General features: G+C 61.2%; 55 protein-coding genes and 1 pseudogene (2 of these 56 running past the window's edge). 29 read left to right on the top strand and 27 right to left on the bottom strand.

Translation table 11 applies throughout. From position 1 onward, the window contains the following. The 6 genes from JOE32_RS11645 to JOE32_RS11620 form a co-directional block, all read right to left on the bottom strand. Positions 1–916 carry the 5' portion of an imelysin family protein gene (locus JOE32_RS11645; protein WP_209984158.1) on the bottom strand. It extends 428 nt beyond the left edge of the window, so 916 of the gene's 1,344 nt are visible here — the first part of the coding sequence; the start codon lies at positions 914–916; the stop codon falls past the left edge of the window. Positions 917–1,043: 127 nt separating this feature from the next. Next, positions 1,044–3,095 carry a GGDEF domain-containing phosphodiesterase gene (locus JOE32_RS11640; RefSeq protein ID WP_209984156.1) on the bottom strand — a complete coding sequence of 684 codons (2,052 nt, stop codon included), beginning with the start codon at positions 3,093–3,095 and terminating at the stop codon, positions 1,044–1,046. A gap of 198 nt (positions 3,096–3,293) precedes the next feature. Beyond that, entirely contained in the window at positions 3,294–3,473 is a 180-nt protein-coding gene (locus JOE32_RS11635) for a hypothetical protein (protein ID WP_209984153.1), read from the bottom strand. A 155-nt stretch (positions 3,474–3,628) separates the two neighbouring features. Next, positions 3,629–4,225, bottom strand: a complete 597-nt coding sequence (locus JOE32_RS11630; RefSeq protein WP_209984150.1) for a Fe-Mn family superoxide dismutase — start codon at positions 4,223–4,225, stop codon at positions 3,629–3,631. A gap of 177 nt (positions 4,226–4,402) precedes the next feature. Further along, the gene (locus tag JOE32_RS11625) at positions 4,403–5,005 is read right to left on the bottom strand and encodes a LysE/ArgO family amino acid transporter (protein WP_209984147.1); all 603 of its coding nucleotides are present in this window, start codon (positions 5,003–5,005) and stop codon (positions 4,403–4,405) included. 5 nt (positions 5,006–5,010) lie between these two features. Continuing rightward, complete coding sequence (locus JOE32_RS11620; protein WP_209984144.1) at positions 5,011–5,412, bottom strand: ACT domain-containing protein; 402 nt, start codon at positions 5,410–5,412, stop codon at positions 5,011–5,013. Between the two features lie 97 nt (positions 5,413–5,509). On the opposite strand from JOE32_RS11620, the gene JOE32_RS11615 reads away from it, so the two are divergent. The 10 genes from JOE32_RS11615 (at position 5,510) to JOE32_RS11570 (ending at position 17,212) form a co-directional block, all read left to right on the top strand. Then, complete coding sequence (locus JOE32_RS11615; protein WP_209984141.1) at positions 5,510–6,406, top strand: LysR family transcriptional regulator ArgP; 897 nt, start codon at positions 5,510–5,512, stop codon at positions 6,404–6,406. A 49-nt stretch (positions 6,407–6,455) separates the two neighbouring features. Continuing rightward, on the top strand, positions 6,456–7,454 hold the full coding sequence (locus JOE32_RS11610; protein WP_209984138.1) for an NAD-dependent epimerase/dehydratase family protein: 999 nt from the start codon (positions 6,456–6,458) through the stop codon (positions 7,452–7,454). Positions 7,455–7,577: 123 nt separating this feature from the next. Continuing rightward, positions 7,578–8,411: an ATPase gene (locus JOE32_RS11605; RefSeq protein ID WP_209984136.1), complete on the top strand. Its 834-nt coding sequence runs from the start codon at positions 7,578–7,580 to the stop codon at positions 8,409–8,411. A 771-nt stretch (positions 8,412–9,182) separates the two neighbouring features. After that, the gene (locus tag JOE32_RS11600; RefSeq protein ID WP_209984134.1) at positions 9,183–10,442 is read left to right on the top strand and encodes an AGE family epimerase/isomerase; all 1,260 of its coding nucleotides are present in this window, start codon (positions 9,183–9,185) and stop codon (positions 10,440–10,442) included. Between the two features lie 104 nt (positions 10,443–10,546). Beyond that, the gene (locus JOE32_RS11595; protein WP_209984132.1) at positions 10,547–11,833 is read left to right on the top strand and encodes an ABC transporter substrate-binding protein; all 1,287 of its coding nucleotides are present in this window, start codon (positions 10,547–10,549) and stop codon (positions 11,831–11,833) included. Positions 11,834–11,923: 90 nt separating this feature from the next. Further along, positions 11,924–12,832, top strand: coding sequence for a sugar ABC transporter permease (locus tag JOE32_RS11590; RefSeq protein WP_209984129.1), 909 nt, complete (start codon positions 11,924–11,926; stop codon positions 12,830–12,832). Continuing rightward, entirely contained in the window at positions 12,825–13,670 is an 846-nt protein-coding gene (locus tag JOE32_RS11585; RefSeq protein ID WP_057007126.1) for a carbohydrate ABC transporter permease, read from the top strand. Before JOE32_RS11590 ends, JOE32_RS11585 begins: the two co-directional genes overlap by 8 nt. Positions 13,671–13,672: 2 nt before the next feature. Then, positions 13,673–14,833, top strand: a complete 1,161-nt coding sequence (locus JOE32_RS11580) for an ABC transporter ATP-binding protein (protein ID WP_209984126.1) — start codon at positions 13,673–13,675, stop codon at positions 14,831–14,833. Positions 14,834–14,920: 87 nt separating this feature from the next. Beyond that, positions 14,921–16,267: a carbohydrate porin gene (locus JOE32_RS11575; RefSeq protein ID WP_003237795.1), complete on the top strand. Its 1,347-nt coding sequence runs from the start codon at positions 14,921–14,923 to the stop codon at positions 16,265–16,267. Positions 16,268–16,366: 99 nt separating this feature from the next. Then, a complete protein-coding gene (locus JOE32_RS11570; RefSeq protein ID WP_209984124.1) occupies positions 16,367–17,212 on the top strand; it encodes a D-hexose-6-phosphate mutarotase in 846 nt (281 codons plus the stop codon). A gap of 120 nt (positions 17,213–17,332) precedes the next feature. On the opposite strand, the gene JOE32_RS11565 is transcribed toward JOE32_RS11570, so the two are convergent. Further along, a complete protein-coding gene (locus JOE32_RS11565; protein ID WP_172832156.1) occupies positions 17,333–18,193 on the bottom strand; it encodes a MurR/RpiR family transcriptional regulator in 861 nt (286 codons plus the stop codon). Between the two features lie 220 nt (positions 18,194–18,413). On the opposite strand from JOE32_RS11565, the gene zwf reads away from it, so the two are divergent. Genes zwf through JOE32_RS11550 form a run of 3 tightly spaced genes read left to right on the top strand, consistent with a single transcriptional unit; the run spans position 18,414 to position 21,263 of the window. Next, positions 18,414–19,880 (top strand): glucose-6-phosphate dehydrogenase, encoded by a 1,467-nt coding sequence (gene zwf, locus JOE32_RS11560; RefSeq protein WP_209984120.1) that lies wholly within the window; start codon positions 18,414–18,416, stop codon positions 19,878–19,880. Beyond that, the gene (pgl, locus tag JOE32_RS11555; protein WP_209984118.1) at positions 19,867–20,580 is read left to right on the top strand and encodes a 6-phosphogluconolactonase; all 714 of its coding nucleotides are present in this window, start codon (positions 19,867–19,869) and stop codon (positions 20,578–20,580) included. Before zwf ends, pgl begins: the two co-directional genes overlap by 14 nt. 17 nt (positions 20,581–20,597) lie before the next feature. After that, positions 20,598–21,263: a bifunctional 4-hydroxy-2-oxoglutarate aldolase/2-dehydro-3-deoxy-phosphogluconate aldolase gene (locus tag JOE32_RS11550; protein ID WP_057007119.1), complete on the top strand. Its 666-nt coding sequence runs from the start codon at positions 20,598–20,600 to the stop codon at positions 21,261–21,263. A gap of 155 nt (positions 21,264–21,418) precedes the next feature. On the opposite strand, the gene JOE32_RS11545 is transcribed toward JOE32_RS11550, so the two are convergent. After that, on the bottom strand, positions 21,419–22,594 hold the full coding sequence (locus JOE32_RS11545) for an aminotransferase class V-fold PLP-dependent enzyme (protein WP_209984115.1): 1,176 nt from the start codon (positions 22,592–22,594) through the stop codon (positions 21,419–21,421). Positions 22,595–22,604: 10 nt separating this feature from the next. Next, a pseudogene (locus tag JOE32_RS11540) lies at positions 22,605–22,842 on the bottom strand (DUF3820 family protein). Between the two features lie 208 nt (positions 22,843–23,050). On the opposite strand from JOE32_RS11540, the gene JOE32_RS11535 reads away from it, so the two are divergent. Then, the gene (locus tag JOE32_RS11535; RefSeq protein WP_209984112.1) at positions 23,051–23,518 is read left to right on the top strand and encodes a PA2169 family four-helix-bundle protein; all 468 of its coding nucleotides are present in this window, start codon (positions 23,051–23,053) and stop codon (positions 23,516–23,518) included. A 74-nt stretch (positions 23,519–23,592) separates the two neighbouring features. Here the strand turns inward: JOE32_RS11535 and JOE32_RS11530 are convergent, their stop codons facing one another. Continuing rightward, complete coding sequence (locus JOE32_RS11530; protein ID WP_057007116.1) at positions 23,593–24,063, bottom strand: MaoC family dehydratase; 471 nt, start codon at positions 24,061–24,063, stop codon at positions 23,593–23,595. A gap of 53 nt (positions 24,064–24,116) precedes the next feature. Continuing rightward, on the bottom strand, positions 24,117–25,061 hold the full coding sequence (locus JOE32_RS11525) for an alpha/beta hydrolase (RefSeq protein WP_209984110.1): 945 nt from the start codon (positions 25,059–25,061) through the stop codon (positions 24,117–24,119). Between the two features lie 191 nt (positions 25,062–25,252). On the opposite strand from JOE32_RS11525, the gene fadD2 reads away from it, so the two are divergent. Together fadD2 and fadD1 are read left to right on the top strand one after the other, a co-directional pair. After that, positions 25,253–26,941, top strand: a complete 1,689-nt coding sequence (gene fadD2, locus JOE32_RS11520) for a long-chain-fatty-acid--CoA ligase FadD2 (RefSeq protein ID WP_209984107.1) — start codon at positions 25,253–25,255, stop codon at positions 26,939–26,941. A gap of 391 nt (positions 26,942–27,332) precedes the next feature. Then, positions 27,333–29,024, top strand: coding sequence for a long-chain-fatty-acid--CoA ligase FadD1 (gene fadD1 / locus JOE32_RS11515; protein WP_209984104.1), 1,692 nt, complete (start codon positions 27,333–27,335; stop codon positions 29,022–29,024). 50 nt (positions 29,025–29,074) lie between these two features. Here fadD1 and JOE32_RS11510 read toward each other — a convergent pair whose 3' ends face one another. Then, the gene (locus JOE32_RS11510; protein WP_057007112.1) at positions 29,075–29,452 is read right to left on the bottom strand and encodes a hypothetical protein; all 378 of its coding nucleotides are present in this window, start codon (positions 29,450–29,452) and stop codon (positions 29,075–29,077) included. 200 nt (positions 29,453–29,652) lie between these two features. Between JOE32_RS11510 and JOE32_RS11505 the strand changes: the two genes are divergently transcribed. The 3 genes from JOE32_RS11505 (at position 29,653) to def (ending at position 31,511) form a co-directional block, all read left to right on the top strand. Then, positions 29,653–29,844 carry a CsbD family protein gene (locus JOE32_RS11505; protein WP_003237824.1) on the top strand — a complete coding sequence of 64 codons (192 nt, stop codon included), beginning with the start codon at positions 29,653–29,655 and terminating at the stop codon, positions 29,842–29,844. Between the two features lie 174 nt (positions 29,845–30,018). Beyond that, positions 30,019–30,972, top strand: coding sequence for a YihY/virulence factor BrkB family protein (locus tag JOE32_RS11500; protein WP_209984102.1), 954 nt, complete (start codon positions 30,019–30,021; stop codon positions 30,970–30,972). After that, entirely contained in the window at positions 30,972–31,511 is a 540-nt protein-coding gene (def, locus tag JOE32_RS11495; RefSeq protein WP_057007110.1) for a peptide deformylase, read from the top strand. The genes JOE32_RS11500 and def overlap by 1 nt, the downstream gene beginning before the upstream one ends. Positions 31,512–31,637: 126 nt before the next feature. Here def and JOE32_RS11490 read toward each other — a convergent pair whose 3' ends face one another. After that, entirely contained in the window at positions 31,638–32,048 is a 411-nt protein-coding gene (locus JOE32_RS11490) for a GNAT family N-acetyltransferase (protein WP_209984100.1), read from the bottom strand. Positions 32,049–32,217: 169 nt separating this feature from the next. Between JOE32_RS11490 and JOE32_RS11485 the strand changes: the two genes are divergently transcribed. Together JOE32_RS11485 and JOE32_RS11480 are read left to right on the top strand one after the other, a co-directional pair. Next, the gene (locus JOE32_RS11485) at positions 32,218–33,159 is read left to right on the top strand and encodes an aliphatic sulfonate ABC transporter substrate-binding protein (protein WP_209984098.1); all 942 of its coding nucleotides are present in this window, start codon (positions 32,218–32,220) and stop codon (positions 33,157–33,159) included. 101 nt (positions 33,160–33,260) lie between these two features. After that, a complete protein-coding gene (locus tag JOE32_RS11480) occupies positions 33,261–34,580 on the top strand; it encodes a PAS domain-containing methyl-accepting chemotaxis protein (protein WP_209984097.1) in 1,320 nt (439 codons plus the stop codon). 159 nt (positions 34,581–34,739) lie between these two features. On the opposite strand, the gene JOE32_RS11475 is transcribed toward JOE32_RS11480, so the two are convergent. The 5 genes from JOE32_RS11475 to JOE32_RS11455 all read right to left on the bottom strand — a co-directional run bounded on the left by JOE32_RS11475 (position 34,740) and on the right by JOE32_RS11455 (position 39,670). Then, a complete protein-coding gene (locus JOE32_RS11475) occupies positions 34,740–35,198 on the bottom strand; it encodes a hypothetical protein (protein ID WP_209984095.1) in 459 nt (152 codons plus the stop codon). Between the two features lie 132 nt (positions 35,199–35,330). Then, the gene (locus tag JOE32_RS11470; RefSeq protein ID WP_209984093.1) at positions 35,331–36,746 is read right to left on the bottom strand and encodes an MFS transporter; all 1,416 of its coding nucleotides are present in this window, start codon (positions 36,744–36,746) and stop codon (positions 35,331–35,333) included. A 90-nt stretch (positions 36,747–36,836) separates the two neighbouring features. Beyond that, positions 36,837–37,469 (bottom strand): glutathione S-transferase, encoded by a 633-nt coding sequence (locus JOE32_RS11465; protein WP_209984091.1) that lies wholly within the window; start codon positions 37,467–37,469, stop codon positions 36,837–36,839. A gap of 623 nt (positions 37,470–38,092) precedes the next feature. Beyond that, positions 38,093–38,326 carry a DUF6124 family protein gene (locus tag JOE32_RS11460; protein WP_209984089.1) on the bottom strand — a complete coding sequence of 78 codons (234 nt, stop codon included), beginning with the start codon at positions 38,324–38,326 and terminating at the stop codon, positions 38,093–38,095. A 312-nt stretch (positions 38,327–38,638) separates the two neighbouring features. Beyond that, on the bottom strand, positions 38,639–39,670 hold the full coding sequence (locus tag JOE32_RS11455; protein ID WP_209990484.1) for a LacI family DNA-binding transcriptional regulator: 1,032 nt from the start codon (positions 39,668–39,670) through the stop codon (positions 38,639–38,641). A gap of 226 nt (positions 39,671–39,896) precedes the next feature. Between JOE32_RS11455 and JOE32_RS11450 the strand changes: the two genes are divergently transcribed. Both JOE32_RS11450 and JOE32_RS11445 read left to right on the top strand, forming a co-directional pair. Continuing rightward, on the top strand, positions 39,897–40,430 hold the full coding sequence (locus tag JOE32_RS11450; protein ID WP_209984087.1) for a gluconokinase: 534 nt from the start codon (positions 39,897–39,899) through the stop codon (positions 40,428–40,430). 84 nt (positions 40,431–40,514) lie between these two features. Beyond that, complete coding sequence (locus JOE32_RS11445; protein ID WP_186751752.1) at positions 40,515–41,867, top strand: GntP family permease; 1,353 nt, start codon at positions 40,515–40,517, stop codon at positions 41,865–41,867. A gap of 144 nt (positions 41,868–42,011) precedes the next feature. Here JOE32_RS11445 and alaC read toward each other — a convergent pair whose 3' ends face one another. Then, positions 42,012–43,223 carry an alanine transaminase gene (alaC, locus tag JOE32_RS11440; RefSeq protein WP_209984085.1) on the bottom strand — a complete coding sequence of 404 codons (1,212 nt, stop codon included), beginning with the start codon at positions 43,221–43,223 and terminating at the stop codon, positions 42,012–42,014. Between the two features lie 193 nt (positions 43,224–43,416). Here alaC and JOE32_RS11435 point away from each other — a divergent pair, with 193 nt between their 5' ends. After that, positions 43,417–43,899: a GyrI-like domain-containing protein gene (locus JOE32_RS11435; RefSeq protein WP_209984083.1), complete on the top strand. Its 483-nt coding sequence runs from the start codon at positions 43,417–43,419 to the stop codon at positions 43,897–43,899. Between the two features lie 20 nt (positions 43,900–43,919). Here the strand turns inward: JOE32_RS11435 and JOE32_RS11430 are convergent, their stop codons facing one another. The 4 genes from JOE32_RS11430 to JOE32_RS11415 form a co-directional block, all read right to left on the bottom strand. Further along, a complete protein-coding gene (locus JOE32_RS11430) occupies positions 43,920–45,128 on the bottom strand; it encodes a type II toxin-antitoxin system HipA family toxin (RefSeq protein WP_209984081.1) in 1,209 nt (402 codons plus the stop codon). After that, positions 45,121–45,375, bottom strand: coding sequence for a helix-turn-helix domain-containing protein (locus JOE32_RS11425; protein ID WP_209984080.1), 255 nt, complete (start codon positions 45,373–45,375; stop codon positions 45,121–45,123). The genes JOE32_RS11430 and JOE32_RS11425 overlap by 8 nt, the downstream gene beginning before the upstream one ends. 54 nt (positions 45,376–45,429) lie before the next feature. Beyond that, positions 45,430–45,933: a GNAT family N-acetyltransferase gene (locus JOE32_RS11420; RefSeq protein ID WP_209984078.1), complete on the bottom strand. Its 504-nt coding sequence runs from the start codon at positions 45,931–45,933 to the stop codon at positions 45,430–45,432. A 258-nt stretch (positions 45,934–46,191) separates the two neighbouring features. Next, positions 46,192–47,046: a LysR family transcriptional regulator gene (locus JOE32_RS11415; RefSeq protein ID WP_209984076.1), complete on the bottom strand. Its 855-nt coding sequence runs from the start codon at positions 47,044–47,046 to the stop codon at positions 46,192–46,194. Positions 47,047–47,135: 89 nt separating this feature from the next. Here JOE32_RS11415 and JOE32_RS11410 point away from each other — a divergent pair, with 89 nt between their 5' ends. Beyond that, entirely contained in the window at positions 47,136–47,648 is a 513-nt protein-coding gene (locus tag JOE32_RS11410) for a multidrug/biocide efflux PACE transporter (protein ID WP_209984074.1), read from the top strand. Here JOE32_RS11410 and JOE32_RS11405 read toward each other — a convergent pair. Further along, the gene (locus JOE32_RS11405) at positions 47,547–48,305 is read right to left on the bottom strand and encodes an SDR family oxidoreductase (RefSeq protein ID WP_209984072.1); all 759 of its coding nucleotides are present in this window, start codon (positions 48,303–48,305) and stop codon (positions 47,547–47,549) included. The two genes, JOE32_RS11410 and JOE32_RS11405, sit on opposite strands and share 102 nt — an antisense overlap. A gap of 104 nt (positions 48,306–48,409) precedes the next feature. Between JOE32_RS11405 and JOE32_RS11400 the strand changes: the two genes are divergently transcribed. Next, positions 48,410–49,306, top strand: coding sequence for a LysR family transcriptional regulator (locus JOE32_RS11400; RefSeq protein WP_003237862.1), 897 nt, complete (start codon positions 48,410–48,412; stop codon positions 49,304–49,306). Here JOE32_RS11400 and JOE32_RS11395 read toward each other — a convergent pair. After that, entirely contained in the window at positions 49,303–50,220 is a 918-nt protein-coding gene (locus JOE32_RS11395; RefSeq protein WP_209984070.1) for a LysR family transcriptional regulator, read from the bottom strand. The two genes, JOE32_RS11400 and JOE32_RS11395, sit on opposite strands and share 4 nt — an antisense overlap. 121 nt (positions 50,221–50,341) lie before the next feature. On the opposite strand from JOE32_RS11395, the gene JOE32_RS11390 reads away from it, so the two are divergent. The 3 genes from JOE32_RS11390 to JOE32_RS11380 are packed head-to-tail and all read left to right on the top strand — an operon-like array spanning position 50,342 to position 53,007. After that, a complete protein-coding gene (locus JOE32_RS11390) occupies positions 50,342–51,100 on the top strand; it encodes a 5-oxoprolinase subunit PxpA (RefSeq protein WP_209984068.1) in 759 nt (252 codons plus the stop codon). Positions 51,101–51,157: 57 nt separating this feature from the next. Next, positions 51,158–52,036, top strand: coding sequence for an allophanate hydrolase subunit 1 (locus JOE32_RS11385; RefSeq protein ID WP_209984066.1), 879 nt, complete (start codon positions 51,158–51,160; stop codon positions 52,034–52,036). After that, the gene (locus tag JOE32_RS11380) at positions 52,033–53,007 is read left to right on the top strand and encodes a biotin-dependent carboxyltransferase family protein (RefSeq protein WP_209984064.1); all 975 of its coding nucleotides are present in this window, start codon (positions 52,033–52,035) and stop codon (positions 53,005–53,007) included. Before JOE32_RS11385 ends, JOE32_RS11380 begins: the two co-directional genes overlap by 4 nt. Positions 53,008–53,130: 123 nt before the next feature. Here the strand turns inward: JOE32_RS11380 and JOE32_RS11375 are convergent, their stop codons facing one another. Then, on the bottom strand, positions 53,131–54,747 hold the full coding sequence (locus tag JOE32_RS11375) for an inorganic phosphate transporter (protein ID WP_209984062.1): 1,617 nt from the start codon (positions 54,745–54,747) through the stop codon (positions 53,131–53,133). 230 nt (positions 54,748–54,977) lie between these two features. Next, on the bottom strand, positions 54,978–55,722 hold the 3' portion of the coding sequence (locus JOE32_RS11370) for a transporter (protein ID WP_057007087.1). It continues 278 nt past the right edge of the window; the window shows 745 of its 1,023 coding nt (coding positions 279–1,023); its start codon lies beyond the right edge, outside the window; it ends in the stop codon at positions 54,978–54,980.

Below are 55,722 nucleotides of genomic sequence, written 5' to 3'. Positions count from 1 at the left end.
TGCGCTCACCGGCCAACTCGCCCAACGACAGACTGCCCATGCCGAACAGCATTTTGCGCAGGCCGTCGGTGGCAGGTTCGCTCTCCAGGGTGGCGCGGTAGTTGTCTTCGACGTTGGGCTTCCAGTTGCCGACCATTTCTTCGAGGTCGCTGACCAGCAGCTGGGTCACCGAACGCAGGTAGGTGCGACGGCGCTCGTTGTGGCCGCCGGTGGCACCGTCGCCGGTCAGGTAGTCCGACGCCGGGCGGTTGCCAGCGCCTGGACCGGTGCCGTTGAGGTCCTGGCCCCACAGCAGGAATTCGATGGCGTGGTAGCCGGTGGCGACGTTGGCTTCCGAACCGCCCAGCTCATTGAGGCTGGCGAGCTTTTCCGGGGTGATGTCTTTGACGTCGACCTTGTCTTCGCCGACCTGGATTTCGTTGTTGGCGATGATGTTGGCGGTGGCGCCCGGGTTGCCCAGGGCGTGCTCGTAGGATTTGTCGGTGTAGTCGATCAGGCCTTCGTCCAGGGGCCAGGCGTTCACCTGGCCTTCCCAGTCGTCGATGATGGTGTTGCCGAAGCGGAACACTTCACTCTGCAGGTACGGCACGCGGGCGGCGACCCAGGCGGTGCGCGCGGCTTTCAGGGTTTGCTCGTTCGGATTGGCAAGGAACGTGTCGACGGCGGTCTGCAGGGTTTTTGCCGTGGACTCGGCATCGCTGTATACCGCAAACACCATGTCAGCGTAATGCGCGACCACAGCCTTGGCGGCCGCTTCGTCGACGTTGCCTGCCGCTGTGGCAGCCGCTGGAGCGGTGGTGCTGGCAGCCGGGGTCGGCGCCTGGGGTGCTGCGGCCTTGTCTTTACCTTCGCCGCAACCGGCAAGAGAAATGGCAATAGCCAGCAGACTGGCGGTGGCCAGGGGCATACGAATCATGGCGAACATCCTGCTTCGAGTGTTGATAGGGCACGCGGGGGCGCGCAAAAACTGCGACATAATGCGAAAGATTTGCATTTTGTGTAAAGGGTTATACGAGGGAAACATCAAGTATCGATTTCTTAACCTAAGGAATCACCACCCGATTGCGCTCCAATTGCTTCAGGTAAGCCGCCAGTTCCCGCGCCGGCAGCGGTTTGCTGTAGTGATAACCCTGACCTTCGTGGCAACCCTCGGCGATGATGTAGGCCTCTTGCTCGGCAGTTTCCACACCCTCGGCGATCACCTGCATGCCCAGGCTTTTGCCCAGTTGGATTATGGCGCGCACGATGGTGGCGTCGTCATCGTCGTCCAGCAGGTCCTGAACGAAACTCTTGTCGATCTTGATCTTGTCCAGCGGCAGGCTCTTGAGGTAACTCAGGGATGAGTAGCCGGTGCCGAAGTCGTCGATGGCAATCAGTGCGCCGGAGCGGCGCAGGCTCAGCAGGTGCTGGGCGGCGGTGCTGATGTCTTCCATCAGGCCGGTCTCGGTGACTTCCAGTTCCAGGCTGCCGGGCGGCAAGCGATAGACCTGCATCAGGTTGTTGACCACGCGCGGCAATTCGCTGTGGTGCAGCTGCACAGTGGACAGATTGACCGCCATGCGCAGCTCGGTGAGACCTGCGTCATGCCATTCGCGCAATTGCCGACAGGCCTGGTCCAGCACCCACTCGCCGATCGGAATAATGGTGCCGTTCTGCTCCGCCAGCGGGATAAACAAATCGGGCGGTACCAGGCCGTGCTCCGGATGCTGCCAGCGGATCAACGCTTCCACACCGACCACGCGGTGGTCGCGGTAGCTGATCTGCGGCTGGTACACCAGGTAAAACTGCTCGCGGCCCAGGGCGTCGCGCAGGTCTTTCTCCAGCTCGCGGCGGCGGCGCATTTCACTGTCGACACTGGCGATATAGAACTGGTAACGGTTGCGCGAGCGGGTCTTGGCCAGCGTCATGGTCTGTTCGGCTCTTTGCAGCAGCTTCTCGGTGCTGTCGCCGTCTTCCGGGAACAGCGTGATGCCGATGGTGGCACGCAGGCGGATGTGATCGTGTTCGAGGGCGAACTCTGCTTCGAGGTCATCGAGAATGCTTTGCGCCAGTTCGGCGGCTTCATAAGGCTGCTCGATGTCAGCCTGCACCAGCGCAAACTGGTCACCGCCCAGGCGCGCGAGGGTGCCGAGCCGTCCGCTGTGGGCGCGCAGGCGGTCGGCCAGGGCCAGCAGTAATCGGTCACCGGCCTGGTAGGTGTACTGTTCGTTTACACTTTTGAAGTCGTCCAGCCCTACGCAAAGCACGGCCACGCAGCGTTGTCGGCGGCCGGCGTCAATCAGGATCCTGTCCAGTTGCTCCTGCAGCTTCTGGCGGTTGGGCAGGCCCGTTAGAAAGTCGTATTGGGCCATGCGCAGCAGGCTGCTTTCGGCTTCGTGGCGCAAATGGGTGTTGCGTTCGATGGATTCGAGCAACTGGTTGGCGGTATTGATCCACAGCCCCAGCTCGTTACGTTCATGGCCCTTGAGCTGAGGGATCTTGTGTTCGCTGGGCCGGTCGGGATTGATCGATGTCAGGTGTTCGATGATCCGCGACAGCGGGCGGGTCAGCATCCAGTGATACACCAGGTACAGCACCAGCCCCATGGCCAGCGCACGCAGCACGCCGGAAATAAAGATGATCACCGAGCTGACCAGAAAACCCTCGCCATAGGTGGCGGTGTCGAGGGTGATGCTCAGGTCTCCGTAATACTCGCTGTAAGGGCCTTTGCCGACCAGTGACGTGGTGAATGAGCGTTCCTGACCCAGAATCAGGTCGGTCAACCAGCGGCTGGCGGATTGCTCCAGTGGGCGGCTTTTTTCCGCGAGCATGGTCTCGTTGGGGTGGCCGATGGAGGCCGTGCGCACCGCTTCGTCTTGAAACAGTCCTTCGATCACCTGCATACCCATTTCGCGGTCCAGGCTGTAGACGGCCTGGGTGGACGGGTCGCGAAACATGTCGAGGATGCGCTGGGCATCGCCTGCCACGGCCTGGCGCGTCTTGTAGGCATCGAAAACGATCTGCGCCACGCTCAGCGCCACGCCCACGATCAACGCCGACAGCAGCACAACCCGTAGCAACTTCACCGACAAGCTGTTTTTGAGTTCCAGCTTCAAAGGGGCATTCCTTGTCTCATGCGGGTGGCCTTCAATATGCCATGAGTATTGGCAATCCACGCATGGCAGTCAAAGGAACATTCGGACGGGGCAACCGGAAGAGGCTGAAGGAGGGGAGGCAGGGAAGAGGGCGGATGACATCCGCCGCTCTCTGATACGGCGCTTGGGCGTGAGACCCGTGCGCGCAGGTCAGCTTTATTACGAGTTGTACGTAATCTGCATGGAGTTGGCTTTGTGTGTGTCTTCGCCGATTTTGCCCTGCTCCTGATCTTGACCTTGCTGTTGCTGATCCATCATCTTGCTCATCATGTCCATGCCTTTTTCCAGCATCGGCATGATCGCTGACATAGCCGACATACCCATCGATATAGGATCCATTACGAACTCTCCTGCATGAAATGAGAGAGTTATTTCTCTCACTGTCTGCGTGGCAAATTGTTGCCGCCGAGTTCCATGCATCCCGCATCCTGCTCAGTATTGTCGCCCACAAAAAAGCCCGGCAATTGCCGGGCTCTTTATCCTGCAAGCGTTACTCAGGCAGTGAAGGTCTTGCCTTCGAACTGCTCGGCCACGAACTTCCAGTTGACCAGGTTCCAGAACGCTTCCACGTAATTTGGACGCACGTTGCGGTAGTCGATGTAGTAGGCGTGTTCCCACACGTCGCAGGTCAGCAGCGGGGTGTCGCCGCTGGTCAGCGGGTTGCCGGCGCCAATGGTGCTGGCCAGGGCCAGGGAACCGTCAGCCTTCTTCACCAGCCAGCCCCAACCGGAACCGAAGGTGCCGACGGACGTCTTGGTGAACTCTTCCTTGAATTTGTCGAAGGAACCGAAGGCTGCGTTGATGGCTTCAGCCAGTGCGCCGGTCGGTTGGCCGCCGGCGTTTGGCGCCAGGCAGTTCCAGTAGAACGTGTGGTTCCAGACCTGAGCGGCGTTGTTGAAGATGCCGCCCGAAGAAGAGGTGACGATTTCTTCCAGGGTCTTGCCTTCGAACTCGGTGCCAGGCACCAGGTTGTTCAGGTTCACGACATAGGTGTTGTGGTGCTTGTCGTGGTGGTACTCCAGGGTTTCCTTGGAGATATGCGGCTGCAGGGCATCGTGTGCGTAGGGCAGCGGCGGCAATTCGAAAGCCATGATGATTCTCCTAATCAGGTCAGTTGCGGTGAGCGCAAGGCCGATCACGGGCGGCCAAACAAGCGCCGGGGAGTTTGTACTCTTTGCGGCGCAGGGGCAGGATCATAGCACCGGGGGTGCGGCAAAACCACGCAACAACTGTGTGGGATAGAGGTTCCAGAGCCTTTCGAAATAACTTCAGGGCGTGCTTATTAATGAGTAGGCCACGCTGAACATCATCACGGCCACCAAGAGGTCCAACAGCCGCCAGGTTGCCGGGCGCGCCAGCCACGGCGCCAGCCACGCGGCGCCGAGCGCCAGGGTGGCGAACCACAGGAATGAAGCGCTCGCGGCCCCGGCCACGAACGCCGCGGGTGCCGCCTGTTGCGCGCCCAGTGAGCCGATCAGCAGCACCGTATCGAGGTAGACGTGGGGGTTGAGCAACGTCACCGCCAACGCGCTGAGCATCACCGCGCGCAGTGAGCGCGCGTTGAAGCCTGCGTCCTGGTCCAGGCTCTGTTTCGAAAACGCGCGACGCAAGGCGAGGGCGCCGTACCACAACAGGAATGCTGCGCCGCCCCAGCGTGCAATCGCCAGCAGCAGCGGGCTCTGCGCCAGCACCGTGGCCAGGCCGAACACCCCCGCTGCGACCAGGAGCGCGTCGCACACGATGCACAGCGCCGCTACCGGCAGGTGATGTTCACGGCGCAGGCTTTGCGCCAGCACGAAAGCGTTCTGCGTGCCGATGGCCATGATCAGGCCGAGGGCGATCAACAGCCCGTTCACATAACTTTGCCACATAGGGTTTACTCCGCGTCCGCCGCCAACTGCCGCAGCACCTGCACGGCGCGTTGCGCATCGGCGCGGCCGACGAACAGGTGGTCGTGGTAATAACCGGCGATCACATTGCAACTGATCCCGGCCTGGGCCAAGGCGCCGGCGAAGGCGGCGGTCAACCCCACCGCTTCGAGTGCCGAGTGCACGTTCAGGGTGATCCACGCGGCCACATAGTCGAAGGCCAGCCCGGCCTGTTCGGCTTGCTGGCGCTCCACGATCAGGGTCAAGCCTTGCTGTTCGCGAAAGCTGCCGATTACCTCGCAACCGTCAGGAATGCGGTTATCGGGGAGGGTGCAGAACACGTAGTCGCCGTCATTCAGATGAGGGCTCATGCTGCGCAGCAGGGTCGCCAGGGTGGTTTCGCCAGCCATGTGAAGGTCCTTGTTAAAGAGAGGCAATGCTGGCTATTTTCATCGGATGGGCTGTATAAGAAAAACCAATATTGCTGATCGCTCATTAGAGAAACTGATGTTCGACTATAAATTGCTGTCCGCCCTCGCAGCGGTGGTGGAGCAGGCCGGCTTCGAGCGTGCCGCGCAGGTACTTGGGCTGTCGCAGTCGGCCATTTCCCAGCGCATCAAGCTGCTCGAAGCGCGTGTCGGCCAGCCGGTGCTGGTGCGGGCCACGCCGCCTACGCCCACCGAGATTGGTCGACGGCTGCTCAACCATGTGCAGCAGGTGCGGCTGCTGGAGCGCGACCTGCAGGGCCAGGTGCCCGCCCTGGACGAGGAGGGCATGCCCGAGCGCCTGCGTATCGCGCTGAATGCCGACAGCCTGGCCACCTGGTGGGCCGAGGCTGTCAGCGACTTTTGCGCCGAGCAGCATCTGTTGCTCGACCTGGTGGTGGAAGACCAGACCGTCGGTCTCAAACGCATGCGCGCCGGTGAAGTGGCGGCCTGCATCTGCGCGAGTGAACGCCCGGTGGCCGGTGCGCGCAGCCTGCTGCTCGGCGCCATGCGCTACCGCGCGCTGGCCAGCCCGGCCTTTATCGCGCGGCACTTTCCCGCCGGGGTAAAGGCCGAGCAACTGGTGCGCACACCGGCACTGGTGTTTGGTCCGGATGATTTCCTGCAACACCGTTACCTGGCTTCCCTCGGCGTGGATGGCGGTTTTGAGCACCATTTATGCCCAGCCTCTGAAGGGTTTATCCGTCTCACCGAAGCCGGCCTGGGCTGGGGCCTGGTGCCGGAACTGCAGGTGCGCGACTCGTTGCAGCGTGGCCTGTTGGTCGAGTTATTGCCTGATAAGCCCATTGATGTGCCGTTGTACTGGCATCATTGGCGCAGCGGCGGGCAACTGTTGGGCCTGTTGACCGAGCATCTGGCCCGGTCATGCGGGCAATGGCTGGTGCCGTTGGAGGGATGACGGGCGTCAAGGTAGCAGCGATGAAAAACGAAAGAACACGGAGTAATACATGAAGATTCTGGTCACCGGCGCAAGCGGCTTCATCGGCGGGCGCTTTGCGCGCTTCGCCCTGGAGCAGGGCCTGGACGTGCGGGTCAACGGGCGGCGCGCCGAAAGCGTGGAGCACCTCGTACGGCGCGGCGCCGAGTTTATCCAGGGTGATCTGAGTGATGCCGAACTGGTGCGCCATCTGTGCCGGGACGTCGAAGCGGTGGTGCATTGCGCCGGCGCCGTCGGGTTGTGGGGCAAGTACCAGGACTTTCATCAAGGCAATGTGCTGGTGACCGAAAATGTCGTCGAAGCCTGCCTCAAGCAGCGGGTCGGGCGCCTGGTGCACCTGTCTTCGCCATCGATCTACTTTGACGGGCGCGACCACCTGGGCCTGACCGAAGAGCAGGTGCCCAAGCGCTTCAAGCATCCGTACGCCGCCACCAAGTACCTGGCCGAGCAAAAAGTCTTCGGCGCCCAGGAATTCGGGCTCCAGGTGCTGGCCCTGCGTCCGCGATTCGTCACCGGCGCGGGCGACATGAGCATCTTCCCGCGTTTGCTGAAGATGCAGCGCAAGAACCGCCTGGCGATCGTCGGCGATGGCCTGAACAAGGTCGACTTCACCAGTATCCACAACCTCAATGAAGCCTTGCTCAGCGGTTTGCTTGCCACCGGTTCTGCGCTGGGCAAGGCCTACAACATCAGCAACGGCACGCCGGTGCCGGTATGGGATGTGGTCAACTACGTGATGCGCCAGATGGAAATGCCCCAGGTGACCCGTTATCGGTCCTACGGTTTGTCCTACAGCGTGGCGGCGCTCAACGAAGCTTTCTGCGCGATGTGGCCCGGGCGCCCGGAGCCTGCGTTGTCGCGCCTGGGCATGCAGGTAATGAACAAAGATTTCACGTTGGACATCAGTCGGGCGAGGCATTATCTCGACTATGAGCCCAAGGTCAGTCTGTGGACCGCCCTCGACGAGTTCTGCAGTTGGTGGAAGGCCCAGGATCCGGGGCTTAAATAAGCTCACAACCAGCAACACATCGGGAACCGAATTTACGGTTCCGGGTCGATCAGTGCGGCGGGCGCGCGGTTTATACTCGCGTCGCTCGGCTTGCCAGCCATCTCACCGATTCAGGGTTGATTCATGCGTAACGATGCCAACGACGATTTCGACAATGTTCCCAGCCTGCGGGCCGATACCGGGGACGATGATGATTTCGTGCCGACGCCCGCCACGTCCGTACGCTCGCGGCCCGCGCCCGTGGTCAAGGTCAGGAGCGCCAGCACCGGGCCGTTGTGGGCGCTGGTCGGCGCGCTGCTGATCGCGTTTGCCGGCCTTGCCTGGTGGAGTTTCCAGCAGATCTCCCTGATGGGCCAGCAGTTGGTTGCCACCCAGGAAAGTTTCGCGCGCATCAGCGAGGAAGCGGCGGGGCGCCTGCAGGATATTTCCGGCAAGGTGGTGGCCAGTGAAGCCAACGTCAACACCGGCAGCGAAGCGCTCAAACAGCAGATCAAGCAGTTGGAAACCCAACTGCTGGAGCAGGGCAAGCAACAGGTCGGCGTGGCCGGCCAGGCTACCGAGCTGGACAAGCGCCTGGCGCAGATGACTGCCAGCACCACTGAGCTGGCCAGCGCCAATGCCGCATTGCAGGGCCAGGTGCAGGCGCTGACGGATGCCGTGGCGACGCTCAAGGCGGCGCAGGGTGATGCCGGCAAGCGCGATGCCGAGCTCCGGGAGCTGGCGGCTGATGTAGCGGCGTTGAAAAAGCAGGGCAACCCGACGGCCGCCATTGCCCGCCTTGAGCAGGACATGGTTGTGCTCAAAAGCGCGCAGGAAAACCAGCCCGCCAACGTCGATGCGCCGACCAACAAAGAGTTCGACGTATTCCGTATCCAGACCACGCGCAATATCACCACCCTGCAGAGCCAGGTGCAGACCCTGAGTCAGCAGCTCAACGCGCCGCGAGGCGGTCAGTGACCTGATGCGGGTCAGCGGTGAGAGGCTCCGCCAGACGCTATCGCCCAGCGAGCTGGAGCCTCTGTGGTGAGCGGGCCTGTTGTGGCAAGCGGGCTTGCCCTAATGCCGTTCAGTTAAGCGCAGATTCCCTGTGGCGAGCAGGCTTGTCCTGCGTTGGGCTGCGCAGCAGCCCCAAAGCCAGGCGCTGAGCCGTATCAGATACACCGCGTTTTGCTCGATGGGGGGGCGCTTCGCACCCCAACGCGGGGCAAGCCCGCTCGCCACAATAAGCCCACACATTTTCCTTAACTGAACGGCATTAGGGCTTGCCCCGCGTTGGGCTGCGTAGCAGCCCCCAAATCAAAAAAACGTGATGTACATATCCGTTTCTGCGGTAACGACGACTTGGGGTTCCGCTCTTACAGCGAGTCACTTTTTGAAGAGCGCAAAAAGTAACCAAAAACGCTTCGCCCCAATACTCGGCACCTCGCCCAGGTTCGGCCAGCGTGTTTGACGGGGCGCCTCAGATCAAGATCAAGATCAAGAGCGCGGCGGCTTGAGAGCCGACCAAGTGGCACCGACGCTCTCACATGAATGGGCTTGCCTGAAACTTCAGGCTTAAAATCAAAAAATTATTTGTGGTTGATCAGCGCAGGCTTGCTCCCTCCCTGGATTGCGGTCAAATTCAAGAGTGTCACCAGTCTGTGACATTTACCTTCCGCTTCGTTACTTGCCCCTTTTGCGCCCTTGTTTAGACTCCGGTCATCCCACAAAAAATAATAAGGGCCACCCATGACCACGCAACCACTGCCTGCCAGCAGTTGGCTGAACGCTCCTGCCCATCACGCCTGGCTTGCCGCCGAAGGCCAGCGCCTGCTGTCATTCGCCAAGGCCTCACGCCTGCCTGACGGTTTTGGCAACCTCGACGACAAAGGTCAACTGCCGGCCGACGCCCGCGCTGAAACCATGAACACTGCCCGCATGACCCACAGCTTCGCCATGGCCCATGCCATGGGGTTGCCCGGCTATGCCGAGCGGGTGGCACACGGTGTCGCAGCCTTGAGCGGCCCGTTGCGCGACGGCGAGCACGGTGGCTGGTTCGCCGCGGCCAATGCCTGCGATGGCAATACCGGCAAGGCCGCCTACCTGCATGCGTTCGTTGCCCTGGCGGCCAGCTCGGCCACGGTGGTCGGTGCACCCGGCGCGCAGAACCTGCTCAACGACGCGATCCACATCATCGATCAGTTCTTCTGGAGCGAAGAGGAGGGCGTGATGCTCGAGTCCTTCGCCCGAGACTGGAGCGGCGTCGAGGCTTATCGGGGCGCCAACAGCAATATGCACGCCACCGAAGCCTTCCTCGCCCTGGCCGATGTCACCGGCGACACCCGCTGGCTGGACCGCGCGTTGCGCATCGTCGAACGGCTGATCCACACCTTCGCGGCCGGCAAGCAGTTCATGGTGATCGAGCATTTTGACGCGCACTGGAAACCGCTGCCTGCGTATAACGAAGACAACCCCGCCGACGGCTTTCGTCCCTACGGCATCACGCCTGGCCATGGGTTCGAGTGGGCACGGCTGCTGTTGCACCTCGAGGCCGCGCGCCTGCAAGCCGGGTTGGCCACGCCTGACTGGCTGCTGAGCGACGCCAAAGGCCTGTTCGCCAGCGCCTGCGAATACGCCTGGGCCGTGGATGGGGCGCCGGGCATTGTCTACACGCTGGACTGGAACCATCGCCCGGTGGTGCGCGAGCGCCTGCACTGGACCCATGCCGAAGCCAGCGCCGCTGCCCAGGCCTTGCTCAAGCGTACCGGGGAGCTGCATTACGAAATTTGGTATAGACGCCTCTGGGAGTTCTGCGAAACTCAGTTCATCGACCGCGTCCACGGCAGCTGGCACCACGAACTCAGCCCGCATAACCAGCCCGGCAGCAGGATCTGGGGCGGTAAACCGGACCTGTACCATGCCTGGCAGGCGGTGGTGCTGCCTGCACTGCCGTTGTGGCCGAGCATGACGACCGCTCTGGGCGCCGGGCGCTATGTCACCAAGTGGTGACATTTGTGCATCCCTTTGTTACCTGCACTTGAAAAATCCATGTTTAAACTCCGTGCAGCGCAAGCTCTAGACTTGCATGCATAACAACAAGAAAAGGTATTGTGATGAACGCGATTAATCGCCTCGCTCTAGCTGTTTCCGTTGCCTCTTTGTTTCCCCTCAGTGTATTTGCCGCCGACTCCAAAGGTACGGTTGAAGTCGTGCATTGGTGGACCTCGGGCGGTGAAAAGGCGGCTGTGGATGTCTTGAAGGCCCAAGTCGAGAAAGACGGCTTCACCTGGAAAGACGGTGCCGTCGCAGGTGGCGGTGGCGCCACTGCCATGACCGTGCTGAAAAGCCGCGCGGTGGCCGGCAACCCACCAGGCGTTGCCCAGATCAAAGGTCCCGACATTCAGGAATGGGCGTCCACTGGCTTGCTCGACACCGACGTCCTCAAGGACGTGGCCAAGGAAGAGAAGTGGGATTCCCTGCTCGACAAAAAAGTCTCCGATACCGTGAAGTACGACGGTGACTACGTGGCCGTTCCGGTGAACATTCACCGCGTGAACTGGCTGTGGATCAACCCGGAAGTCTTCAAGAAAGCCGGCATCACCAAAAACCCGACCACCCTCGAAGAATTCTACGCAGCCGGCGACAAGCTCAAAGCTGCGGGCTTCATTCCGCTCGCCCATGGTGGCCAGCCTTGGCAGGACAGCACCGTATTCGAAGCCGTGGTCCTGTCGGTGATGGGCCCGGAGGGCTATAAAAAGGCTCTGGTTGACCTCGATAACGCGGCGCTGACCGGTCCGGAAATGATCAAGTCGCTCACCGAGTTGAAGAAAGTCGCGACCTATATGGACGTCGACGGCAAAGGCCAGGACTGGAACCTCGAAGCAGGCAAGGTCATCAACGGCAAGGCCGGCATGCAGATCATGGGTGACTGGGCCAAGTCCGAATGGACCGCCGCCAAGAAAGTCGCCGGCAAGGACTATGAGTGCGTAGCCTTCCCGGGCACCGACAAGGCCTTCACCTACAACATCGACTCCCTGGCCGTGTTCAAGCAGAAAGACAAAGGCACTGCGGCCGGTCAGCAGGACATCGCCAAAGTCGTGCTGGGTGAAAACTTCCAGAAAGTGTTCAGCATCAACAAGGGTTCAATCCCTGTGCGCACCGACATGCTCACTCAAATGGACAAGCTGGGCTTCGACGCCTGCGCCCAGACCGCTGCCAAGGACTTCCTGGCAGACGCCAAGTCCGGCGGCCTGCAGCCAAGCATGGCGCACAACATGGCCACTACCCTGGCGGTGCAAGGTGCGTTCTTTGACGTCGTGACCAACTACATCAACGACCCGAAAGCCGACCCGGCCGACACTGCCAAGAAGCTTGGTGCTGCGATCAAGTCGGCCAAGTAACGCTTGGCTGCTGGTCCTTGTGAGGGGAAACCCCCTGACCCCTCACAAGGCTTGTTTGTGTAGTCCCTTTTTCCTGTACTGGATTTTCCCATGAGTTCTGTTGCTGTGTTCAGCAAGGCCTCGCCGTTCGATGCACTGCAGCGCTGGCTACCCAAACTGGTGCTGGCGCCGAGCATGTTCATCGTTCTGGTGGGCTTCTATGGCTACATCCTGTGGACGTTTGTACTGTCGTTCACGACCTCTACGTTCCTGCCCAACTACAAGTGGGCGGGTCTTGCGCAGTACGAGCGGTTGTTCGACAACGATCGCTGGTGGGTCGCAAGCAAGAACCTGGCGCTGTTTGGCGGCATGTTCATCGGTATCACCCTGGTAATCGGCGTGACCCTGGCGATCTTCCTCGACCAGAAAATCCGCCGCGAAGGGTTCATCCGCACTATTTATCTGTACCCGATGGCGCTCTCGATGATCGTCACCGGTACCGCCTGGAAATGGCTGCTCAACCCCGGCATGGGCCTGGACAAACTGCTGCGTGACTGGGGCTGGGAAGGCTTCCGTCTGGACTGGCTGATCGACCCGGACCGCGTCGTCTATTGCCTGGTGATCGCCGCCGTATGGCAAGCCTCGGGCTTTATCATGGCGATGTTCCTCGCCGGGCTGCGGGGTGTCGACCAATCGATCGTGCGCGCCGCGCAGATCGACGGCGCCAGCCTGCCGCGCATCTACTGGAGCGTGGTGCTGCCCAGCCTGCGTCCGGTGTTTTTCAGTGCCGTGATGATCCTCGCGCACATCGCGATCAAGAGCTTCGACCTGGTCGCGGCCATGACCGCCGGTGGCCCGGGCTATTCGTCCGACCTGCCCGCGATGTTCATGTATTCGTTCACCTTCAGCCGTGGCCAGATGGGCATGGGCTCGGCCAGTGCGATCCTGATGCTCGGTGCGATCCTCGCGATCATCGTGCCTTACCTCTACTCCGAGCTGAGGACCAAGCGTAATGACTAGTCTCGCTAACAAACCGGCGATCAGCCTGAGCCGCATCGCGATCTACGCGGTGCTGATCCTCGCCGTATTGCTGTACCTGGTGCCGCTGGTGGTGATGCTGCTGACCAGCTTCAAGACCCCGGAAGACATCAGCACCGGCAACCTGCTGAGCTGGCCCACCGTGGTCACCGGCATCGGCTGGGTCAAGGCCTGGGCCACGGTGGATGGCTACTTCTGGAACTCACTGAAAATCACGGTTCCGGCCGTTCTGATCTCCACGGCGATTGGTGCATTGAACGGCTATGTGCTGTCGTTCTGGCGTTTTCGGGGTTCGCAACTGTTCTTCGGCTTGCTGCTGTTCGGCTGCTTCCTGCCGTTCCAGACTGTGCTGCTGCCGGCCTCGTTCACCCTCGGCAAGATGGGCCTGGCCAGCACCACCACGGGCCTGGTGTTCGTGCATGTGGTCTACGGCCTGGCGTTCACCACGCTGTTCTTCCGTAACTACTACGTGAGCATTCCGGACGCGCTGATCAAGGCGGCCCGCCTGGACGGTGCAGGGTTCTTCACCATCTTCCGTCAGATCATTCTGCCGATGTCGACGCCGATCATCATGGTCTGCCTGATCTGGCAGTTCACCCAGATCTGGAACGACTTCCTGTTCGGCGTGGTGTTCTCCAGCGGCGACTCCCAGCCCATCACGGTGGCGCTGAACAACCTGGTCAACACCAGCACCGGGGCCAAGGAATATAACGTGGATATGGCGGCGGCGATGATCGCCGGGCTGCCGACCCTGCTGGTCTATGTGATCGCAGGCAAGTATTTCGTGCGCGGCCTCACGGCCGGCGCGGTCAAGGGGTAATCATGGCTACGCTTGAACTTCGCAATGTAAACAAGACCTATGGCGCCGGCCTGCCCGACACCTTGAAGAACATCGAACTGTCGATCAAGGAAGGTGAATTCCTGATTCTGGTCGGCCCTTCCGGGTGCGGTAAGTCGACCCTGATGAACTGCATCGCCGGCCTGGAGACCATTACTGGCGGCGCGATCATGATCGGTGATCAGGACGTCAGCGGCATGAGCCCCAAGGACCGTGACATCGCCATGGTGTTTCAGTCCTACGCGCTGTACCCGACCATGAGCGTGCGCGAGAACATCGAGTTCGGCCTCAAGATCCGCAAGATGCCTCAGGCCGATATCGACGCCGAAGTGGCGCGCGTGGCCAAGCTGCTGCAGATCGAACACCTGCTCAACCGCAAGCCGGGCCAGCTCTCCGGCGGCCAGCAACAACGTGTGGCCATGGGCCGTGCGTTGGCGCGTCGGCCGAAGATCTACCTGTTCGATGAACCGCTGTCCAACCTCGATGCCAAGCTGCGCGTCGAGATGCGCACCGAAATGAAGCTGATGCACCAGCGCCTGAAAACCACCACCGTCTACGTCACCCACGACCAGATCGAAGCGATGACCCTGGGCGACAAAGTGGCGGTGATGAAGGACGGCATCATTCAGCAGTTCGGCACGCCCAAAGAGATCTACAACAACCCGGCCAACCAGTTCGTGGCGAGTTTCATCGGTTCGCCGCCGATGAACTTCGTGCCGCTGCGCCTGCAGCGCAAGGACGGTCGTCTGGTGGCGCTGCTCGACAGCGGCCAGGCCCGTTGCGAGCTGGCGCTGAACATGAGCGATGCCGGCCTTGAAGACCGCGACGTAATCCTGGGCCTGCGCCCGGAGCAGATCATGCTGGCGGCGGGCGAGGGCAACAGCGCTTCGAGCATTCGCGCCGAAGTCCAGGTGACCGAGCCGACCGGCCCGGACACTCTGGTGTTCGTGCAGCTCAATGACACCAAGGTCTGCTGTCGCCTGGCACCGGACGTGGCACCGCAGGTGGGCGAGACCCTGACCCTGCAGTTCGATCCGGCCAAGGTATTGCTGTTCGATGCCAAAACCGGCGAGCGCCTGGGCACGTCAGCTGCATTGCCTTCATCGGGACAAGCCGATAATGTGGCCCAGTTCAAAAGCCGTTGAATCAGTTAACTGGTTGTTTTAGCTGAAAAAAATGTAAACCGCGTTAGATAAAAACAGTTTAATAACAATAAAGACGAGGATGTAGGGATGAAAAAGCAACACAACAACACTCGACTGCTCTGCCAACTGTCCGCAGCAGCAGCCCTGGTATTGTCCGCCAATGCGATGGCGGCCGATGCATTCAGTGCCGATTCCAAGTGGATGACCGGCGATTGGGGTGGCGAGCGTACCAAGCTGATCGAGCAAGGTATCGACATCAAGGCCGACTACGTGGGCGAGATGGGCTACAACGCCCACGGCGGCTTTAACGATGACAAGACCGGTCGCTACTCCGACCAGTTCGGTCTGGGCGTGGCACTGGACCTGCAAAAGCTGTGGGGCTGGGATAACACCCAGGCCAAGATCCAGCTGACCAACCGTAATGGCCAGAACATCTCCAACGACCGCATTGGCGACCCGCGTGCCGGCACGCTGAGTTCGTCCATGGAAGTCTACGGCCGTGGCCACATGGTGCGTCTGACCCAGTTCTGGATCCAGCACCAGATGTTCGACAACAAGCTGGACGTGAAACTCGGTTACTTCGGCGAAGGCGAAGATTTCAACACCTTCCCGTGCGACTTCCAGAACCTGTCGTTCTGCGGCTCGCAAGTGGGTAACTACGTGAACACCTGGTACAACTGGCCAGTCAGCCAGGCGGCCATCCGCGTGAAGTACAACATCACGCCTGAGCTGTATGCGCAGATCGGCGCCTACAACCAGAACCCGTCGCAGCTGGAGCACGGCAACGGCTTCAAACTCAGCGGCAGCGGCACCAAGGGCACCGTGATTCCGGTGGAATTGGTCTGGTCGCCGAAGGTCAACAACCTGCCGGGCGAATACCGTGTGGGCTATTACAAGAGCGCGGCCGATGCAGCCGACGTTCGTGAAGACGTGAACGGCAACGACGCGGGCACCACCGGCGCGGCCTTCCGTACCCACAGCAGCAAAAAGGGCTACTGGTTCGTTGCGCAACAGCAACTCACCACCCACAACGGCGACGCCTCCCGTGGTCTGAACATCGCGGCCAACGCCACGTTCCACGACAAGGAAACCAACCTGGTCGACAACTACCAGTCGATCATGCTGGTGTACAAGGGCCCATTCGATGCGCGTCCAAAAGACGACATCGGTATCGGCGCTGCGCGTCTGCACGTCAACGACGATGTGCGCAAGAACGCTGAACTGGTCAACGCCTCCAATGGTTTCACCGACTACGACCAGGCAGGCTTCGCGCCACTGCGTTCTACCGAGTACAACTACGAAATCAACTACGGCTTCCACGTTACCAACTGGCTGACCGTGCGTCCCAACCTGCAATACGTCACCCACCCAGGTGGCGTGGATAAAGTCGACAACGCGGTAGTCGCCGGCCTGAAAATTCAGTCGGTGTTCTAACCCTGCTGCGATAAGCTCCTCTCTCTGTGCGCATTTTGCGGGTAGCCATGGCTATCCGCTTTTTTTTGCGCAGCACTGTGAAATTCAGGACCGTGGCACATGCATGAGCATCCGCTGCAACGCTTTTTCAAATCCCTGCGCGAACGTCCGGTGTTCGCCTGGGAGCGCTTTCAGATGCGCGATGTGTTGGTGATCGACCATCCGCTGTGCCAGGCAGTGTTCAGTCGTCAGGGCGCGCAATTGCTGCATTTTCAACCTGCCGGGCAAAAGCCCTGGCTGTGGTGCGCGGCCAAGTGGCCGCAGGTCGGCGCCATCCGTGGCGGCGTGCCGGTGTGCTGGCCGTGGTATGGCCGGCATCCGAGTGAAAACGCGTGGCCGTCCCATGGCTGGGCGCGGCTGATCGACTGGAAACTGCTCGACAGCAGCACCGCAGAAGATGGCGTGCGCCTGCATTGGCAATTGCAGCTGTGCGACTGGCAGGTCGACCTGCACGCCCACTTGGGCGATACCCTGGAGCTGCGCCTGAGCACCGAGCATCAGGACGAGCTGCCATGCCAGCTGAGCCACGCGTTGCACGCTTACTGGCGTATTGGTCACGTTGATGAGGTAGCGCTGTCTGGCCTGGATGGCGCGCAAGGGTATGACCAGCTCAATCGCCAGGTTTGCCAGCAGGAAGGCGAGCTGCGGGTGGACGGCGGCTGTCAGAGGGTGTTCCAGCACGAAGGTGAATTGCAGCTCAAGGATCACGCCTGGCAGCGCGAGCTGTGCATCGACACGGGGGAGAGCGCCGACACCGTGGTGTGGCATCCCGGCAGCCGGCCGCTGCTGGGCGTCAGTTTTAACGAGGCGTCAGGGTTTGTGTGCGTGGAGTCGGCGATGGCGGCGGCCTGCCTGGCGCCGGGGGAGCGGGCGCATTTGAGTTTGCAGGCCAGGGCAGGGGTCTAGTGGTGTGGCTGATGGCCTCATCGGGAGCAAGCCCCCTCCCACACTTTGATTTGTGAATACCTCAAATGTGGGAGGGGGCTTGCCCCCGATGAGGCCAGTAACGCCAACACAAATGCTGACTTAGTTGAACTCATCCCCCACCGGATACCGACTGTCATTCAAGCTCTCTTTGATCTTGCGCAGATGCGGCTGGAAATCCACCCCGCGCCTTAACGTCATGCCGGTCGCCAGCACATCCAGTACCGTCAGCTGGATGATCCGCGACGTCATCGGCATGTAGATGTCCGTGTCTTCCGGCAACGGGATGTTCAGGCTCACCGTACTGGCCTTGGCCAGCGGCGAGTTCTCGGCGGTCACCCCCAGCACCGAGGCGCCGTTTCCGCGGGCGATGCGCGCCACTTCCACCAGCTCACGGGTACGCCCGGTGTAGGAAATAATCACGAACAGCTCGCCGGTATGCGCCACCGACGCGATCATGCGCTGCATCAGCACGTCGGCGTGGGCAGTGACCGCAAGGTTGAAGCGAAAAAACTTGTGCAGCGCATCCATGGCCACCGGTGCCGAAGCGCCCAGGCCAAAGAAGTGGATCTGCCGCGCCTGAATCAGCAAATCCACCGCCTTGCTGATCAGGGCCGGGTCCAGGGCCTGGCAGGCGCTGTCCAGGGAGGCAATGGCGCTGCCAAAGATCTTCTGCGTGTAGGCCTCGGGGTTATCATCGGCTTCCACCGCGCGGCTGACATAGGCCGCGCCGCTGGCCAGACTTTGCGCCAGCTGCAATTTAAGTTCAGGGTAACCACTGACGCCGAACGACCGGCAGAAGCGGTTGACCGTCGGTTCACTGACCGAAGCGGCCTGGGCAAGGGCGGCGATGGAGAAGCGGGTCGCCTGCTGCGGGTTGAGCAGGATGACCTCGGCGACTTTTTTCTCGGCCTTGTTCAATTCTTCGAGGCGGTTCCGGATCTGTTCCAGAAGATTTCGCACGCGGTCCATTCAGTCTTTCCTTCGGGCGACGATGCAAATAAAAAGGCGGTAACCAATCGATGAGTGGCTTTTCGCGGTGGCCTATCCTACTGAGGGTAGCTGAACACCACCACTCGGAATGCGTAATTCTGGAAAATGTTGTGGTTATTACTACATTTTTCCTTGAGTGATACCTTGAAAAAAGGTATTTGTAGCTTAACTTGATAAAAGAACAAACATCATGCCTTCGATAACCGTAGAACCCTGCACCTTTGCCCTATTTGGCGCCTTGGGTGATCTGGCGCTTCGCAAGTTATTTCCTGCCCTCTATCACCTCGATGGCGCCGATCTGCTGCACGACGACACGCGCATCCTGGCCCTGGCCCGTGAAGCCGGTTCCGAGCAGCAGCACTTGGCCCATATCGAAACAGAACTGCGCAAGTACGTCGGCAAGGCGCTGGATGAGAACGTGGCCCAGCGTTTCCTGGCGCGCCTGACCTACCTGCATGTCGACTTCATGAAGGCCGACGACTACGTCGCCCTCGCCGAGAAAGTTGGCAGCGAGCAACGTCTGATCGCCTACTTCGCCACCCCGGCGGCGGTGTATGGCGCGATCTGCGAGAACCTGTCCAAGGTCGGCCTGGCGGACAACACCCGCGTGGTGCTGGAAAAACCCATCGGCTCGGACCTGGAATCCTCGCGCAAGGTCAACGATGCCGTGGCGCAGTTTTTCCCGGAGAACCGCACCTACCGCATCGACCACTACCTGGGCAAAGAGACCGTCCAGAACCTGATCGCCCTGCGGTTTGCCAACAGCCTGTTTGAAACCCAGTGGAACCAGAACTACATCTCCCACGTGGAAATCACCGTGGCCGAGCAGGTCGGCATCGAAGGGCGCTGGGGGTATTTCGACAAGGCCGGCCAGCTGCGCGACATGATCCAGAATCACCTGCTGCAGCTGCTGTGCCTGATCGCCATGGACCCGCCGGCCGACCTGTCCGCCGACAGCATCCGCGACGAGAAGGTCAAGGTGCTCAAGGCCCTGGCGCCGATCAGCCCGGAAGGCCTGACCACCCAGGTGGTGCGCGGCCAGTACATCGCCGGCTACAGCGCCGGCAAGCCGGTGCCGGGTTACCTGGAAGAAGAAAATTCCAACACCCAGAGCGACACCGAAACCTTCGTCGCGCTGCGTGCCGATATCCGCAACTGGCGCTGGGCCGGGGTGCCGTTCTACCTGCGCACCGGCAAGCGCATGCCGCAAAAACTGTCGCAGATCGTCATCCACTTCAAGGAACCGTCCCACTATATATTCGCCCCCGAGCAGCGCCTGCAGATCAGCAACAAGCTGATCATCCGCCTGCAGCCGGACGAAGGCATTTCCTTGCGCGTGATGACCAAGGAGCAGGGCCTGGACAAGGGCATGCAACTGCGCAGCGGCCCGCTGCAACTGAATTTTTCCGATACCTATCGCAGCGCACGGATTCCCGATGCCTACGAGCGGTTGCTACTGGAAGTGATGAACGGCAATCAGAACCTGTTTGTCCGTAAAGATGAAATCGAAGCCGCGTGGACGTGGTGTGACCAGTTGATCGCCGGGTGGAAAAAATCCGGTGATGCGCCCAAGCCGTACGCGGCGGGTTCCTGGGGGCCGATGAGCTCGATTGCACTGATCACGCGGGATGGGAGGTCGTGGTATGGCGATATCTGAATTGAAACTGCCTCAGGGCGTAACGGCCCATGAGTACCGCACGCCTGCGCTGCTGGCGGACGGCCTGGCCAATGATGTGGCCGAACAACTGCGCACGGCCATCAGCGCGCGTGGCGAGGCCACTCTGGTGGTGTCCGGCGGCCGCAGCCCCGTGGCGTTTTTCCAGCAGTTGGCCAAGCAGGGCCTGGACTGGTCCAGGGTCACCATCACCCTGGCGGACGAGCGCTGGGTGCCGGTGGAGCATGCCGACAGCAATGCCGGCCTGCTCAAGCAGCACTTGCTGCAGGGCCCGGCCGCCAAGGCGAAGTTCCTGAGCCTCTACAGCGCTGCGGCCAACCTTGAAGACGCGGCCGAGCAGGCCGATCACCTGCTGGCCGAATTACCTGGCATTGATGTGCTGGTGCTGGGCATGGGCGATGACGGCCACACCGCCTCGCTGTTCCCCGACAGCCCGAACCTTGGCGATGCGCTGGCGCCGGACGGTACCCGCCGTTGCTGGCCAATGCTGGCGCCGACCGTGCCCCATCAGCGCCTGACCATGAGTCGCGCGCTGTTGGCCACGGCCAGGTACACCGTGCTGTCGATTTCCGGCAGCGCCAAATTGACCACCTTGAGCGCCGCGCTGGCCAGTGACGATGTTGCTGCCATGCCGATTCGCGCGTTTTTGCAACCTACCTTAGAGATTTACTGGTGCCCATGAGCCAAGGATCAGCCGCTATGAAAAGCCCTCAACCGACCGTTTCCATGGCGGACAAAGTTGCCCTGATCGACAGCCTCTGCGCCAGGGCGCGGATCCTGCCGGTGATCACCATCGCCCGCGAACAGGACATCCTGCCGCTGGCCGATGCGCTGGCAGCCGGTGGTTTGACCGCGCTGGAAGTGACCCTGCGTTCCGAGTTCGGTCTCAAGGCCATTCAGGTGCTGCGCGAGCAGCGCCCTGAACTGTGCACCGGTGCCGGCACTGTGCTTGACCGCCAGATGCTCGACGCCGCCGAGGTGGCCGGTTCGCAATTCATCGTCACTCCGGGCATTACACGCGACCTGCTGGAAGCCTCGGTGCACAGCCCGATCCCGCTGCTGCCGGGCATCAGCAATGCGTCCGGCATCATGGAAGGCTATGCCCTGGGTTATCGCCGTTTCAAGCTGTTCCCGGCTGAAGTCAGCGGCGGCGTGGCGGCAATCAAGGCGCTGGGCGGCCCGTTTGGCGAAGTGAAGTTCTGCCCTACCGGCGGCGTGGGCCCGGCCAATATCAAGAGCTACATGGCGTTGAAGAACGTGATGTGCGTGGGCGGTAGCTGGATGCTTGACCCGGAGTGGATCAGGAACGGCGACTGGGCACGTATTCAAGAAGTCACTGCGCAAGCGCTGGCCCTGCTGGACTGATCGGATGTAAAGAATCGTTGTTGCTGTGCTTAACGGCATTTTTGCGGCGCACTTGGTCGGTGTGCCGCTTTTTTTTGCCTGTAAAAAACCTCAAAGTCACACATGCCTGATGTGGACGAGGGCTAGTGTGGGAGGGAGCAAGTCCCTCCCACCTGTCAATCGATGGCCAGTTGAGTGATTGCGTTGATCAGGACATTGATGTCCTCAGCGCAGGTCACCACCCCTGGCGTCACCCGAATACACGTGCCAAATGCCGGCCCCGTGCGGGTCGTGGTAAACAGGCCGTGCTCCTTGAGCAGACGGTCCACCATCACCTGTTGGTCCCGCCCACTGAACTTGAATGCGGTAATCGCGCAATACAGTCTGGGGTCATCCGGCGTGAGTACTTCAATCCCGGGCAGCGACCGCACCTGACTCACCCACATGTCCCTCAGGTAATTGAGCCGCGCACCCTTGGCCGCCGCGCCACCCAGGCTGCGATGTTCTTCCAGCACCCATGGCAACGTCATCAACGCAGGGAAGTTTGGTGTGCTATAGGGCGTGCGTGCGCGCACGTCGGTGGCGGGGTAGTGGCACTCGCCCATGTCCGGGTCGATATCGGCCAGGCGCTCGGGGGCGATGTAGAGGAAACCCAGGGTCAGCGGCGCGCCGATCCACTTGTGCAGGTTGAAGCCGGCAAAGCTGATTCCCAGTTCGGCGAGATTGAAGTCGATCTGGCCCAGCGCGTGGGCGCCGTCGAGTATCACATCCACGCCGTGTGCTTGCGCGGCCCTGGCGATGGTTTCGACCGGCATCACCAGGCCGGTACGGTGGGTGACATGGGTCAGTGCCATCAGCTTCAGGCGCGGATACTGCACAAATGCCTCGCGATAGGTGTGCACCAGGCTGTCGAAACTGGCCGGATGAAGGTGGGCGATTTCGATCACCTCCACACCTCGATAGCCCGCCAGCCAGCGCATCGACCCCTTGACCGTGTCGTACTCCAGATCGCTGATCAGCACCTGATCGCCCGGTTGCAGGCGGTTGTAATTGCGGATCAGCGACTGCAGGGCTTCGGTGGCGTTGCGGGTGAACGCTATCGCCTGCGGATCGGCGTTGATCAAGCCGGCCAGTTGGCAGCGGATGGCGTCATTGTCACCGCGCTCGAAGCGCTGGCGCACATGCAGCGAATTACTGCGGTTGATGAACGCTACGTGTTCCAGATACTGCGCCTGCACTGCGCGGCTCATGCGCCCGAAGTAGCCGTTCTCCAGGTTGATCGGGCCTGGCTCCTGCTCATAGCGCTGGGCGATAGTGCGCCAGTGCTGCTCGTTGTTTGCATTCCCTGGCATGGCGAAACTCCTAATGGCGAGGGGCGGGCTTACCGTGTTTGGCGCGCAGTGGTTCCAGCAGTTCGGCCAGGCCGTTGCTGTCGATTTCCTGCATCAAGGCCAGCAGGCCGCCCAGCTCGCCATGGGGGGAAACCTTCGCGGGCGAACCAATTGAGATAGGGGCCGGGGAGGTCGGCGATGATCCGGCCCTTGTATTTGCCGAAGGGCATCTGGCGGGTGATCAGCAGTTCGAGTTTCTCTGGATTCATGGCGATCTTGGGCGGTTAAGACGATGACAGTGAAAATACAGGCATTCTGCATGAAGGCCAAAGGACAGATCATGCAAATAACATCGGCGCAGATGGTTCAATAATTCATAACTGTTTGATTTTAAATAGGAATATATTTTTCAGAAAGCTGGCACGGACACTGCAATTACTCTTGCATCCTTTTAAACCTGCCATAAGGAATTGAAAAATGACTGACATCAATAAAGAATCCATCTCCGTACTGAACGACCTGATCGAGACCAGCATTGACGGTCAGAAAGGTTTTAAAGAGTGCGCTGAAGACATCAAGCACCCGGAGCTGAAGGCTCTGTTTGCCAAGCGTTCGGCTGATTGCACCAGCGCTGCCGAAGAACTGAAAACCGCCGTGCGTGCTCTGGGTGGCGATCCGGAAGATTCCGGCAGCGTTGCCGGCGCCTTGCACCGTGGCTGGGTCGACGTGAAGTCGATGGTCACCGGTAAAGACGAAGAAGCCGTACTGAACGAAGCCGAGCGCGGTGAAGACCACGCACTGAAGGCTTACAAAGAAGCGATCGAGAAAATCAACAAGCACAACCTGCTGGGCATTCGTGACCTGGTAGAGCGTCAGTACCACGGCGTGCAACGCAACCACGACCAAGTGAAAGCCCTGCGTAACCAGGCTCGCGCTCAGTCGTAAGCACTGCGCTGTAACCCAATGCGGGAGGGGCTTGCCCCCTCCCGCATTTTTTTGCGTTGGATTTGAGTTCGGACTTAGCCAATGCTGATCGGTGGCAACTGGGTCAGCGTCAATTCAAGCTGCTTGCGTGGCGCGATGATCTCCGCTTCGCCATCTACCACCAGTTCGTCGCGCTGGTTGAACACGCGGGTGGCGATGCGCACGCGAAATTTTGGCAGCTTTTCCAGAATTTCCAGGCGCACCGTCAGCGTGTCGCCGATCTTTACCGGCTTCTGAAAGCTCATCTGCTGGCCCACATAGATAGTGCCCGGCCCAGGCAACTCGCAGGCCACGGCGGCACTGATCAGCGCGCCGCTGAACATGCCGTGGGCAATACGCTCCTTGAACATCGTGGTCTTGGCGTATTCGGCGTCCAGGTGCACCGGGTTGTGGTCGCCGGACATGGCGGCGAACAGTTGGATATCGCGCTCTTCGACGGTCTTGCTGTAGCTGGCGGTCTGGCCGACTTCGAGGGCTTCGTAGGGGGTGTTGGTTACCTGGGTCATCTAAAAGTGCATCCTGTGGCTAGTCGGTCATTAATGGGCCGGTTCTGCAAAGTTTATTCGCAGCGCGCCGGCCTGCGCAGGGTCAGGGCCTGGTCGAGCCAGTGCAGTACATCCGCGGTCACTTCATCGCGGTTGGTTTCGTTGAACACTTCATGCCGCGCCTGCGGGTAGACGGTCAATTGCAGGTGCTGGCAGCCGGCCTCACGCAGGGCTTGGGCCAGGCTGTTGAGACGCTTGCCGTCACTCACCGGATCACATTCGCCGCCCACGACCAGAATCGGCAGGCCCGGATCGATCTGCGCGAGGTTGGACGCTTTGCTGATGTGCTGCAAGCCGCCCAGCAGGTCGATCCACAGCTGGTTGGTGCAACGAAAACCACAGAGCGGGTCGTTGATGTAACGGTCGACTTCGACGGGGTCGCGGCTGAGCCAGTCAAATGCTGTACGCGTCGGTTTGAACGCCTTGTTGAATGAGCCGAACGACAGCCAGTCAATCAGCGCACTGCGCCCGCGCAAGCCCTGTCGAGCGTATTCGACACGCGCTATCACCCGGGCGGCGCGATACAGGGCCACCGGCTGGAAATTCGAACCGCTGAGAATTGCCCCATGCAGGCTGGCGCTGTGGTGCAGCAGGTAGGCCTGGGCGATGTAGCTGCCCATGCTGTGACCCAGCAGAACGATCGGCAACCCCGGCTGCTGCTGGCCGATGTGCTGGTGCAGGCTGGCGAGGTCGCCGACCACCGTGTTCCAGCCGTCCTGCTCGGCGTACAGGCCCAGGGTGCCTGACTCGGCGGTACGGCCGTGGCCACGCTGGTCCAGCGCATACACACCGTAGCCGCCGGCGCACAATGCTGCGGCCAGGCGCCCATAGCGCCCGCCGTGTTCGGCCATGCCATGGGACACCATCACCACGGCCCTGGCGGGGCCCTCCGGCAGCCATTGATTGACGTACAGACGGCTTTGGTCAGTCGCGGTCAGCCAGAAGGTGCTGTGGTTCATGGCGCTTTCCTTTGCTCGGGATGGGTGCAGTGTATCGCGCACCAGGTATCTGCCCATGCCTCAGCGGCAAGATTCATACAATCAATGACACGATTTAGCGTATTTGCCTGTTTGGTTATAGCTGCTACCGTCCCCAAAGCTCCGCTTTTTATAGCAGCGGCCGGACACACTCAGGTAAGAGGACAAGAATAATGCAACCTGATTTCTGGAATGACAAACGCGCGCCCGGTGTTCCCAATACCATCGACCTCACCGCCTACACCTCGGTGATCGAAGTGTTCGAGCGCTCCTGCAAGACCTTCGCCGACCGTCCGGCATTCAGCAACATGGGGATTACCCTGACCTACGCCGAACTTGAGCGCCAGAGTGCGGCGTTCGCCGGTTACCTGCAGCAGCACACCGACCTCAAGCCCGGCGAGCGCATCGCGGTGCAGATGCCCAACGTGCTGCATTACCCGATTGCCGTGTTCGGTGCCTTGCGCGCCGGGCTGATCGTGGTCAACACCAACCCGCTGTACACCCCGCGCGAGATGCGCCACCAGTTCAAGGATGCCGGCGTGCGTGCGCTGGTCTACCTCAACCTGTTCGGTTCGCGCGTGCAGGAGGTGTGCGCCGACACAGCCATCGACCACTTGATCGAAGCCCGAATGGGCGACTTCATGCCGGCCGCCAAGGGTTGGCTGGTCAACACCCTGGTCGACAAGGTGAAGAAAATGGTACCGGCCTACCACCTGCCGCGCGCAGCGCCGTTCAAGCGCGCTCTGCGTCTGGGGGCAAGCCTGGACGTGACGCGGCATCCGGTGAGCCTGGACGATATCGCCGTGTTGCAATACACCGGCGGCACCACCGGCCTGGCCAAGGGCGCGATGCTCACCCACCGCAACCTGGTGGCGAACATGCAGCAGGTGCGCGCCTGCATGTCGCAGACCGGTGACGACGGCCTGCCGCTGGTGAAGGAAGGGGAGGAGGTGATGATCGCGCCGCTGCCGCTGTACCACATCTATGCCTTCACCGCGAACTGCATGTGCATGATGGTCTCGGGCAACCACAACGTGCTGATCACCAACCCACGGGACATCGGCGGGTTTATCAAGGAGCTGAAAAAGTGGCGCTTCACCGGGCTGCTGGGGCTCAACACGCTGTTTGTCGCGCTGATGGATCATCCGGAGTTCAAGCAGCTGGATTTCTCTCACCTCAAAACCACCAACTCCGGCGGCACCGCGCTGATCAAGGCCACCGCGGAACGCTGGCAGCAGCTCACCGGCTGCGCGATCGGCGAGGGTTATGGCCTGACCGAAACTTCCCCGGTGGCCAGCGCCAACCCGTACGGCGATAAGTCGCGACTGGGCACCGTGGGCATTCCCGTGCCGGCCACTGCAATGAAGGTGATCAACGACGAAGGTGTCGAGCTGCCGTTGGGCGAGCGTGGCGAGCTGTGCATCAAGGGCCCGCAGGTGATGAAGGGCTATTGGCAGCAACCGGCAGCCACCGCCGAGGCGCTGGACGCCGAAGGCTGGTTCAAGACCGGCGATATTGCCGTGATCGATGAGGACGGCTTCATACGCATTGTCGATCGCAAGAAAGACCTGATCATCGTCTCGGGTTTCAACGTGTACCCCAACGAGATCGAAGACGTGGTGATGGCGCATCCGGCTGTGGCCAATTGCGCAGTGATCGGCGTGCCGGACGAGCGCACGGGGGAGGCGGTGAAGCTGTTCGTGGTGGCGCGTGCCCAGGGCGTGAGCGTTGAAGAGCTGAAGGCGTACTGCAAGGCCAACTTCACCGGCTACAAGGTGCCCAAGCAGATCGTGTTGCGCGACTCGTTGCCGATGACGCCGGTAGGGAAAATCCTGCGACGGGAGCTGCGCGACATCGCCTGAACCTGTAACTGAAATGGTCTAAAAGTGTGGGAGGGGGCTTGCTCCCGATAGCGGTGGGTCAGTCAACATATTGGGTGACTGATATGCCGCTATCGGCAGCAAGCCCCCTCCCGCATTTGCTTTGGAGTGCGCTGGAGGGCTTGTTCCAGAGCGGTTTTCCGGGATATTCAACCTGTGTTTAAAGTGTGACCAAATATTGTAGGACAGTCGTGATTATGACTGCGGGGCCCTCGTTTGGCTCTAGGCGGCCCTTGGCAAAGCTGCTACTCTCGGCGCGCTTTGTGACGTCTGGGCCTGCTTGAAGCGCCGGATTCACCGTACAAAAAACATACACCAATAATAATCGCATCAAATGCGATGATGAATTCGCGTCGCTGAGGAGTGGGCTTCCATGAATGAAGACTTTTGGAAGGATAAGTACCCCGCCGGGATTGCTGCACAGATCAATCCAGACGAGTATCCGAATATTCAGGCGGTATTGAAGCAGTCCTGCCAGCGCTTCGCCAACAAGCCGGCTTTCAGCAACTTGGGCAAGACCCTCACCTACGGTGAGCTGTACGAATTGTCCGGCGCTTTTGCCGCCTATCTGCAACAGCACACCGACCTGCAGCCCGGCGACCGCATCGCGGTGCAACTGCCCAACGTCCTGCAATACCCGGTCGCCGTGTTCGGTGCCATCCGTGCCGGGCTGATCGTGGTCAACACCAACCCGCTGTACACCGCGCGGGAGATGGAACACCAATTCAACGACTCCGGGGCCAAGGCCCTGGTGTGCCTGGCCAACATGGCCCATCTGGCGGAAAAGGTCTTGCCCAAAACCGCCGTCAAGCACGTGATCGTCACCGAAGTGGCCGACCTGCTGCCGCCGCTCAAGCGCCTGCTGATCAACAGTGTCATCAAGTACGTGAAGAAAATGGTCCCGGCCTACCACTTGCCGAAGGCGATCAAGTTCAATGATGTGCTCGCCAGGGGCAATGGCCAGACCGTCAACGAAGTGAGCCCGGCCAGCGATGATGTGGCGGTGCTGCAATACACCGGCGGCACCACCGGCGTGGCCAAGGGCGCGATGCTCACCCACCGCAACCTCGTCGCCAACATGCTGCAGTGCAAGGCGCTGATGGGCTCCAACCTCAATGAGGGTTGCGAGATCCTCATCACGCCGCTGCCGCTTTACCACATCTACGCGTTCACCTTTCATTGCATGGCGATGATGCTGATCGGCAACCACAACATCCTGATCAGCAACCCGCGCGACCTGCCGGCGATGGTCAAGGAATTGTCAAAGTGGAAGTTCAGCGGCTTTGTCGGCCTCAATACCCTGTTTGTGGCGCTGTGCAATAACGAAGGCTTCCGCAAGCTGGACTTCTCGGCGCTCAAGGTCACCCTGTCCGGTGGCATGGCCCTGCAACTGGCGGCTGCCGAGCGCTGGAAGGCCGTGACCGGCTGTGGCATCTGTGAAGGTTATGGCATGACCGAGACCAGCCCGGTGGCCACGGTCAACCCGATTCAGCATATCCAGATCGGCACCATCGGTATTCCGGTGCCGTCCACGGCGTGCAAGGTCATCGCCGACGACGGCACCGAACTGGCGCTGGGCGAGACCGGCGAGCTGTGCGTCAAAGGCCCGCAAGTGATGAAGGGCTACTGGCAGCGCGAAGACGCCACCGCCGAGATGCTCGACAGCGAAGGCTGGTTGAAGACCGGTGACATCGCGATCATCCAGCCCGACGGCTACCTGCGCATTGTCGACCGCAAGAAGGACATGATTCTGGTGTCCGGCTTCAACGTTTACCCCAACGAGCTGGAAGACGTGCTGGCCGGCCTGCCGGGCGTATTGCAGTGCGCCGCCATCGGCGTGCCGGACGAAAAATCCGGGGAGATCATCAAGCTGTTCATCGTGGTCAAGCCCGGTGCAACCCTGACCAAGGACCAGGTGATGGAACACATGCGCGCCAACGTCACCGCCTACAAGGTGCCCAAGGCGGTGGAGTTCCGCGATGTGTTGCCGACCACCAATGTGGGCAAGATTCTACGGCGCGAGTTGCGCGATGAAGAACTGAAGAAGCTGGGCCTGAAAAAGTAACCCAATAAAAAACCCCGCCAATGCGGGGTTTTTTATGGCCTGCACATTTTTTACAGGGCGAACTGCGCAAAGCTGATTCCTGCACCCGCCGGGCGCACATCCTTGAGGTATGAATCCTTGTCCGCGCTCAACTCCAGGGTGATCTCCGGCTTGCGCTTGCCTGCATTGCGCACCACCAGCCCTTCCAGGTTCTCGCGCAGGAACAGCGTGGGCACCTTCAGGTGCAGCAACTGGTCGGTCTCGGCGTTATGCATCAACAGGTGGATCCACTCGTACTGGCCCACGCCAATGCGCACCAGCGGCAGGTCGAACCACCAGATGTTGCGTTTGCGGTCCAGGTCGGTGAAGTGGCAGTTGTTGACGCCGAGTACGGCGCCGCCCAATGCCTGGTTTCTGCGGGCGATGGCCTGTGTCTTATCGAGTTTCATAACCTTCCTACGGGATCTGTTATTCAGCGTTTCAGCCTGAATCTGCCGGGCATTCTCGTGGGTTGGCTGCAAAACATAAAGCCAAACCTTTATGGAGCGATCAAATGCCGTCTGAAAATAATTGAAACTCTACAGAACGGCCCCGGGTCAATCTTTAGGTAGTCATTAAAAACCATTTGATTGTTATCAGGAGTAATACCATGGGCAGCACTTCCGATAAGGTAAAAGGCATGGCTAACGAAGCCGTCGGCAACGTCAAGCAAGGCGTCGGCAAAGCCACCGATAACGACAAACTGCGTGCTGAAGGCAAGGCTCAGGAACTGAAGGGCGAAGCCCAGCAAGCCGTTGGCAAGACCAAGGATGCGGTCAAGAATACCGTCGACAAAGCCTGACCCGGCACTGCGTTTGCGCAGACCTGCGGCCATCCACGGATGGCCGTTTTTGTGTCAGCTGCTGCAACTAAACTTTGGAAATTGTTTCAAAGTCGCCAAATGGGCTACTTTGATGTAGAAAACGGCCCCTGAGTCGCCCACGAATCTGACCTTTTTGCGGCGAAAGGAGACGCTATGATCTTTCCGGTACTACAAGGCCTCAAGCTGCATAAGGTGCTGATGCGCACCGTCACCGAATTCATCGATGATGAGATGCCCACCTACGCCTCGGCACTGGCCTACCAGATGCTGTTTTCGCTGTTTCCCTTCCTGCTGTTCCTCATTGCCCTGATCGGTTTCCTTCACCTGCCGGACTTCTTCAGCTGGTTGCGCCTGCAATCGGAGCTGGTGTTGCCGCCCCAGGCGCTGGAACAGGTCAACCCGGTGATCGACCAGTTGCAGCAATCCAAGGGCGGCCTGCTCTCGGTGGGTATCGTGATCGCGCTGTGGACCGCTTCGGCCGGCGTGCGCCTGATGATGAGCGCGATGAACGCCGCCTACGACGTGGTGGAAGGCCGGCCGATCTGGAAGCGTTTCCCGCTGTCGATTTTCTACACCATCGGCATCGCAGGCATGTTGTTGGCCGCCGCCGCACTGATGGTGCTGGGCCCGCAAGTGATGGAGTGGCTGGCGGGGCAGATCGGCATGCAGGAATTCGTCGTTACCCTGTGGACCATTGTGCGCTGGCCGTTGATCGTGATTCTGCTGATGTTTGCCGTGGCCCTCATGTATTACGTGATGCCGGACGTGGAGCAGAAATTTCGCTTCATCACCCCAGGCTCCGTGCTGGCCGTGGTGGTCTGGATCGTCGCGTCCCTGGGCTTTGGTTACTACGTTAAAACCTTCGCCGACTACAACGCCATGTATGGCAGTATCGGTGCGATCATCGTGCTGCTTCTGTATTTCTATATTTCCGCCGCCGTGCTGTTGCTCGGCGCGGAGATGAACGCCGTGATCGAACACATGTCGGCCGAGGGCAAGGACGCGGGCGAAAAGGAATTTGATGAGCCCGGCCACACCGATGAGAAACAGCATGTCTCAGGCTTAGGCCGAGACCACTCCAAGCCCACTCCCGTAGAGCCTGATTGATGATCCGTGACATCCTGAAAATGGGCGACGAGCGCCTGCTGCGTATCGCCGCGCCTGTACCGCCGGAAATGTTCGACAGCCCCGAGCTGTGGCAATTGATCGATGACATGTTCCAGACCATGGAACATGTCGGCGGTGTTGGCCTGGCCGCGCCGCAGATAGGCGTCGACCTGCAACTGGTGATCTTCGGTTTCGAGGCCAGCGAACGCTACCCGGACGCGCCGCCGGTGCCGCAGACTATCCTGATCAACCCGCTGATCACGCCGCTCAGCCCGGTGCTGGAAGAGGACTACGAAGGCTGCCTGTCGGTGCCCGGCCTGCGCGGGGCGGTCAACCGCTACCAGCAGATTCGCTACGAAGGTTTCGACCCCAAGGGCGAACCGATTGTGCGTTTTGCCGACGGCTTCCATGCGCGGGTGGTGCAGCACGAGTGCGACCACCTGATCGGCCGGCTGTACCCGTCGCGGATTACCGACTTCAGCAAATTCGGGTTTACCGACGTGCTGTTCCCTGAGCTGGAGCCGGCGGTAGAAGAGTAACCCTCTGACGCCACACCGCTTGAACATGTGGGAGGGGACTTGCTCCCGATGGCTGAGTGCCAGTCACGCTTGAGTAGCTGACACACTGCAATCGGGAGCAAGCCCCCTCCCACATGGGGCTGCATTTCAGGTTTTTAAGCCCATCGCGATCAGCGGCTTGTTGCGTTTATAGCGCACCAGCCGCTCGCTGAGCGATTGCGGCAACAGCGTTTCCTGCGTGAAGCCCATCCGGTCATACACACCCTGCAGGTCCGGGTGACAGAACAGCCACACCGTGCCCTCCACCGGTTGCACTGCGCGCAGAACCAGCCGCGCCGCCAGCCCTTGCCCGCGATACGCCGGGTCGACGAACAGCCCCGTCAGCCAGTGCCCGCCCACCACCGGCGTCAGGCATAGCCCGGCGACGATCTCGGCGTCACGCGCCACCCATAATCGACCGCCCTTGAGCGCTTTCATCGATGAACCGTGGGCGCGGTAAAACTTGTTCAGCAGCGGCCAGAGCGGTTCGCTCAGCAATTGGATGGACACTTCGGACATGGTGTTCAGGCGCGCGTGATCAGGGGGCGAGGATTATAAGCGCGTTCGGTTATGGGTTAATCCATCAAGGTTTATATTCCTTTTAATCATATATCGGTGAGTTTTAAATATTATTAAAGAATAAGTCTGCTTGTTAGGATCGCCCCAATGGATCATCAAGAGGCTACCCATGAAACCACTAAAATACCTGCTGGCGGGCTCGTTGCTGGCGCTGACGTTGCTGGCCCAAACGGCACTGGCTGATGAGCCAGAGACTTTGCGTGTGGGCTATCAGAAAGGCTCGGTGAGCATGGTGCTGGCCCGTGAGCACAAGCTTTTCGAAGCGGCGCTGCCGGGCACCCAGGTGCAATGGGTCGAATTTCTCGGCGGCCCGCCGCTGATGGAAGCGCTCAATGCCGGTAGCCTGGACATTGGCAATATCGGCGACATCCCGCCGATCTTCGCCCAGGCCGCCGGCATCGACCTGCAATACATCGCCGTCGAGCGCAATGACGGCAAGACCGAAGCGATTCTGGTGCCCAAGGCCAGCACGCTGCACAGCGTGGCCGAGCTCAAGGGCAAACGTGTTGCATTGCTCAAGGGCTCCAGTGCTCACAACCTGTTCCTCAAGAGCCTGCTGCGTGCCGGGTTGCAGTGGCAGGACGTGAACGTGGTGTACCTGTCGCCGTCCGATGGCCGTGCCGCGTTTGAACAGGGCAAGGTGGACGCCTGGGTGGTGTGGGACCCTTACTACTCGGCCGCCGTGGTCGACGGTTCTGCCCGAGTGCTGGGCGACGGGCAGGGGCTCAACCCGGCGGGCAGTTTCTTCGTGGTCAGCAGCCGGTTCGCCAAGCAGCACCCCCATGCCATCGCCACAATCATTCAAACCTTGGGCAAGGCGCAGCGCTTGTCCCTGGACCAGCCGCAGGAAAGTATCGCGCTGATGGCCAAGACCCTGGGCCTGCCGCCGGCCGTGGTGAAGCGTTACTTCGAGCACCGCTCACCCACGCCGATCCGCCCGCTGACAGCCGCCGACATCGCTACCCAGCAAGGTACCGCCGAGCTGTTTTTCGCCAACCGCCTGATTCCGAAAAAGGTCGATGTTCAGCAAGCAGTCTTCAAAGCGCCCTGAGCGTTCGTCCCGGCACTGTCGCCTTGCATAGCGCCTGGTCGTGGCTATGCTCATTCGAATGGAATGCGCCCCTCAGCGCCGGGAATCAGGGAGATCCGACCATGTTCAACCTCCACCACAAATCCGACCTGCTCGAGATTCAGCGTTTCTCCTGCGCCCTCACCGAGTCCAACGCCAAACTCGCCGCCATCGGCCGCTCCATGGCCATGATCGAATTCGATCCCGCGGGGGTGATCCTCGATGCCAACGACAACTTCTGCAAAGCCATGGGCTACAGCGTGGAAGACATTCGCGGCAAACATCACCGGCTGTTCTGCGAAGAGGCCTACACCCACACCGAGGCCTACGCCACGCTCTGGCGCGACCTGGCGCGGGGAGAAGCCATCAGCGGCACCTTCATGCGTCTGAATAAACGCGGCGAGGAGGTCTGGCTCGAAGCCAGCTACATGCCGGTGCTGGACGACGAGCAGCGGGTGCTCAGCGTGATCAAAGTGGCGTCGGATATTTCCGCGCGGGTCCACCGCGAACACGAAAACCAAAGCCTGATCGATGCGATCGGTCGCTCCATGGCGATGATCGAGTTCACGCCCCAGGGGCAGATCCTCAACGCCAACGATAACTTCCTGAGCACGGTGCAGTACTCGCTGGGTGAAATCGTCGGCCAGCACCACAGCCTGTTTTGTCACCGTGAGGAGGTTGAGTCACCGGCCTACAAGGCGTTCTGGGCCTCGCTCAACCGGGGCGAGTATCACTCGCACCGTTTTGAGCGCAAGAACAAATACGGCAAGACGCTGTTTCTGGAGGCTTCCTACAACCCGATCTTCGACGCCAGCGGTCGGTTGTACAAAGTGGTGAAATTTGCCAGCGACATCACCGACCAGGTCACCAGCCTGCGCACCGCTGCCGATTCGGCCCACGCCACCTCGGTGCAAAACGACGTCTGCGCGCGCAAGGGCTCGCAGGTGGTGCAGCAGACGGTGCAGATTATCGAAGACATTTCCCACGACCTGAACCAGGCCGCCGTGAGCATCGACGCGGTGAACAAGCAATCGGAGATCATCGGCACCATCGTGCAGACCATCCGCAGCATCGCCGAGCAGACCAACATGCTGGCGCTCAACGCCGCCATCGAAGCCGCCCGCGCTGGTGAGCATGGGCGCGGTTTTGCGGTGGTGGCCGACGAAGTACGCAGCCTTGCCGCGCGCACCAGCCAGGCGACGCTGGAGATTGTCGAGGTGGTGCGCAAGAACCACGACCTGTCGGCGAGCGCGGTATCGAGTATGCAGTCGAGCTTGAACCGTACGGGGCTCGGCGTGGAATTGGCCAACGAGGCCGGGCAGGTGATCCTGGAAATCCAGGAAGGCTCACGGCACGTGGTGGACGCGATCGGTCAATTCAACTCGACGTTGCAATTGCAGTAACTCATCCACACATGAAAACCCATGTGAAAGGCGATACTCGGTGAAAGAGAAGCCAATGTGGGAGGGGGCTTGCTCCCGATAGCGGTGGTTCAGTCAACATCTTTGACGACTGACACACTGCAATCGGGAGCAAGCCCCGTCCCACATTTGAATGCTTGATTAGAGGGCCGCCAGCGCCTGTTTTACCGGCTCAGCCGGCGCGGTGGTCGACGCCACCTGCTGCTGTTCCTTCAACCGTGCAGCCACTTCCCTGGAAATCGCGTCCTGTTTTTCCTGCGGCAGCGCCTGCGCCTGCTCTTCGGTCAACCCCTGTTCCTTGAGCAACTGCTCACGAATGCGTTCGCCCGGGGATTTGCTCATGTACTCGGTGAGTTCCGCGCGCGTGCCGGAGGCGGGCGCCGAGGCTTGGAGCTGCACACGGGTCTTGGCAAACGCCTCGTCAATACGCCCGCTCGCCTTGTCCAGATCCTTCTGCGCGGCCGGCAGGGTCAAGGCAGGCTGCGTTGCTGCCAGCACGCCGCTGTACAGGGTGCTGGCGGCCGCATTGGCCGGGTCCATGTCGGGCCGATTGACCTGTTGGACGTTCGATACGGCCTGGGTGTTGTTGTTAACCAGCATGATCGGTCACCTGCGCAAGTGTTCAGTACGAACACTGGAGCAAATAGCGTGCCGCGTGCGCCGTGCGCGTTTTATTGGGCCTCGGGCCGCTGTCGCGGCAACCGATGGCCCGTCGACGGCCAACCCTTGCCGTCAATGGGCGATGTTTTCCAGTGTCAGGTTGCGCGTACGCGGCCCGAACCAACTGATGGTGATCATTACGATGAGCATGCTGCTGGCGATAAACGCCAACACCCCCGGAGTGCCCAGGTGTTCGAGGATAAAACCGATCAACAGGCTGCTGAACACTGTCGACAAGCGGCTGAACGAGTAGCAGAAGCCGACCGCCCGCGCGCGAATATTGGTCGGGAACAGTTCGGCCTGATACGAGTGGTAGCTGTAGCTCAGCCAGGCGTTGCAGAAGGTGATCATCACGCCGCAGAAGATCAGCCCCACCGCGCTGGTCTGCAAGGCGAACAGGCTGCCGAAGATCATCGCGCCCATGGCCGAGCCGACAATCTGCCACTTGTTTTCAAAGCGGTTGGCCACCTTCACGAACAGCAGCGGCCCCAGCGGGTAGGCGAGGGTGATGATGAACGCATACAACAGACTGTGGGTCACGCTGACGCCCTGGCCCGACAGCAGCGCTGGCAGCCAATTGCCAAAGCCGAAAAAACCGATGGCCTGGAATACGTGGAACACGATCAGCATCAGCGCACGGCGGCGGTAGGGCGGTTGCCAGATATCGGCGAACCGGCCATTGCCCTGCACGTTGACCGCCTCGGGTTCCGGTTCATCCAGGGGGTTACCGTGATCTTTGCGGCAGCGCGCTTCAAGGTTGTCCATGATGGCGCCGGCTTCGTCGAACCGACCTTGCTGCGCCAGCCAGCGCGGCGACTCCGGCAGGCGCTTGCGCAGTTGCCAGATAAACAGCGCAAACACCGCACTGCTCAGCACCACCCAGCGCCATCCGGCAATGCCAAACGGCGCCTGGGGCACCAGCCACCACGACATCAACGCCACGGTCGGCACCGACAGAAACTGAATGAAAAACGCAAAGGCAAACGCCGAACTGCGCATGCGCTTGGGCACCAGCTCCGAGAGGTAGGCGTCGATGGTCACCAGCTCGATCCCCAAGCCAATGCCCACCAGAAAGCGCATACAAATGATGCCCAGGGCGGAGGTCTGCAGGCCCATCAACACCGTGGCGACGGTGTACCAGACCAGCGCGAAAGTAAAGATCGCGCGGCGCCCGTAGCGGTCGGCGATGGGGCTGAGCAGGCTGGCGCCGAAGAACAGGCCGAGAAACGTCGCCGCTGCGAAGGCGGCCTGGTCGGAGAAGCCGAACACGCCTTCGCTGCCGATGTGGAACAAGCCGGCGCTGATCAGGCCTGGGCTGATGTAGGCGGTCTGGAACAGGTCATACAGCTCGAAAAAACCGCCAATCGACAGCAACGCCACTAGGCGCCAAATAGTCGCAACGGGAGGAAGGCGGTCGATGCGCGCACTGATATGGGCGGCCCGGACCGGATCGATGCCGTCCGTGGAAGAGGCGGTGAGTGTCGACATGAGGGACCCCTTGATGAGCGGTAAGGAATGGCATTCAGCGTCAAGCTAAACACGTTTACTTACAACTTAACGCGTGTCGCCCCTGTTTTTTCAGTTGTGACCGTCCAGGGCGAAGGTGTGAAAGCCCGCGTGCCGGGCCAGGCGCTGGTAGTACGCCGCGACGGCGGGATAGTGCGGGCGCTGCATTGGCGTCATCTGCCAGCGATGGACCGACAGGCCGATCAGGATGTCGGCGAGGGTGAACTCATTGCCGGCCACGTAGGCACCGGTGTTCGCCAACTGTTGTTCGAGAATGCCCATCCTGTCGTTCCACACCTGCACGGCGGCGGCGATTTGTGTCGCATCCAGACCCTCCGGGTTGTTGCGCACCAGCGCGGTAAAGGCAGCGCCCCAGGCGCGGTTGAGTTCGACGGCTTGCCAGTCGATCCATTGCTCCACCCGGGCGCGCGGTGCCGGCTCGATGGGCAACAGGTCATGGCGCTGGTAAAGGCCCACGAGATAGCGGCAGATGGTGTTGGACTCCCACAGCACGCCGTGGTCGTCGATCATCACCGGTATCTGCGCATTGGGATTGAGGGCAAGGAATTCAGCGGATTGGGTGGGCTTGAAGCCGATGCCCCAGTCCTCACGCACGTAGTCGATGCCCAGTTCCTGGCACGTCCAGAGTACTTTTCGCACATTGATGGAAGACGTGCGGCCCAAGATTTTCAGCGAATGCCCCATGGTGCGCCCCTGGCAATTGAGAATGGCCAATCTAGCAGGGGATGCGAGGCGAGCACAGTCCATAATATGTGGCGAGCGGGCTTGCCCTAATGCCGTTCAGTTAAGCGCAGATTCCCTGTGGCGAGCAGGCTTGTCCTGCGTTGGGCTGCGCAGCAGCCCCAAAGCCAGGCGCTGAGCCGTATCAGGTGTACCGCGTTTTGCTCGATTGGGGGCGCTTCGCAGCCCAACGCGGGGCAAGCCCTAATGCCGTTCAGTTAAGCGCAGACTCCCTGTGGCGAGCAGGCTTGTCCTGCGTTGGGCTGCGCAGCAGCCCCAAAGCCAGGCGCTGAGCCGTATCAGGTACACCGCGTTTTGCTCGATTGGGGGCGCTTCGCGCCCCAACGCGGGGCAAGCCCTAATGCCGTTCAGTTAAGCGCAGATTCCCTGTGGCGAGCAGGCTTGTCCTGCGTTGGGCTGCGCAGCAGCCCCAAAACCAGGCGCTGAGCCGTATCAGGTACACGGCGTTTTGCTTGATTGGGGGCGCTTCGCACCCCAACGCGGGGCAAGCCCGCTCGCCACAACAAGCCCGCTCGCCACGACAAGTCTGCTTGGCACAGCGCTGCACCGTTTATTGGGGCCGGCTTTCAAGTGCGTGGCATGTGTTGATCCATCGCTTTGCCCACCAGCAATACGCTCAGCTCACTCAGTTGATGAATGGCGAGCGCAACATCGCGGTGTTTGCCCGTGAGGTCATCGGACAGGTCGAGCAGCAGGGTGCTGACGGAGCATACGGTTTCGTAGCTGTTGGTCAGCAGGGATTCGGTGGAAATATCGGGGACGAGGGTGAAGAGCGTATGCGGGGGATTGACACTTTGCATGGCTAAGTACCTGATTTTTTGCCGGCGCCCGCATCGCTACTAAACGAGAGGTGGCAGCTGTACGCAGGTTAGTAGACCGGTAATCCCGCACAAAACCCGGCGCGCCCGAGGGCGCCCTACGCACAGCCGCCATAATGGGCCTGTGCATATTGTGCAAAGGAATTCGGGCTACTAAACCCGACCACCGAGAAATTCGGCGACGGACAAACCTTAGACAGCCCAACCCTGGCGCACAAGCCGGCGGATTCTGACGTAAGCGTAGGCAACGGAGCAAGGTGCTTACCGCAATGTCAGCCCATTCCTACAGGCCTCCTACGTACTCTCCCTCACCTGCAACTCAAACCCCATATCCACCACCGGTTTGGCAATCCGATTACCCGCCATGATCGTCAACAAATGCTCCGCTGCTCGCCGGCCGATCGCTTCGCGTGGCGTGCTGATGCTGCTCAGGCGCGGCACCATGAACGAGGACGCCGGCAAGTCGTTGAACCCCAGCACCGCCACTCGCCCTGGCACCTGAATGCCGTGGCGCATGGCTTCGAGCAGCGCGCCATGGGCCAGGTCGTCGTTGCCGAAGAACACCGCATCCACGTCGGGGTGCGCCGCCAGCAACTGCAGGAACAGTTCGCCGCCCAGGCCCACGGAAGATGGGCGCGGTGTCAGTATTTCCAGCGCCGGGTCGTACAGGCCAGCCTGTTGCAGCGCCCGGCGAAAACCTTCGCCGCGCAGCAGGGTGCGCTGGTCCAGCTGTGCGCCGATATAGGCCAGGCGTTTGCGCCCCCGGGACAGCAAATGCGCGGCGGCCGTTTCGCCCGCCGCCAGTTGCGAGAACCCCACGCAATTCACCCCGGCATTGGGGTCCAGGTCCATCATGTACACGCAGGGTACGTTGCTGGATTCGACCATTCGTCGCGCGCTTTCGGTGCGATCAAAACCCGTCAGCAGCAGGCCGCGTGGCTGGTAGGCCATGTAGTTGCGCAGCAGGTTTTCTTCTTCGTCGCGCGAATAGTGGGAGTTGCCGATCAGCACTTCGAAGCCCTTGGGCCTAAGCACCTGATGGATGGCTTCGAGGGTTTCGATAAACAAAAGGTTGGACAACGACGGCACCAGCACCACCACCGAATGGCTCTGGGCCGAGGCGAGGGCGCGGGCGGCGGGGTTGACCACATAGTTGAGCTCGGCGGCGGCCTGCCGCACTTTTTCGGCCAGTTCCGTGGCCACGCTGCTGATGCCACGCAGGGCGCGCGAGGCGGTGATCGGGCTGACGCCGGCCAGACGGGCGACTTCGTTGAGGGTCGGGCGACCCGTGGTGCGCGTATTCTTATCGTTCTTGGAGGTCATCAGGCGGCTTGCCAAACAAAAATCGAGGCACTAAGGTAGCGCTGTCTCCGAAGGGCTGCAAATGATTGAACCCTGGGTTGCCTGATCCGGTTCAGTGCTACAAGCAAGTCAGTTGGAACGGATGCACGCGTCACTCCATAAAAAAAGACAAGACGGCGCGGGAAAAGCCTGTTTTTGCACTAGCCTTACAGCGTGCAAAGGTAGCGCTATCTGCGTCCTGAGGTGTTTCATGAGTCAACCTGTTACCGCCCTGGTCATCATGGGTGTTTCCGGCTGTGGCAAGTCAAGCGTCAGCGAGGCCCTGTGCCGCCTGAACGGCGCCACCGCCATCGAAGGCGACAGCTTTCACCCTGCCGCGAACATCGAAAAGATGAGCGCCGGCCACCCCCTCAACGACGACGACCGCGCCGGCTGGCTCGACATCCTCTGCGATGAGCTGCGCCGTTCGCTCAAGGCCGGCGAGCATCCCGTGCTCACCTGTTCGGCCCTCAAGAAAAAATACCGCGACCACCTGCGCGAAGCCGCGCCGGGCCTGGGTTTCGTGTTTCTGGAGCTGACCCGTGCGGTGGCCGCCGACCGCGTGTCCCATCGCCCCGGCCATTTCATGCCGGCCAGCTTGATCGACAGCCAGTTCGCCACCCTTGAGTCGCCCAAAGGCGAGCCGCTGACCCTGGCCCTCAACGCCAGCGAAGACAGCGTCGAAGCGCTGGCCGAGCAAACCAATGCCTGGTGGCTCAAGCACGGTTTTGAACCTACTCATTGATTTTTTGCCGGAAGAGATAGCGCTATCCCCGGCAGGAAATTCAACACCCGCTTTAATAACAACAACAAACAGGAGAGACCCCCCATGTTTGGCATGTCCCACGAGTCCTACCTGCTGCTTGATGCAGTGGTCACTATCATCGGGTTGATCGTACTGATCACCCAATTCAAGGTGCACCCGTTCATTGCACTGATCATCGCGGCCGGCTTTCTCGGCCTGACCTCGGGCATGCCCGTGGACAAGATCATCAAGGCCTTCCAGGACGGTTTCGGCGGAGTGCTCGGCTTTGTCGGCATCATCCTTGCGCTGGGCACCATGCTCGGCAAGATGATGGCCGAATCCGGCGGCGCCGATCAGATCGCGCAGACCCTGATCCGCGCCTTCGGCAAGGAAAAGGTACAGTGGGCGATGATGTTCGCCGCGTTCCTGGTGGGCATCCCGCTGTTCTTCGAGATCGGCTTCGTGCTGCTGATTCCGCTGGTATTCATCGTCGCGCGGCGCACCGGCGTGTCGCTGATCAAGATCGGTATCCCGTTGCTCGCCGGCCTGTCGGCGGTGCACGGTCTGGTGCCGCCGCACCCGGGGCCCCTGCTGGCCATCGGCGTGTTCGGTGCGGACATCGGCAAGACCATCCTGTACGGCCTGATCGTTGCGCTGCCGACGGCCATCATCGCTGGGCCGATCTTCGGTACGTTCATTTCCAAGTACATTCCGGGCAACCCGTCCCAGGAACTGGTGGACCAACTGGCCCGCGAGCCGGAAGCGAAAACCCTGCCGAGCTTCGGCATCACGCTGGTCACCGTGCTGCTGCCGGTCTTCCTGATGCTGCTCAAGACCTTCGCCGACATCGGCCTGCCGGACGGCCATGTGGTGCGCAACTGGATGGACATGATCGGTCACCCGATCACTGCGCTGTTGCTGGCGCTGCTGCTGTCGCTGTACACCTTTGGCCATCGCCAGGGCATCCACGCCAAACAGATCCTCAAGCTGCTCGACGCCAGCCTTGCACCGACCGCCGCGATCATCCTGATCATCGGCGCCGGCGGTGGCTTCAAACAGATGCTGGTGACCAGCGGCGTGGGCGACGTGATCGGCCATATGGCGGTGAGCGCGCAGATCAACCCGATCCTGCTGGCCTGGCTGGTGGCGGCGGTGATTCGTGTGGCCACTGGTTCTGCGACCGTGGCGACCATTACCGGCGCGGGCATTGTGGTGCCGGTGGTGGGCATGATCCCGGGGGTCAACCGTGAGCTGCTGGTGCTGGCGACGGGAGCAGGTTCGTTGATCCTGTCTCACGTCAACGATGCGGGGTTCTGGCTGGTCAAGCAGTACTTCAACATGACCGTGGTGGAGACGTTCAAGACCTGGACGGCGATGGAGACCATCCTGTCGGTGGTGGCGCTGATCTTCATCATGTTGTTGTCGCTGGTGGTGTAAGCCACACCGCAAAACAACGGTGTGAGCCCAATCCAATGTGGGAGGGGGCTTGCTCCCGATGGCAGAGTGTCAGTCACTGCATCTGGTGACTGATCCATCGCCATCGGGAGCAAGCCCCCTCCCACCGTTGTTACAGCATTGAATTCAGGCCCTGGCAACCAACCCATCCGCCCTGAACATCCCGCGAATCCCGCGCACGGCCTGGCGAATCCGGTCCTGGTTCTCGATCAGCGCAAAGCGCACATGGTCATCGCCATACTCGCCAAAGCCGATGCCCGGCGACACACACACCTTGGCCTCCAGCAGCAATTTCTTGGCAAACTCCAGCGAGCCCATGGCGGCATACGCCTCGGGGATCTTCGCCCATACGTACATCGACGCCTTGGGATTCTCGACCATCCAGCCCAGCTCATGCAGGCCCTTGACCAGCACATTACGGCGCTGGCGGTACTGCTCGGCGATGTCCTTCACGCACTGCTGGTCGCCTTCGAGCGCGGCAATCGCCGCCACTTGCAGCGGGGTGAAGGTGCCGTAGTCGTGGTAACTCTTGATCCGCGCCAGGGCGTTGACCAGTTCCGGGTTGCCCACCATGAAACCGATGCGCCAGCCGGCCATGTTGTAGCTCTTGGACAGGGTGAAAAACTCCACCGCAATGTCCTTGGCGCCGGGCACCTGCATGATCGACGGCGCTTTCCAGCCGTCGTAGACGATATCGGCGTAGGCCAGGTCATGCACCACCAGCACGTCGTACTGCTTGGCCAGGGCGATCACCCGTTCGAAGAAGTCCAGCTCCACGCACTGCGCGGTCGGGTTGGACGGAAAGCCGAGGATCATCATCTTCGGCTTGGGGATCGAGCCACGGATGGCCTGCTCCAGCTCGGCGAAAAAGTCCACGCCCGGAATCAGCGGCACCGAACGCACCTGGGCGCCGGCAATCACCGCACCGTAGATGTGAATCGGGTAGCTCGGGTTGGGCACCAGCACGGTGTCGCCCTGATCCAGGGTGGCCAGCATCAGGTGCGCCAGGCCTTCCTTGGAACCGATGGTGACGATGGCCTCCGACTCGGGGTCGATGTCCACGTCATAACGGTCCTTGTACCAGCGCGAAATGGCCCGGCGCAGGCGCGGAATGCCTTTAGAGGTGGAGTAGCCGTGGGTGTCTTCACGCTGGGCGACGGTGACCATTTTCTCCACGATGTGCGGGGGGGTGGGGCCGTCAGGGTTACCCATGCTCAAGTCGATGATGTCTTCGCCGCGCCGACGCGCAGCCATCTTCAGCTCGGCAGTGATATTGAAAACATAGGGAGGGAGTCGATCTATGCGCGCAAAGCGGCGCGGCGAACCTTGGTCGGCCATTGTTGCCTCGAAGTACGTAAGCGCCCGGAACCGTCCGAGCGACGTTGGCCACTGCGGTGGCCTGCGGCAGACAATACGGTCGATGATGGCCAGTTGTCCATACGCGTGGGAAAAATTTCTGCATGGAGCAGGGCGCCGATATACCCCTATACTCGACGCGGGTTTGTTCCCTCATAAGAAGGAGACTGTTCGTATGGATCAGCAGACAAAACAACCGTTGGAGCCACGCATGGAAGCGGGCAGGGCCATGGTGATTGCGGGCGTAAAAGGGCGTTATTCCAAGGCCACCGTCGGTGACATCCCGCGCCTGTGGGAGCTGTTCGACACCTGCATCAAGGACATCGGCAAGCGCGTCGGCGGGGTGACCTATGGCGTGTGTCATAACGCGCACCATGGCGAATTCGACTACATGGCCGGTGTTGAAGTACCCACCAAAGGCGATGTGCCCGGCAACTTCGAATCCATCGAGATCGCGCCGCTCAACTACGCCGTGTTCGCCCATCACGGGCCGGTGCAGGCACTGGCACAGACGTACGAGCGCATCATGTTCGAATGGCTGCCGCAGTCGGGCTACAAGGTCGTGGGGGCGGATTTCGAGCGCTACAGCGCGGACTTTGACGGGCGCAAGGGCACCGGCACGGTAGAGGTCTGGTTGCCGGTTGGGCAGAAGGCCTGATAACCCGAATCGGGGGCTGCTTAGCCCCCGAAGCTGTTTTGATAGGCCTGCGCAGATTGTCGTATCGCTTGTGCGACAGCTGGCACCAAGCGGCAGTACTCGTCTTCGCGCTTGAGTACCTGTTCGAGGGTTTGAAGCAGCGCCTGAATACGCGCTTCAGGTTTGTCGACTTCGCATGTCCTGGAAAATTCGAGGATGCCCAGGCGCGAAGCAAACAGAGATTTGTTGCCGTTGAGGTCCAGCGCCAGTGAGTCGTCGGGGAGGTAGGCTGTGGTGTTGACGATGTCGTACGCGGGTGCCAGCCGCGTGTCCGATTTCATCGGGTCACTGTAGAGCACACCGAAGTTTTTCAGGTGAGCATCGCCGTTGCCGACGATGCAGCTCAGCGCCACGCTGTCGAATAATTGATCGAGCGAACTGCGTTGATATTCCGGCGCGCAGAACACACGGACGGCCTTGGCCATGGCGGCGTAGCTTTTGGTGTACTTCTGCTCGGCAGACAGGCCCATCAATGAGGTCATGTCTTCGAAGCCGAGCGGGTTGAGCTGAGCGTCCCGGTCAAAGCGCCGCATGATGAACAGTTTGTGGTTCTGCGACAGATAGAACGGTGGCACCGGCAGACCCGCGTCTCGGGCAATCGACATGCACAGGTATTCATTGATGGCCAACCCTGGAAACTCGTCGCGTCCGCTCTTGATGATCAGGTCGTCGGTTTTTGAGGTAAATCTCTGTTCGGGCGTTCGGGGTTTCTCCGGCACCAGCACTTTGGGTTGAACGCCAGATATGCCGGCCCGCAGGATGTAGCGGTCCACCAGGTTCGCGAACAGATCTTCCGCGCCGTCCCAGGCCAGGATTTCGTCGAGGTTTTCTCCGGTGGCAGGTGTGCTGTTGCGCTGGATCAGTTCATTTACTTGATCACAAGACACGAAAACCCGGCCAATCGGTGCGCTGCCTCCTGAAAGCGCTAGCAGCAACATCGGGTCGACTTTTACCGTTTTGGCCAGGCGATTACGCAATTGCTCCAGCACATAACCTTCGGGCAGGTTCATCTGGAAGATGGGGTGCAGGCCTCTGCGGCGATATTCGTCCGCTCGCACGGGCATCGACAGGCTTATTGCGCTCTGCGCATGCGCGTTGTCGGCATAGCGGAACACATAGTCTTCAGTACTTGCCCGCACGCTGCCGCTGTCGCCTTGAGGGGTATGAACACGCAGTGCGAGGTTATTCACTGAATATATCCTCCAGTTCTTCAAGGGTCGGCAGGGTCACCGGCACCAGTTTGATCTCGCTGCCCAAAGCCGCCATTACGCGTGCAAAGGCATTCATGGAAACCGAGAGACTGCCTTTTTCAATTTCGATCAGTTTTTGTCGGGTTACACCGGCCAGCTTGGCCAGATCGGCCTGTGTGTAACCGCGATTGAGGCGCATGGTGCGGATTTGGTTGCCGAAGCGCTCGGCGATAACAGAAGTGTCCATGTCACGTATTCATTACTTTGAATTGGATAAGTCATGTATACGTGACATTTAGTATCAGTCAAGACTCTCGCGACCAAACGCCCGGCGCAATCTGCGCTCATACCCGATCCGCCCTTTGTACGCCTCCCCGCTGTCCACCCACCCCGCCCGCAGGTACAGGCCCATCGCCGCGACGTTGTCACTGTCCACCGACAATTCCAGTGCCTTGATCTGCGGCCAGGTTTCAATGGCCACAGCGGGTAACGCCAGCAGGCAAGCCTTGCCAAACCCGCGCCCTTGCTGGCGCCGATCCACCTGCAACGCGTGCAGCGTCGCGCTGTGTTCATCGGCCCATTGGGGCAGGCAGGGCGGGCGCTTGAGCAGCAGGAAGGCAACGGGAATCTCGTCGGCCAGCAGGGCAAATCCCTTCACGCCAGGGCTGGGGTTGACCAGCAGCGTATTGAGGGCGCAGTACATGTCACCGGAAAACGGCAGTTGCTCGGGGTGAACTTCGATGTCGCGCAGTTGCTGCTGTTGCACAGCAGTCAGCGCTTCGTAGGAAACAAGGCGGGTTTGCATAGGGAAAACCGAACGGCGCAGTGAGGAAAGCAGTTTAACGCCTTCCCTGATCGCCCAGACAAAGAAGATCACTCCTGTGGCGAGCGGGCTTGCCCCGCGTTGGGGTGCGAAGCGCCCCCAATCAAGGAAAACGCGGTGTACCTGACACTACGAGGAGTATGGTTTGGGGCTGCTTCGCACCCCAACGCGGGCAAGCCCGCTCGCCACCACCACAACAAGCCTGCTGGTCACACGCAAATGCCCTTTGTCTGAAAGGGCTCAGTCAAGCATCTGCCCCAGCAACCAGCTCCCTGCCGGCCCCGGTGGTCGTTGCCGTGACCATAACGCGTCGATCGCCACCGAACGCGGCCAGCCGCGTACCTTGAGTTCCACCAGGCTGGCATTGCCGAAGCGCTCCACCAGCCAGCGGGGCAGGGGGGCCCAGCCGAACCCCAGTTGCGCCATTTCCATCAGCATCAGGTAACTGGCGGCCGACCACACGCGCCCGGCCGCGCGGTTGTCGTAGGGTTTGACGATGCTCGCCAGGCGCAGTTCGCGGTGCTGTTTCAAGCGCTGTGGGTCCACCTGCGCAAGGCTCGCCAGGGCGTGCTGCGGTGACACGAACAATGCGGTTTCGGTGCGCTCCTGCACCGGCGAACTGGTGAGGTCGGGCGGGTAGACGTCCTGCTGCTCGATAAACGCCATGTGCGCGCGGCCGCTTTGCACCAGGTCGACCAGGTCATCGCATTCGGCGATCAGCCATTCCAGCTCCAGGTCCGGGTAACGTTCGGCAAAGGCGAGGATTGCGGTTTCGAAGCGCGGCGACTGGTAGGTGTCCGACATGGCAATCGTCACCTTCGGCTCCAGGCCCTGTGCCAGTTGACTCGCCGCCAGTTGCAGGCGGCTGCTGGCCTCCAGCACCTGTTCCGCCCGTTGCAGCAGCACATGCCCGGCCGCGGTCAGCGTGGGCTTGCGGCTGCTGCGGTCGAACAGCACCACATCCAGGTCAATCTCCAGGCTCGCCACCGCCGCGCTGATGGTCGACTGGCTCTTGCCCAGCTTGCGCGCCGCCGCTGAAAAAGAGCCCTGGGTGGCGGCCTGAACAAACGCCTGCAGCACTTCGTGAGAGGCCATGAGGTATCGCCTTGGTCGATGGTTATTGGTTATGAAGTATCGGTGTGGCGGGTGAGCATGGCAACCGTCGTCAATCACGGAGCCGGGCCATGAACCCTACCAAATCGATCACTGAACGCGTTTGCCAGGCCCTCGGTTTCGAGGGCCTGGCCTTGTTGATCTGTACGCCGTTACTGGTATGGATCACCGGCAGACCGGCGCTGGAAATGGGCGCGGTGACCCTGGGCATGAGCTTGTTGGCGCTGACCTGGAACATCATCTTCAACAGCCTGTTCGACCGCCTTACGTTGCGCCTGCAACTCGCCGGCGGCGCCTGGACTCGCGTGCTGCACGCGCTGATGTTCGAAGGCGGGCTGATCATCGTGGCCGTGCCGTTGATTGCCGCGTGGATGAAGATCAGCCTGCTGCAGGCCCTGATGCTCGACATTGGCGTGCTGCTGTTTTTTCTGCCGTACACCTATGTGTATCACTGGGGCTACGACGTGTTGCGCGACAGGTTCCTACAAAAACATGCCACCCGACGCCTCGATACGTTGCCCGGTGATCCATGCGCTGCCGTCGGCCAGCAGGCTGGCGATGACGCCGCCGATATCATCCGGTAAGCCGGCGCGGCCCAGGGCGGTGTTGTTGGCGACCATGGCGTTGAGGCCGGCGTTGTCGCGCACGGCGCCGCCGCCGAAGTCGGTTTCAATGGCGCCGGGGGCGAGGATGTTGACGCTGATGCCACGGGTGCCGAGTTCCTTGGCCTGGTAGCGGGTGAGCACTTCCATCGCGCCTTTCATCGCGGCATAGGCGGCGTAACCGGGCAGGCTGAAGCGCGCCAGGCCGCTGGACACGTTGAGGATGCGTCCGCCGTCGCGGATCAACGGCAACAGCTTCTGGGTCAGAAAAAATGGCCCCTTGAATTGAATCGCCAGCAACTGATCGAACTGCGCTTCGGTGGTCTCGGCAAAGCTTGCGTGAATGCCGATCCCGGCGTTGTTGACCAGAAAATCGAAGTGATCCTGTGCGAAAACATCTCTGAGCACGCGGGCAATGTCGCCAGCGAACGCGTCGAAGGTGGCGCTCTGGCCCACATCCAGTTGCAGCATCGCCGCGCGGCCGCCCAGTTGCTCGATCTGCGTCACCAGCGCCTGCGCCTCGTCGGCCTTGCTGTGATAGGTGCCGATGATGTCGACGCCCTGCGCTGCCAGGTGCAGGGCGGCGTTTTTGCCCAGGCCACGGCTGGTGCCGGTGATCAATGCAATTTTACGGGTCATGGTGAGTGCCTCTGCGTGTGGGTGTGGAATGAGTGTATTTGTCCGACCGCAACGTGATAAACAGCGCTATACCGGAATCACTGGCCGGATAAGGCGAACAATCCATGAACAAGCTTGAACTGCTGCGCACCTTCGTACGGGTCACTGAGTTGTCGAGTTTCACCCAGGCGGGCGAGCGCCTTGGCCTGCCGCGCTCTACCGTGTCCGAGCATGTGCAGGCGCTGGAGGAACTGCTCGGCGCGCACCTGTTGCAGCGCACCACGCGCAAGGTGCAGGCGACCCAGGACGGCCTTGTGCTGTATGAGCGCAGCAAGGATCTGCTGGCGCACATGGAGGAGCTCGAAGGGCTGTTTCGTCAGGATGAAGCGCAACTGGCGGGACGTATTCGGGTGGACATGCCCAACGTGATGGCGCGGGACCTGATCCTGCCGCGCCTGCCCGACTTCATGCACGCGCACCCGTTGATCGAGCTGGAAATCAGCACCACCGACCGCCAGGTCGATCTGCTCGCCGAAGGGTTCGACTGCGTGCTGCGCGTGGGTGCGCAGCCGGACCAGAGTGTGGTGGCCCGCTGGCTGTGCAGCCTGCCGATGCTCAACTGCGTGAGCGCCACCTACCTGCAACGCTTTGGCACGCCGCACACACTCGCCGACCTGGCCAACCACCATCTGGTGCATTACGTGCGGCCACTGGGCTCACGCTCGGCGGGGTTCGAATACCTGCAGGGCAACAAGGTGCAGCGCCTGCCCATGGCCGGGCGGGTCACGGTCAACAGCACCGATGCCTACAAGTCGGCATGCCTGGGCGGTTTCGGGATTATTCAGGTGCCAGCCCTGGGCCTCGGCGCTGAACTGGCCAGCGGTGAGCTGGTGGCGGTATTGCCGGACTACCCGGCACCGCCGCTGGACGTTTCATTGCTGTACGCCGGGCAGCGGCATTTGCCGTTGCGCGTGCGGGTGTTCATGGACTGGCTGGCCGGCGTGCTGCAAGCGCAGCTCTAACGCCGCGCCGACAACTGCTGCGGCGCCAGGAACGCGTCGTGGAAGTAGTCGCGAAACGCCTGCATCGCCGGGGTAAACGCGCGCTCGCGGTGCCAGGCCAGGCCCACGCTCATGGGCGTTACCGGGTCGGTGACGGTCAGGGTTTCGATGCGCTTGCCTTCCAGCGACCAGGGCCGGTGCACCAGGTCCGACAGGATCGCCACGCCGCTGCCATTGGCGACCATGCTGCGCACCGCTTCCACCGAACTGGTGCGCAGCCGCACGTTTGGCGTCTGCCCGGCCTGTTCCCAGTAGCGCATGGCGCTGTGTTCGGCCTCGTCCACGGTGAGCAGGATATAAGGCTCCTGCGCCACGTCCGCCAGGCTCACCGCGCCCCGTTCGCACAACGGATGATGGCTGGGCAGCCACAGGCGGCGTTCGGAGTTGAACAGGATTTCCGAGACGATCGCCGGGTGCGTGAGGTTGGCGGTGAGCACCACGGCCATGTCGAACCCGCCGTCGAGCAGGCCCTGTTCGATGGCCTGGCGCTCCTGTTCGAACACCTCGATGGTCACGTCCGGGTGCCAGTGCTCCATGCGCTGCAAGTGGTGCGGCAAAAAATAGCCCAGCACGGTGTAACTGGCGGCGACACGCAGTACGCCGCTGGCGCGGTGGTCCGGCAAGGGACTGTTCAGCGCGTCGTCGACACTGCGCACGATCACATAGGCACGGTTGAGAAAGTGCCGGCCTGCGTCGGTGAGGTTCATGCCCTGGGCCGAGCGCATGAACAACTGCACGCCGAGCAGGGCTTCCAGCTCCTTGATCGCCGTGGTGACCGCCGATTGGGAGATGTTCAAGTGAATCGCCGCCTGGGAAATCTGGCCGATTTCGGCGGTGGCGACAAAGTAACGGACCTGGCGCAGGGTGAGGGACATCTGCCTCTCCAGTACTTGGGGGTATCTGATTTTCAGAAGATGCCCCATCTGATAATAGATCTTCCCAAGGGGTCAAGGGGCAGCCTACTTTCGCTGCATCCCCTTTGACGGAGCGCACGCGATGCAGGCAGTGGATTTCAATTCAGACATGGGCGAAGGCTTCGGCCCCTGGACCATCGGCGACGGCGTCGACGCGGAGTTGATGGCCTATATCAGCTCGGCCAATATCGCCACCGGCTTTCACGCCGGCGACCCCGGCACCATGCGCCGCACCGTGGCGCGCGCCAAACAGCTGGGCGTCGCCATCGGTGCGCATCCGGGCTTTCGCGACCTGGTCGGTTTCGGCCGCCGCCATATCAACGCGCCGGCCCAGGAACTGGTGGACGACATGCTCTACCAGCTCGGCGCCCTGCGCGAAATCGCCCGGGCCCAGGGGGTGACCCTGCAGCACATCAAACCCCATGGCGCGCTCTACATGCACCTGGCCCGCGACGAGGAAGCCGCGCGCCTGCTGGTACAAAACCTGCAAATCATCGAGCCGACGCTGTTGCTGTACTGCATGCCCAACTCGGTGATCTGGCGCGTTGCCAGGGAGCTGGGGCAACCCGTGGTGCGCGAGTTCTACGCCGACCGTGAGTACGACCTCAGCGGCTCCATCGTGTTTACCCGCAACGTGCGTGCGCTGGACCCGGCCACCGTGGCGGCGCGGGTGCTGCGCGCGTGCCAGAGCGGGTGGGTGCGCACTGTGGAAGGCGAAGACCTGTTCATCGAATTCGACTCCATCTGCCTGCACAGTGACACCCCCGGCGCGCTGGAACTGGTGGAAGCCACCCGTGAAGCGCTGGACCGCGCCGGTATTGACGTCAGAACCCCCCAATAAGATCGACCCGCTAACTTTTTTGCCTGCCTTTCTACAATGATTCCAAGAGGAACAGACATGGCTGAAACGTCCCCCATCCGCTACAGCTTCGGTGCTGACGAACACCTGTTCGCCGAGGTCAGCGACAGCATGTCCCTGGAGGCCTTCTTCACAGGCATGGCGGTGACCCGCGCGGTGGAGCGTCTGGCGCTGGAAGGCGTGCTGGATATCTGTCTGGCCAACGCCTCGTTCCAGATCCGCTTCGATCCCGACCGCATCGCGCCCCACGTGTTGCTCGACGCCGTGCAAAGCGCCGAGGCCCAGGCCGTGGCCGAGCGCACCCTGCACACGCGCATCATCGAAATTCCGGTGCTCTACAACGACCCCTGGACCCATGAAACCCTGATGCGTTTTCGCGACCGTCATCAGGACCCCAGCGGCACTGACCTGGAATACGCCGCGCGCATCAACGGCCTGGCCGATGTGGACGCGTTCATCCACGCCCACAGCGGTGCGCCGTGGTTTGTGTCGATGGTCGGGTTTGTGGCGGGCTTGCCGTTCATGTTTCAGATGGTCGAGCGCGCGCGGCAGTTGCAGGTGCCCAAGTACCTGCGCCCGCGCACCGACACGCCCAAACTGACCCTGGGCCATGGCGGCTGTTTCGGCTGCATCTACTCGGTGCGCGGCGCCGGCGGTTATCAGATGTTTGGGGTGACCCCGGCACCGATCTACGACCCGGCGCAGCAGTTGGCTTACCTCAAGGAGCACATGGTGTTCTTCCGGCCTGGCGACATCGTGCAGTTCAAGCCGATTGACCGTGCTGCCTATGACCTGGCGGTGGCTGAAGTGGACGCCGGGCGCTTCGACCTGCGCATCCGCCCGGTGGAGTTTTCCCTCGACGCGTTTCTCGCCGACCCCGTCGGCTACCCGAAAACCCTGCAGGAGGCGCTGGCATGATCAAGGTGCTCAAACCTGGCCTGGCCACCTCCGTGCAGGACCTGGGCCGCGAAGGCTATTACCACCTGGGCATCCCGCCTTCGGGTGCGCTAGACCAATACGCGCTGAGCGCGGCCAACCACCTGGTGGGCAACCCGCTGGGGGCGGCGGGGCTGGAATGCACCTTGATCGGCCCTGAGCTTGAGTTTACGCAGGACGCGTTGGTGGCACTCAGCGGCGCATTGATGTCACCGCGCCTGGACGGCGAGGTGGTGCACCAGGACACCGCCTTTGCGGTGCGCGCCGGCCAGGTACTGCGCTTCACGTTTCCCGTGGCCGGCGCACGCACATACCTGGCCGTGGCGGGCGGCATTGATGTGCCGCTGGTGCTCGGCAGTCGCTCCACTTATACCCTGGGCGCGCTGGGCGGTTTCCATGGCCGGCGTCTGCAGGAAGGCGATGTGTTGCCGGTCGGCGAAGCCAGCGGCGCGGGTCGTGTCGGCAACAGCCTGCCGATGGCCTTGCGCCGTTCGGTGGGCGGCGACATAACCCTGCGCGTGGTGCCGGGGCTGTATTACGAGCGCTTGACCACGGGCGCGAAAAGCAGCTTTTTTGCCGAACCCTGGACGGTGGGCTCCGAGGCCGACCGCATCGGCTATCGCTTCAAGGGCGGCAGCGCGTTGAGCTTTCAGCCACGGGAGCAGCCGTTTGGCGCCGGCTCCGATCCGTCGAACATTGTCGACAGCTGCTACCCGATCGGCTCGATCCAGGTACCGGCGGGTCTGGAGCCGATCGTGCTGCACCGCGACGCAGTGTCGGGCGGTGGCTACGCCATGATCGGCACCGTGATCAGTGCCGACCTGGACTTGATCGGACAGATGCAGCCGAACCAGCGGGCGGGGTTTGTGGCGGTCAGCCTGGAAGAGGCGCTCGAGGCGCGGCGCGTCTACAAGAAGCGCCTCAAAATAATGGCCGGGTTATTCACGTCCTGAGAAACACAGAAAACCCCTGTGGGAGGGGGCTTGCTCCCGATAGCGGTGGGTCAGCCAATTTTCAGGTAGCTGACCTGCCGCCATCGGGAGCAAGCCCCCTCCCACATTTTGAACAGTGTCCGGTCAGAACAGTTGGGTGAACAGCCAGTACAGGCTGCCCGACAGCAGAATCGCCGCCGGCAAGGTCAGCACCCATGCCATCAGCAGGTTACGGATGGTGCGCATCTGTAACCCACCACCATTGGCCACCATCGTGCCCGCCACGCCCGATGACAACACGTGGGTGGTCGACACCGGCAATCCATACATATCCGCCGCGCCGATGGTCAGCATCGCGACCATTTCCGCCGATGCGCCCTGGGCGTAAGTCAGGTGGGTCTTGCCGATCTTCTCGCCCACCGTCACCACGATGCGCTTCCAGCCAACCATGGTGCCCAGCCCCAATGCGATGGCCACGGCGATTTTCACCCACAGCGGAATAAAGCGCGTGGAGTTGTCGAGTTGCTGTTTGAACAGTTGCAGCTTGTCCTGGGTGTCGGCGTCGAAGTTGCCGACCTTGCCCTTGTCCATCAGGCGAATGGTTTCGCTGGTCAGGTACATGTCGTTACGCACGTTGCCTACCGCTTCGGCGGGGACTTTGGCGAGGGAGCCGTAGCCTTTTACTTCGTCACCGATGTGGCCGGTGAGGGCGGCCAGCGCCGGCACCAGGTCCGCCGTGGGCTCCTTGGTGCGCACGTAGGTGGAGAGGACCGGGCGCGGGTCACCGAGCAATGGCTGCGGTGCGCTTTTCACCAGCGCCACCTGGGTCACCTCGGCCACCGCCGCGAACTGCAACGACTGCTCGGCGGGCATGGCGCGGTTGAGGGCATAGGCCATCGGCAGGGTGCCGACGAGGATCAACATAATCAGGCCCATGCCTTTTTGCCCGTCGTTGGAGCCGTGGGCAAACGACACGCCGGTGCAGGTGACGATCAGCATGCCGCGGATCCACCACGGCGGCGGGGCGTCGCCCTTGGGCGCCTTGTACAGCGCGCGATTCTTGACGAAGGCGCGCAGGGCCAGCAACAGCAGCGCGGCAAAGCCGAAGCCGATCAGTGGCGAAAGCAGCAGCGCATAACCGATCTTGATCGCCTGGCCCCAATCCACGCCGCTGGTGCCGTCACGCCCGTGCATCAAGGCATTCGCCACGCCGACGCCGATGATCGAGCCAATCAGGGTGTGGGAAGAGGAGGCCGGCAAACCCAGCCACCAGGTGCCGAGGTTCCACAGGATGGCTGCAATCAGCAGGGCGAAGATCATCGCAAAACCGGCCGAGGAGCCCACCTGCAGAATCAGCTCGACCGGCAGCAGGGCGATGATGCCGAATGCCACCGCGCCGCTGGAAAGCAACACGCCGAGAAAGTTGAAGAACCCCGACCACACCACCGCAAAGTGCGGCGGCAGCGAGTTGGTGTAAATCACGGTTGCGACCGCGTTGGCGGTGTCGTGGAAGCCGTTGACGAACTCGAAACCCAGCGCGATCAATAACGCCACACCCAGCAGCAGGAACGGCGTCCAGGTGGTGACAACGGCGCCCATTTCCTTCATGTCGTGCATCAGGCTGTAGGCGGTGAACAACAGGCCCATGGCAAGCACGGCGAAGAACATGATCACGGTAATCAGGCCGGGTTTCTTGTCCAGTCGGGGTTTGGGATCGCCGTGTGAGGCGGTGGTGGAGGCAGTCAGTGAAGGGGTGGCCATGCCGGAGCATCCTGTGTGAGGAAGGATGTCGCCCATGATCATTACAAAATGTTACAGAGATGCTGCAACAGGTCAGTGTTCACGCGAATGAAATGGCCACTTGTCCAGAACTCACCGCCAACCCCATGTGGGAGGGGGCTTGCTCCCGATAGCGGAGTGTCAGGCACTGATGTGTCACTGACCCACCGCTATCGGGAGCAAGCCCCCTCCCACAGTTGATTGCATTGCAATCAGTAGTCTTTGCGTTTGCGAAAGGCCCAGCGCCCGGCGATCAAGGTGAAGGTGGCCACCAGCGCCACCAGGATCCAGAAGCCTTCCGGGTCCTGGGAGAGCGGTACGCCGCCCACGTTCATGCCGAAGAAACCGGCGATGATGTTGATCGGCAACGCCAGCACCGTGACCACGGTCAGTGTGAACAGCGTGCGGTTGCTCTGCTCGTTGAGATTGGCGGCGATTTCTTCCTGCAACAGCTTGATGCGTTCACCCAGGGCCGTGAGGTCGTTGATAATCAGCGCGAACTCCTCGGTGGATTTGCGCAACTCCTTCACGTCTTCCTTTTGCAGCCATTGCGGCGGGCGATTGAGCAGGCGCAGCAGCGAGCCCGGCTCCAGTGCCAGCAGGCGTTGCAGGCGCACCAGCACACGGCGCGCGGCACCGAGTTCGGCGCGGTTGGTGGCCAGTTGCGAGGACAGCAGCTGGTCTTCGATATGGTCGACGCTGATGCTGGTCTTGCGCACGATCTGCGTCAGCACTTCGCCCTGATCGCGCAGCAAATGCACCAGCAGCGCCAGCGGCGAGCGAAAGCCCTCACCGGCCTTCACCGAGGAACGCAACTTGTCCACCGAGTGCAACGGTTGCAGGCGCGCGCTCACCAGCAGGCGGCTGCGGGCGCACACCCACAAGGTGGAAATGTCCGACGACACCAGGCTGCTGAAGTTGAACACCACGTCGTTGACCACCGCCAGCAAGGCCGAG

This window comes from Pseudomonas sp. PvP025 (genome assembly GCF_017832155.1).
Taxonomy (GTDB): Bacteria; Pseudomonadota; Gammaproteobacteria; order Pseudomonadales; family Pseudomonadaceae; genus Aquipseudomonas.
This window is presented reverse-complemented; position numbering and strand designations above follow the sequence as displayed.

Bases quoted from the DNA above. Each gene is read 5' to 3' on its own strand.
- JOE32_RS11635 (WP_209984153.1), bottom strand. From the start codon at position 3,473: ATGGATCCTATATCGATGGGTATGTCGGCTATGTCAGCGATCATGCCG.
- JOE32_RS11630 (WP_209984150.1), bottom strand. From the start codon at position 4,225: ATGGCTTTCGAATTGCCGCCGCTGCCCTACGCACACGATGCCCTGCAG.
- JOE32_RS11625 (WP_209984147.1), bottom strand. From the start codon at position 5,005: ATGTGGCAAAGTTATGTGAACGGGCTGTTGATCGCCCTCGGCCTGATC.
- JOE32_RS11620 (WP_209984144.1), bottom strand. From the start codon at position 5,412: ATGGCTGGCGAAACCACCCTGGCGACCCTGCTGCGCAGCATGAGCCCT.
- JOE32_RS11615 (WP_209984141.1), top strand. From the start codon at position 5,510: ATGTTCGACTATAAATTGCTGTCCGCCCTCGCAGCGGTGGTGGAGCAG.
- JOE32_RS11610 (WP_209984138.1), top strand. From the start codon at position 6,456: ATGAAGATTCTGGTCACCGGCGCAAGCGGCTTCATCGGCGGGCGCTTT.
- JOE32_RS11605 (WP_209984136.1), top strand. From the start codon at position 7,578: ATGCGTAACGATGCCAACGACGATTTCGACAATGTTCCCAGCCTGCGG.
- JOE32_RS11600 (WP_209984134.1), top strand. From the start codon at position 9,183: ATGACCACGCAACCACTGCCTGCCAGCAGTTGGCTGAACGCTCCTGCC.
- JOE32_RS11595 (WP_209984132.1), top strand. From the start codon at position 10,547: ATGAACGCGATTAATCGCCTCGCTCTAGCTGTTTCCGTTGCCTCTTTG.
- JOE32_RS11590 (WP_209984129.1), top strand. From the start codon at position 11,924: ATGAGTTCTGTTGCTGTGTTCAGCAAGGCCTCGCCGTTCGATGCACTG.
- JOE32_RS11585 (WP_057007126.1), top strand. From the start codon at position 12,825: ATGACTAGTCTCGCTAACAAACCGGCGATCAGCCTGAGCCGCATCGCG.
- JOE32_RS11580 (WP_209984126.1), top strand. From the start codon at position 13,673: ATGGCTACGCTTGAACTTCGCAATGTAAACAAGACCTATGGCGCCGGC.
- JOE32_RS11575 (WP_003237795.1), top strand. From the start codon at position 14,921: ATGAAAAAGCAACACAACAACACTCGACTGCTCTGCCAACTGTCCGCA.
- JOE32_RS11570 (WP_209984124.1), top strand. From the start codon at position 16,367: ATGCATGAGCATCCGCTGCAACGCTTTTTCAAATCCCTGCGCGAACGT.
- zwf (WP_209984120.1), top strand. From the start codon at position 18,414: ATGCCTTCGATAACCGTAGAACCCTGCACCTTTGCCCTATTTGGCGCC.
- pgl (WP_209984118.1), top strand. From the start codon at position 19,867: ATGGCGATATCTGAATTGAAACTGCCTCAGGGCGTAACGGCCCATGAG.
- JOE32_RS11550 (WP_057007119.1), top strand. From the start codon at position 20,598: ATGAAAAGCCCTCAACCGACCGTTTCCATGGCGGACAAAGTTGCCCTG.
- JOE32_RS11545 (WP_209984115.1), bottom strand. From the start codon at position 22,594: ATGCCAGGGAATGCAAACAACGAGCAGCACTGGCGCACTATCGCCCAG.
- JOE32_RS11535 (WP_209984112.1), top strand. From the start codon at position 23,051: ATGACTGACATCAATAAAGAATCCATCTCCGTACTGAACGACCTGATC.
- JOE32_RS11530 (WP_057007116.1), bottom strand. From the start codon at position 24,063: ATGACCCAGGTAACCAACACCCCCTACGAAGCCCTCGAAGTCGGCCAG.
- JOE32_RS11525 (WP_209984110.1), bottom strand. From the start codon at position 25,061: ATGAACCACAGCACCTTCTGGCTGACCGCGACTGACCAAAGCCGTCTG.
- fadD2 (WP_209984107.1), top strand. From the start codon at position 25,253: ATGCAACCTGATTTCTGGAATGACAAACGCGCGCCCGGTGTTCCCAAT.
- fadD1 (WP_209984104.1), top strand. From the start codon at position 27,333: ATGAATGAAGACTTTTGGAAGGATAAGTACCCCGCCGGGATTGCTGCA.
- JOE32_RS11510 (WP_057007112.1), bottom strand. From the start codon at position 29,452: ATGAAACTCGATAAGACACAGGCCATCGCCCGCAGAAACCAGGCATTG.
- JOE32_RS11505 (WP_003237824.1), top strand. From the start codon at position 29,653: ATGGGCAGCACTTCCGATAAGGTAAAAGGCATGGCTAACGAAGCCGTC.
- JOE32_RS11500 (WP_209984102.1), top strand. From the start codon at position 30,019: ATGATCTTTCCGGTACTACAAGGCCTCAAGCTGCATAAGGTGCTGATG.
- def (WP_057007110.1), top strand. From the start codon at position 30,972: ATGATCCGTGACATCCTGAAAATGGGCGACGAGCGCCTGCTGCGTATC.
- JOE32_RS11490 (WP_209984100.1), bottom strand. From the start codon at position 32,048: ATGTCCGAAGTGTCCATCCAATTGCTGAGCGAACCGCTCTGGCCGCTG.
- JOE32_RS11485 (WP_209984098.1), top strand. From the start codon at position 32,218: ATGAAACCACTAAAATACCTGCTGGCGGGCTCGTTGCTGGCGCTGACG.
- JOE32_RS11480 (WP_209984097.1), top strand. From the start codon at position 33,261: ATGTTCAACCTCCACCACAAATCCGACCTGCTCGAGATTCAGCGTTTC.
- JOE32_RS11475 (WP_209984095.1), bottom strand. From the start codon at position 35,198: ATGCTGGTTAACAACAACACCCAGGCCGTATCGAACGTCCAACAGGTC.
- JOE32_RS11470 (WP_209984093.1), bottom strand. From the start codon at position 36,746: ATGTCGACACTCACCGCCTCTTCCACGGACGGCATCGATCCGGTCCGG.
- JOE32_RS11465 (WP_209984091.1), bottom strand. From the start codon at position 37,469: ATGGGGCATTCGCTGAAAATCTTGGGCCGCACGTCTTCCATCAATGTG.
- JOE32_RS11460 (WP_209984089.1), bottom strand. From the start codon at position 38,326: ATGCAAAGTGTCAATCCCCCGCATACGCTCTTCACCCTCGTCCCCGAT.
- JOE32_RS11450 (WP_209984087.1), top strand. From the start codon at position 39,897: ATGAGTCAACCTGTTACCGCCCTGGTCATCATGGGTGTTTCCGGCTGT.
- JOE32_RS11445 (WP_186751752.1), top strand. From the start codon at position 40,515: ATGTTTGGCATGTCCCACGAGTCCTACCTGCTGCTTGATGCAGTGGTC.
- alaC (WP_209984085.1), bottom strand. From the start codon at position 43,223: ATGGCCGACCAAGGTTCGCCGCGCCGCTTTGCGCGCATAGATCGACTC.
- JOE32_RS11435 (WP_209984083.1), top strand. From the start codon at position 43,417: ATGGATCAGCAGACAAAACAACCGTTGGAGCCACGCATGGAAGCGGGC.
- JOE32_RS11425 (WP_209984080.1), bottom strand. From the start codon at position 45,375: ATGGACACTTCTGTTATCGCCGAGCGCTTCGGCAACCAAATCCGCACC.
- JOE32_RS11420 (WP_209984078.1), bottom strand. From the start codon at position 45,933: ATGCAAACCCGCCTTGTTTCCTACGAAGCGCTGACTGCTGTGCAACAG.
- JOE32_RS11415 (WP_209984076.1), bottom strand. From the start codon at position 47,046: ATGGCCTCTCACGAAGTGCTGCAGGCGTTTGTTCAGGCCGCCACCCAG.
- JOE32_RS11410 (WP_209984074.1), top strand. From the start codon at position 47,136: ATGAACCCTACCAAATCGATCACTGAACGCGTTTGCCAGGCCCTCGGT.
- JOE32_RS11405 (WP_209984072.1), bottom strand. From the start codon at position 48,305: ATGACCCGTAAAATTGCATTGATCACCGGCACCAGCCGTGGCCTGGGC.
- JOE32_RS11400 (WP_003237862.1), top strand. From the start codon at position 48,410: ATGAACAAGCTTGAACTGCTGCGCACCTTCGTACGGGTCACTGAGTTG.
- JOE32_RS11395 (WP_209984070.1), bottom strand. From the start codon at position 50,220: ATGTCCCTCACCCTGCGCCAGGTCCGTTACTTTGTCGCCACCGCCGAA.
- JOE32_RS11390 (WP_209984068.1), top strand. From the start codon at position 50,342: ATGCAGGCAGTGGATTTCAATTCAGACATGGGCGAAGGCTTCGGCCCC.
- JOE32_RS11385 (WP_209984066.1), top strand. From the start codon at position 51,158: ATGGCTGAAACGTCCCCCATCCGCTACAGCTTCGGTGCTGACGAACAC.
- JOE32_RS11380 (WP_209984064.1), top strand. From the start codon at position 52,033: ATGATCAAGGTGCTCAAACCTGGCCTGGCCACCTCCGTGCAGGACCTG.
- JOE32_RS11375 (WP_209984062.1), bottom strand. From the start codon at position 54,747: ATGGCCACCCCTTCACTGACTGCCTCCACCACCGCCTCACACGGCGAT.